The following is a 49,140-nucleotide window of genomic DNA, read 5'->3' as shown; positions in this document are numbered from 1 at the left end:
GCATTGAGATCATGTTCGGACGCCTGAAGGATTGGCGGCGCGTCGCCACCCGATATGACAGATGCCCAAAGGTATTCCTCTCGGCCATCGCTCTCGCTGCTACAGTCCTATTCTGGCTGTAAATCAATGAGTCTGGAGCCTAGCGTCGTTGAAACGCTTTTGGGAGGAAGAGTTTGGATTTTCTGATCAATGTGGGCCTGCCGCTGTCGCTCGCCATCATCATGCTGTCCTTGGGCATCGGGCTTGAGATTGCGGATTTTCGCCGCGTTCTGACGCGAAAATACGCCTTCTTCATCGGGGCTTTTTGCCAGATTGTGCTGCTGCCTGTGGTGGCGTTCGCAATTGCGTATCTTTTCGGCCTGCCTCCCGAGATCGCCGCAGGTTTCATGTTGCTGTCTTTCTGCCCCGGCGGCGTGACCAGCAATATCCTGTCGAAACTGGCAAAAGGCGATGTGGCTCTGTCTGTAACGCTGACGGCGATCATCAGCCTGCTGTCCATCATGACCGTCCCGATCCTGGCCGCCTGGTCGGTGGGCCACTTTCTGGGCGAACAAGCCCCCGACGTCTCGATCACCGGGCTTGCGCTTGCGATGTTCCTGATCACGACCCTGCCCGTTGCCATCGGGGTCACGATCCGCTCGTTGGCGCGCAGCTTTGCGCTACGGATCGACAAGGCGCTCTCGACGCTTGCCACCACACTCTTTGTGCTCATTGTGATTGCCGCGCTGGCGGGGAACTGGACGGTGTTTGCCGAGAACCTCGGCGCCATGGGGGCCAGCCTGGTTGCGCTGAACGTTGTCCTGTTACTGCTTGGTCTGGCATTGGGGCGCGGTGCCGGGCTGAGTTGGCAGGAAACCAAGACCATTTCGATCGAGACCGGCATCCAGAACTCGACGCTTGGCATAACGATGGCGGGGCTTATCACCGGCACCGCCAGCGGGTTTAGTGTGTTGGCTCTGCCCTCGGCAGTTTACGGCATCACCATGTATGCCGTGTCGATCCCGTTCATCCTCTGGTACCGCAGCCGCTAGGGCAGCCGCGTCAGCCGCATCACCGTGTCACCGGACGCATCGGTCAGGGCCAGCAGATCGCCGTTGACCACATAGCCGGTGGTGCGGGTCAGCCCGTTCAGGAATTGCTGTTCGACCGCATCCTGCTCGGGCGGGCAGGCCATCAGTGTGCCCGCCATGTTGTCGGGAAAATCGATCGTGCGTGCACCGATCTGGGCAGTGCCGACAAAGCGGTTACAGCCCCCGGTGGCGCCAAACTGGCCTTCTTCCGAGAACGCTATCTCTGGTTTCTTCTCTGCGTTTACCAGAGCACCCGCCAATTCGCTAACCTGCCATTTGCTGTTGTCCAGCACCTGCGCCTCCTCCGGGCCGGACACCTTGACCAGCACCATATCGACAGTGCTGGTGCCCCCGCGCGTCAGCACCGGATGCACCGTGTCATTGGTGAACAGAAGCTGCTCGTCCAGCAGGATCGACGCTTCGACCGCATAGCTGCGATTGTCCTTGATCAGCGCATCGTCATAGTCGAGGCTGAACTCCGCCGGCACGCCCGTCAGGGCATACCGCTTGCCCGACAGTTCGATCGCCGCCGCATCCGCACGCGAGATATCGACCAGCTTGACCTGCAGCACAGCCCCCGGCGGCACGGCGATCCTCTCTCTGTAGGTGGCGGTTCCGTCGATACTGCCCGCCATAGCTGCCGTGCCAAGCGCGGCACCTGCCAGCAGCGCGGCCATCAGACCCCGAAAAATCATCTCGCTCATCCTTTCCCGATGCGATGTGCCGTCAAGATCGGGACGACACATGCGGTTTCAAGGCACATTACGCGCGATTGGCCGAAGAACGCTCAACTCTGGCCAATCAGAAGGGCCAGATGACCGGGATCAGCGCCGAGGCCAGCATTCCGACGGTCAGGTTCAGCGGAATGCCCACACGCATGAAATCGGTGAAACGATAACCGCCCGGGCCATAGACCATCATGTTGGTCTGATACCCGATCGGGGTCGCGAACGAGGCTGAGGCCGCCACCATCACCGCCACGATCAGCGGGCGCGGATCGATGCCCATCGCACCGGCCAGACCGATGGCAATCGGCGTGACCACCACAGCCACCGCGTTGTTGGACACAAGCTCGGTCAGGACCGAAGTCAGCAGATAGACCGCCCAGACCACCAGGAAGGGCGGCATCATGCCGAGGAAGGGCGCAATCGCCTCGACGATCAGCCGTACCGCACCAGAGGCTTCCAGCGCGGCCCCAATGGCCAGCATGGCAAAGATCAGCGCCAGCAAACGCCCGTCGACAAAGGAAAACGCCTCATCCGCGTCGATGCAGCGGGTCACAAGCACAATCGCCACGGCCATGATCGACAAGGGCAGGATCGGGGCCAGCCCCAGCGCGGCAAACACCACCAGCCCCACCATGGTGGCGATGGCAACAGGCGCGTGACCACGCCGATAGGCCCGCGCCGAGGGGTGCGAAACATCGACCATGTCCATATCCGTGGCCAGCCGTTGAATATCCTCCGGCGCACCTTCCAGCAGCAGCGTATCACCTACGCGCACCACAAGATCATCCAGTTGGCGGCCGATATTCTGGTTCCGGCGATGCACTGCCAGCACATAGACCCCATAGCGCCGCCGCAAGCGCAGCATACCCAGCGTACGCCCGACCATGCGGCAGCCCGGCGTGATCAGCACCTCGACCGTCGAGGTCTCGACCGCCGAGACCTGATCGACGCGCTTGAGTTCCTTGTTGCTCTGCAGGCTCAGCAACTCGGTCATCTGGGTGCGCAGGACAACGCGGTCGCCCAACTGCAATTCGACGCCCTTGAGGTTGCGCCGCAGCGAGGCATCGCCGCGGATCACGTCGATCAGGCGAACGCCCTGCCGCTTGAACAGCTGCACGCCGGTCACTTCGCGGCCGATCAGGTTGCTGTCGGGGGGGATCACCGCCTCGGTGAAGAACTTCATCTTCGACTTGTCGCTCAGCAGCGTCGCCATGCTGTCGCGATCCGGCAGCAGCCTGGGCGCGATGAAGCGCAGGTAGATCATGCCATAGATGACCAGAACTATGCCCAGCGGCGTGACCTCGAAAATCGAGAACGGGGCCTGCCCCTGCGCGCGCGCCACACCATCGACCAGCAGGTTGGTCGAGGTGCCGATCAGCGTCAGCGTCCCGCCCAGAATAGCCGCATAGCTGAGCGGGATCAGAAGTTTCGAGGCGGCAACATCCAGCGTACGCGCGATCTGCACAAAGACCGGGATCATCACCACCACCACCGGCGTGTTCGACACGAAAGCCGAGGCGACGACGACAAACCCCATCAGCAACCCGATGGCGATGCGCGGGTTCACCTTTGCCTGACGCTGCGCGGTCGAGGTGAAGGCATCCAGCGCCCCGGTGCGCACCAGCGCGCCCATGATGATGAACATCGCCGCGATGGTCCATGGCGCGGGGTTGGCCAGCACCGGCAGCGCCGCCTGATAGGGCAGGATACCGGTCACCAGCATCAGCGCGACACCGCTGATTGCCACCACTTCCGTGGGGAATGTCTCGCGCAGGAACATCACAAACATCCCCGCGACGATCATAAGCGCCAGGATCGCGCTGGCGGTATCGGAAAGCTGGAGAAATTGCATGGAGTCAGATCGTTGCCCGTAACCCGGCCCGAAGATGTGCCGGGAGGCAGTTTCCCGCATTGTGCAGGCCGGGGCAAGCCCGACCTGCACCTACCGCCGTGAGTGGTGGGTGACCGGGGGCCAGACAGCGCGGTTTCCCTGCAGCCATCCGGCCCGGTGAGACTGACCCCTTCAGCATCCTCACCTTCCCGGTCCTGTTAGTGATATGGGATATCGGTCCCTATCCGCACCGGCCGTTTCGGTCAGAGTTTTCGGGTTTTCGGCCAGCATTTCGCCTGCCACCCTGGCCTGGGCATTGCCATCGCACTCCTCCGCCCCAATCATGGGTCGCGGGTTCGGAGGGGGCATGGATCACCACAGTTTCGAGGGTTTTGCGACTGAAACGCTGGGCCATCTTGGCGAAACGCTGCGCCATACCGGGTTTCTGGCCCAAGGCGCGACCAGTCGGGTTTGGGAAATATGGTCTGACCAGCGCGCCTATGCGCTACGGATCATCGACAGCCCGGCCCGCACGCTGAATGGCCCTATCGACCGGTTTCTGCGCAAATCGATCAGCGACCGTGGCGGGCGGGTTTCCTATCCGGTGCTGTCCTCGGACGAGGTGGGCATGCTCTGGCAGGGCCGCCCCTGGACGCTTGAGCCCCTGCTGGTTGGCCGCCATCCCCCGCGTGGCAAACTCCCCGCACCGGCCTGCCGGGCCTTGGGCGAGACTTTGGCAGCGCTGCATCAGATTCCGGTGCGTGGCTTCGGGCGCCCCGCCTATGTCGACGGGGCTTGTATCCATGGGGCAACGTCCGATCCTGTTGCAGGCGTCTTGCAGCGCTTTGACCACCCTTTGCCGGAAACTTGGGCGCAGGACGTCTCTCACCCCGCCTTTGCAGCAGCACCGGAGATCGAGACCGACACGCGAGCATTGCTGCAAAAGGTATCCGCGCAAATCGCGAAGCGCGCGCCGGTGATATGCCATAGCGACCTGCATGAGCGGCAGTTGATCTGCGACGGCGACCAGTTTGTCGGCTTGCTCGATTTCGGGGACGCCACGCTGCTGGACCCACATTGGGATCTGGGCTCGGTGCTTTATTTTCACGGGGAGCGGAATTTCCGGCAGGTTTTTGAGGGCTATCAGCAAGCCGCGCGCGACAGCCGGTGTCAGGCCGACCTAACGGCAGCGTTCTCGACCGCCATCGCGCTGCATCACGCCGCACGGTCACGTCTGCCGGGTAAAAGCCGCAGGTTGGAGCGCGCGGTGGCGCATATCCGGCAGATCATCGACACCTGAGCGAGAGGTCAGGGTGCCGCCTGCTCCAGACAGCCCCCGATCCGCACCATGCGGACCTTTTGCGCCGCGCCGCTGCGGTCCTCACTTTCCAGGTAGATTCCCGAAAGCGTCGCCTCTCCGGTCGCAGGCGTAAAACGCGCCTTTGGCATGCCGGTGAGAAAACGGCGCATCGGCTCGGTCTTCTCCATGCCGATCACGGAATCATAATCGCCGCACATACCCGCATCGCTCAAATACCCGGTGCCGCCGGGCAGAACCTGCGCATCGGCCGTAGGGATATGAGTGTGGGTGCCGACGACAAGGCTGGCGCGCCCGTCGCAGAAATGACCCATCGCCATCTTCTCCGAGGTCGCCTCGCAATGCATATCGACGATCACCGCCTGAGCCAGCCCGCCGCGCGGATGGGATTTGAGCACAGGCTCGATCGCCGAAAACGGATCGTCGAAGGGGCGTTTCATAAAGACCTGCCCCAGCACCTGTGCCACCAGAACCTTGCGTCCGCCCGGCGCGTCAAACAGGCGATAGCCGCGCCCCGGCGCGCTTTTGGCGAAGTTCAATGGTCGGATCACCCGCGGCTCACGCTCGATGAATTGCTGCATGTCGCGCTGATCAAAGGCATGATCGCCCAGTGTCACGCAATCGGCGCCAGCCTCCAGCAGCAGCTTGGCGTGGTCACCGGTCAGCCCCATGCCGTTCGAGGCGTTCTCACCGTTGACCACGACGAAGTCCAGCTTCCACTCTTCGCGCAGGCGCGGCAGATGCGTCTGCACCGCCGCCCGGCCCGCGCGGCCCATCACATCGCCAAGGAAAAGTGTCTTCATAGGTTTGGTCCTAAGTGTGGCGCATCCCGAGCGCAAGCGCTTAAGGTAAACGGGTACCCTGCGACCGATCGGAGTTCCCGCATGACCCGTTTCCTGCTGATCCCTCTTGGCCTGACCACACTGGCCGCCTGTGACCCGGCCCCTCAGACAAAGCCGCAACTGGCCAACCCGGCGGCCACCTATTGCATCGACAGCGGTGCAAAATATGAAATCCGCGATGGCGAGGCAGGCCAGACCGGCATCTGCACCCTGCCCGATGGCACCGAGGTGGATGCCTGGGAGTACTTCCGCGAGAACAACCCCGGCTGAGTGGCTCAGCGAAAGCTCAGCACCCGGCTTTCGGTGACCAGCATGTCCAGCGGCTGATCTGTGGGTTCCAGCGGCAGATTTTCGGCCTCTTGCGCGTCGAAGGCAAAGCCGATGGCCAGTGTCCCACGCTTGGCGCGCAGGCCCTCAAGCGTGCGGTCATAGAAACCGCCGCCATAGCCCAGCCGCCCGCCTTTTGCGTCGAAAGCAACCAAAGGCACGATCAGGATTTCGGGGTCGAAATAGTCATCCTCCAACGGGACCTTGGCCCCGAACGGCCCATCGCGTAACGGTCCGTCGGGGACCCAGCGTGAAAAGCGCAGTGCCTCATTGGCCGCTTGAATGACCGGAACGCCGACCGGCCCATGCGCGGCGGCTTCAGCCATGGCGGGTAACGGGTCGATCTCGGTCCGGATCGGCATATAGCCCGACAGCGGTACGCCGCGATAGCCTGCCAGCACCTCCGACAAGCGCCCGGCAGCGCCCGGCGGGCGGGCCTCGTACGCCGCTTTGCGGCGGGCGAAACCGGCCTTGCGGGCCGCGGACTTTATCTCGGTCAAATCACTCATAGCAGGATCACCGAGGCCAGTCCGAGGAAGGTGAAGAACCCCATCACATCGGTGGTTGTCGTCACAAAGGTTCCCGAGGCCAAAGCCGGGTCAACCCCCATCCGGTCCAGCAGAACGGGTGCTGCGGTACCTGCAAGCCCCGCCACCACCATGTTGATGATCAGCGCGGTGCCAATCACCAGGCCTAACAACGGCGAGGCGAACCACGTCATCCCGACCACGCCCAGCACGATGGCAAAACACATACCGTTCAGCAGACCTACTGTTACCTCGCGCCGGATCACCCGCCAGACATTTGCCCCGGTCAGGTCCTTGGTCGCCAGCGCCCGTACCGCAACGGTTAGCGACTGGGTCCCGGCATTGCCGCCCATCGAGGCGACAATAGGCATCAGAATGGCCAGCGCCACCAGTTCGGCAATGGTTTCCTCGAATTGCGAGATCACCAGAGATGCGCAGATCGCGGCGCACATGTTCACCGCAAGCCACGGCAGACGGCGGCGGCTGGTCGCTGCAACGCTGTCGGACAGCGAGCTTTCGTCGCTGACCCCGGCGAGGCGCAGAATATCCTCTTCATGTTCCTCATCCAGAACGATCATCGCGTCGTCGATAGTGATCACACCGACCAGCCTGCCATCACCATCGACCACCGGGGCCGAAATCAGGTGATACTGGTTGAAGGCATAGGCCACATCCTCTTCGTCCTGATCGACGGGAATGGTCTGGAACTCTTCTTCTGCGAGATCGGTCAGCGGCACCTCGCGTTTGGCGCCCATCAGCTTGCCCAGCGCCACATTGCCAATGGGCCGCAACCGCGGATCGACCAGAACGACATGATAAAACTGCTCGGGCAGCGCCTCGGAGCTGCGCATATGATCAATGGCCTGCCCGACAGTCCAATGTTCGGGTGCCATCACCACCTCGCGCTGCATCAACCGCCCGGCGGAGTTTTCGGGATAGTTCAGCGCCTGTTCGACCGCTACCCGGTCGGCATCCTCCAGCGCGTCGAGAATCTGTTCCTGCTGCGGCTCTTCCAGGTCCTCGACCAGATCGACCACATCATCGCTTTCCAGCTCTCGCACGGCCTCGGCCAGAACATGCGGATGCAGGACGTTGATGACCTCTTCGCGCACCGAATCATCCAGCTCGGACAGGATGTCGCCGTCGAATTCCTTGTCATAGAGCCGGATCAGGCGCGCCCGGTCATGGGCGTTGATCTGTTCCAGAAGGTCGGCGATGTCGGCGGGGTGCAGCGGCTCCATCAACTCGATGAGCTTGTCGCGATCCTGCACGTCAACGGCATAAAGGATGGCAGAGACCAGCTTGCGATCCAATTCGTAGGACTCGTCATCGCGCTGCCAGTCGGAATCGGGTGAAATGTCGTCCGTGGTCATGCGCTGCCCTCTTCTTGATTGGGGGCAAAATAGAAGAAGCATCTATGGGAAAACAATGAGAATGGCGCGATTTACCAAAAATTCGCGCGCGCCTATTCTCTGTCGGGGCACAGATGGCACGAAGTGAGGAATGAAATGACGCAGGAAACGATCCTGAAAGGGCTGGTTTTGTCCTTCACCGGATCTCCGTTCGAGGGGGTTCCCGAAGAGGCCGTCGCCCTGCATGAGGCGGTGGCGCTGAGCGATGGCAAGATCGCCGCTATCGGCACGGCGGACAATCTGACGGCCGCCTACCCGCAGGCCAGCGTCACCGATCATGGTGAAAAGCTGATCCTGGCGGGGTTTGTCGACGCCCATGTGCATTACCCGCAGACCGCGATGATCGCCAGTTGGGGCAAGCGGCTGATCGACTGGCTGAACCTCTATACCTTCCCCGAAGAGATGAGGTTCGGGTCGCCCGATTACGCGATGGAGATCGCGACGCGCTATCTCGATATCACCGCTGCCCATGGCACCACCACAATGTGCAGCTTCTGCACCATCCATCCCGAAAGCGTCGATGCCTTCTTTCTGGCCGCCAAGGCGCGGGGCCAACGGGTTGTGGCCGGCAAGACCTGCATGGACCGCAACGCGCCCGACGGGCTACGCGACACCGCCCGCAGCGCCTATGACCAATCCAAGGCGCTGCTGGAGAAATGGCACGGCACCGACCGGATATCTTACGCGATCACCCCGCGCTTTTCGCCAACCTCGACCCCCGACCAGCTTGAGGCGATGGGCGCGCTCTGGGCCGAACACCCTGACTGCCTGATGCAGACCCATCTGAGCGAACAGACCGACGAGATCGAATGGGTCCGGTCGCTGTTTCCCGATGCCCGCGATTATCTCGATACCTATGAGGCGCATGGGCTGCTGGGCGCAGGCGGGCTTTATGGCCACGCCATCCACCTGGAACCGCGCGAACGTGACCGGCTGCGCGAACATGACGCGGCGCTGATCCATTGCCCGACCTCGAACACGTTCATCGGTTCTGGCCTGTTCGACATGGCCGGGCTGATGGCGGAAGGCCAGCGTATCGGGCTGGCCACCGATACTGGCGGCGGGTCTAGTTTCTCGATGCTGCGCACGATGGCAGCGGCCTATGAGATCGGGCAATTGCGCGGCGCGGCCCTGCATCCGGCGCAGTTGTTGTGGCTGGCAACCGTTGGTTCGGCGCGCAGCCTGCGGATGGACGACCGGATCGGCAATCTTGCACCGGGGATGGAGGCGGATCTGATCGTGCTCGATCTCGCCTCGACCCCCGCCATCGCCCAGCGCCATGTTGAGGCCGACCACGTTTGGGAGGCCGTGTTCCCCACCATTATGAAAGGCGATGACCGCGCGATTGCCGAGGTCTGGATCGGCGGCCGCAAAGTGACCCATCAGATGGGTTGAGCCAAGCGCTCAGCCCGGCAGTCGCGCTCGCAAGTTCTGCGCCAACTGGTTCTGCTGCTCGATCACCTTGGGCAGATCCAATGTCACCACCTGCCCGTCGCGCACGATCTGGCGCCCCTCAACGAACAGGTGTTTGACCTGCGTGGGTCCCGCCAGAAGCAGCGCCGCCTTGTCCCAACTGCCTGCGCTTTCTACGCCGGACACATCCCAGATCGCGATATCCGCCCGCTTGCCGATGGCCAACTGCCCGCAATCGGGCCGGTTCAGCACCTCGGCCCCGCCCCGCGTGGCGATCTCCAGCGCTTCATAAGATGACATCGCATCGGCCCCCTGACTGACCCGCTGCAACAACATCGCCTGCCGCGCTTCAGCCATCAAATTCCCGGTATCGTTGCTGGCCGACCCATCCACACCCAGCGCCACCGGCACGCCCGCATCCCGCATCCCGCGCACTGGCGCGATGCCGCTGCCCAACCGACAATTGGAACAGGGGCAATGGGCCACACCGGTTCTTGATCCGGCAAACAGCGCGATTTCCTGACCGTCAAGCTTCACGCAATGGGCGTGCCAGACATCATCCCCGGTCCATCCCAGATCCTCGGCATATTGGCCGGGGCGGCAGCCGAAATTTTCCAGCGAATAAGCCACATCCTCATCGTTTTCGGCCAGATGAGTGTGCAGCATCACCCTCTTGTCGCGCGCCAGCAGCGCCGCCTCGCGCATCAGATCGCGGCTGACCGAGAAGGGCGAACAGGGCGCCAGCCCGACCCGGCACATCGATCCCTCAGCGGGATCATGGAACGCATCGATCACCCGAATTGAATCCTCCAGAATGCGCGCCTCCCGTTCGACCAGACTGTCGGGTGGCAGGCCACCATCGCTTTCGCCGATGCTCATCGCCCCGCGCGTAGGGTGGAATCGCAGGCCGATCTCGGCGGCGGCGGCGATCGTGTCCTCCAGCCGCGCGCCGTTGGGAAAGACGTAGAGGTGATCGGAAGACAGCGTGCAGCCAGAGAGCGCCAGTTCCGCCAGTCCAACTTGTGCCGAAACATGAACCTCTTCCGGGCCGAACTCTGCCCAGATCGGATAAAGCCTGCGCAGCCAGCCAAACAGCAGCGCGTCTTCCGCGCCGGGGACCGCGCGGGTCAGGGTCTGGTAGAGATGGTGATGGGTGTTGATCAGGCCGGGGGTAACAACACAGCCCCGCGCCTCGATGATTTCGCCCTCGCTATGAAGCCCTTCGCCGATCTCGGCAATCGTCCCGTCCCGCACCCTCAGATCGGCACCGCTCAGCACGCGCCTTGTGTCGTCCATCGTCAGAAGGGTATCAGCCCCGCGTATCAGGATTTCTTTCATGTCCACACTCCGTCTACGCCCGCTTCATCAGAGTGTGAGAGGCCGACGGAAAACGGGTCAAGAACCGGCCTGATCCCAACCTAGCGAGAGCCCGTTGCGCGGGTCAAGTGCGGCGCAGGATTTCCAGCGCCTTCGCGTGGATCTGCGTATTGGCCGCCGCCAGCACGCGCCCGCCGTCATGGGCTGGGCCGCCCTGCCAATCGGTGACCACGCCGCCCGCCGCCTGGATCACAGCGATGGGGGCCTGAATGTCATAGGGGTTCAGGCTGGCTTCGATCACCAGATCCACCTGCCCGGCCGCCAGCAGCGCATAGGCGTAACAATCCATCCCGTAGCGGGTCAGCTTGACCTGGGCTGATACGGCGTGAAAGGCGCGGCCTTCTTCTTCGGTGCCCACTTCGGGAAAGGTGGTGAAGAGCACTGCGTCAGACAGCTCTGCTGTTGATCTCGTGCGCAGGTTGCTTGTGCCAAGTGGTCCGACAAGTTGCGCGTGATCCCGGTCGCCCGAGAACCGCTCGCCGATATAAGGCTGGTCAATGACGCCCAGAAACGGACCCTGCGCATCTGACAGCGCGATCAGAACGCCCCATGTGGGCGTTCCGCTGATAAAGCCGCGGGTGCCGTCGATCGGGTCCAGCACCCAGACTCGCCCGCTTGAGCCGGGCGTCTCGCCGAACTCCTCCCCCAGAATCCCGTCATCGGGCCGGTGTTCTGCCAGAACAGCGCGCATGGCCTGTTCGGCGGCGCGATCCGCGATCGTGACCGGATCGAACCCGTCAACAAGCTTGTTGTCGGTATCCAGCTGAGCGTTACGGAAATGAGGCAAAATCGCAGACCGCGCTGCATCTGCGGCGCGGTTTGCAACATCAAGATCGGTCTGGTCAACGGATGTCATGTGAGTGGAGTGCCACCCGCTGCCTAGAATTTCAACTGTCTTGCGCGCGACTAGGCGACGTCGCTCAGCACCCGGGCCAGATCAAACAGCCGACGGCGCTGGTTTTCAGGGATTGCGTAATAGGACCGCACCAAATCCAGCGCTTCCTTGTCCCCCATCAGATCAGCCGGAACATTCGGACGCTCGGGCGTTGTCTTATGCGCCTCATCAAGCCCCTCAAAGAAAAAGCTGACCGGTACATCCAGGGATTCTGCGATGTCCCAAAGGCGTGACGCGCTGATCCGGTTTGCGCCGGTCTCATATTTCTGAATCTGCTGGAACTTGATTCCAACTTGCTCCGCAAGCTGCTGCTGGGTCATTCCAATCAGCCAGCGACGGTGCCTGACACGTTTGCCCACATGGACATCAACGGGATGGGTCATAAGGTATCCTCCATTAGTCTTCTTCGACGACCACCCGGGTTCTGCTTTGGCGCCTTAACACTTAATAACTGTTAGTTGGCGCCAATTAAAAACGTCCTAACGTCCGTCATGCGCCCCAAAAACCGCACCCCAACACTGATGAAACCAGCATCTAGGTTGAACACAACCCGGTTGATTCCCCTCGACTATACACATGTTTAGGGTTGAAACGTGAATTTTTTTTGGTTTCAACCTGGCGTCGAAGGATCAATTTCGTGCGACCAGCGTTGTTGCATGGCCGCGACGCGTTGTTTGACAGCATGACCACTGTGGCGGTTTATGTGCCTCAAAGCAAAGGGATTCCTCATGCGCGCCTATCAAGTCAACCGTTTCAACGCCCCTCCGGAGCTGTGCGACATCACGCGGTCCGCCCCCGGCCCCGAGCAGATCGCGGTCGAGATTCGCGCCTGCGCTCTGAATTTCGCCGATCTGCTGCTGATCAAGGGCACCTACCAGGAAACGCCCGAGCCCCCGTTCACGCTTGGGATGGAACTGGCAGGCGTGGTGAGCGGGATCGGAGATAAGGTCGACGGGTTCGCGCCCGGTGACAGGGTCGCGGTCTATTCCGGTCAGGGCGGGTTGGCCGAAAATGGCGTTTTCGACGCGGCCCGTGCGGTCAGAATGCCCGACACCATGCGGTTCGAGGATGCAGCAGCCATGCTGGTCGCGTATGGCACGGGCCGCCTGTCGCTGGTGCACCGGGCGCGCTTGCAGCCCGGCGAGACCCTGCTGGTGACCGGGGCAGCGGGCGGCGTCGGGCTGACTGCTGTCGAGATCGGCGCGAAACTGGGCGCGCGGGTGATCGCGCACGCACGCGGAGCCGAAAAGCTGGAGATCGCGCGCAAGGCCGGGGCGGCGCATCTAATCGACGCCTCCGAAGACCTGCGCGAGCGGGTGTTGGAGCTTGGCGGTGCGGATGTCGTCTATGAGGCCATTGGCGGCGACGTGTTCCGTGCCGCCTTTCGCGCCACCCGGCCCGAGGGTCGCATCCTGCCCATCGGTTTTGCCGGGGGTGATGTGCCGCAAATCCCGGCCAACCACCTGCTGGTCAAGAACCTGACCTTGATCGGCGTCAATCTCGGGGCCTACCTGTCCTTCAACCCGGCCGCCCTGCGCGACAGTTTTGCTGAGGTGTTGCGCTGGTGCGAGGCCGGGGAGCTGACGCCGCATATCTCGCATGTGCTGCCACTGGAGCGTGCCGCCGAAGGGTTGCAACTGCTAAAAGAGCGCAAATCCACCGGCAAGGTCGTGATCACCATGGCCTAGCTGCGGCCCGCCTCAGCCAACCGCCTTCAACGGCTGCGAGGCCGGGTTGCGGAAGACCTGGCGGATCATGTTGGCCAGTTCCTCGACATAGCCTTCGCGAACCTTTTCGCCGCCATAGAGGTTGATGTACTGCCCCGGCAACTCCGGCAGCGTGCCGCCGTGGTCAATCACCTCCTGATGGCTGGGTTGTGTCCCTTCCAGCAACACGCCTACCGCCAGATCGGCGCTGACGGTGGCTTCGACCGTGCGATCTGAATCGCTGTCGACGCCCATTTCCCATTTGATCCCCGCATCATCCAGCGCGGCGGTTGCTACCGGGCGGAAGATACAGTTCCGGCAGAAGCCGATGCGCAGTGGCTTTTGCCGCCAAACAGAGCCGTTCAGCGCCCCGACCCAACGCAGCGGTGTCTCCTGCAGCGTTTCCGCCCCCTCGCCCGCAGCGCTCTCGGTGGTCAGGATCAGGTCATATTCCCCCTTGGCAAAGGAGGCCTTCAATTCGCGGGTATTCGAGGTCACCAGATTGACGTTCACGCGGGGAAAACTGGCGTTGAACCGCTGCAACACGCGCGGCACGAAGGGGTGCACCACATCATGGGGCACGCCCAGCATCACCTCTCCCTCAAACGCCTGATCGGTCAGGCGACCGATCACCTCGTCGTTCAGCGCAACCATCCGCCGCGCATAGCTAAGCAATTGCTCGCCCGATGCGGTCAGGGCGATGCCCCGGCCCGACCGGTCCAGCAGGTCCAACCCCAGAAGCTCTTCCAACCGTTTGAGCTGCATCGAGACCGCCGACTGCGTCAGGTTCAGGAACCCGGCCGCACGGGTCACGCCGCCATTGTCAGCCACGGCCACAAACGAGCGGAGCGTTGTAATGTCCAGATTTCGCATGTTCACGTTCCTTGATGACTTCCATCAAAAACATTCGTTTTCATAATGAAACACACTCACCCATATTGTTCAAGGAACTTGATGGAAGACCCAGAACACATCACCAAGGAAAGGGTAATCAGATGACCTTGACGACCGAACGCCATATCCGCCCCTGCAAGCGCATATCGTTTTGGCGCGCCCTGACCCACGCGTGGGCCGTCCGGCGTGATCGCCAGAAATTGCTGCGGCTGGACGATGCCGCGCTGAAGGACATTGGCATCACCCGCAGCGAGGCTTTGGCCGAGGCGCGCCGCTCGTTTTGGGATGCGCCAGAGACCTGGCGCTCCTGAGCCCGCCTGCCCGGACGGTCCCCACAAGGCGGATCGTCCGAACTATTCGCGAAAACTGACCATATTTCCGACGGAAATACTTGAATTACCCCGCCAGCTTGCCGATATTCGCAAGGAAAGCTGCCGGTCACTCGCCGGCGGGGAGTGAGTTTTTGCTGATGGAGAGCTTTAATGGCTGAATTCGACACGATCCGGTCAACGGCGGCAGGTGTACGCACTGCCCAGATTGACGAGGGTCTGCGCGCCCATATGAACAAGGTCTACGGCACGATGTCCGTGGGCATGCTGATCACGTTTCTTGCCGCATGGGCGATCTCTGGCCTTTCGGTCACGACCGATCCGTCGGCAGCAGCCGCGCAACTGAACGCGAACACCTATTTGACCTCGCTGGGCGCGGCGATCTACACTTCGCCCCTGCGCTGGGTCATCATGTTTGCGCCGCTGGCCTTCATCTTTGGCTTTAGCGCCGGCATCAACCGCCTGTCCGCAGCGGGTGCGCAAACCGTCTTTTACGCCTTTGCCGCCGTCATGGGCCTGTCGATCAGCTGGATTTTCCTGGTCTTTACCGGCATGTCGATCATTCAGGTCTTCCTGATCACTTCGATCGCCTTCGCGGGCCTGTCGCTTTATGGCTACGTTACCAAGAAGGACCTGTCCGGAATGGGCACGTTCCTGATCATGGGCGTGATCGGCCTGATCGTGGCTATGGTCGTCAATATCTTCCTTGCCTCCCCGGCGATGGCCTTTGCTATCTCGGTGATCGGCGTTCTGATCTTTGCCGGTCTGACCGCCTATGACACGCAAAAGATCAAAACCACCTACCTGCAGATGGCCCATTCGGGCGATCAGGAATGGCTGGGCAAGGCCGCCATTATGGGCGCGCTGAGCCTCTATCTGGACTTCATCAACATGTTCATGTTCCTGCTTCAGCTGTTTGGCAACCGCGAATAACGCTTCTGCTACAGACCAAAACCTTCGAGGGCGGGCCATGACGGACCCGCCCTTTTCTTTTGCCGCAAGGATCGATGTGATGGATATCGTTGAACTGCAAAGCCCCGACGCACCCCGCCTGATGCCACTGCTGCATCAGGTTCACGATCTGCATGTCAACCACCTGCCAACGCGCTACCGTCCGATCGCTCGGGATCCGGAAGCGGTGGACTGGCTGACAGACCGGCTCGCGCGCGACGGGGTCCATAGCTTTGGGGCGATCGTTGAGGGCGAACTGGCGGGTTACGCAGTGCTTGAGATCGAACATAAACCCGGAACGGTTCTGAAACACCCCCGTACCCGAGCGATGCTTCAGCATATCTGCGTCGATGCCGCCCATCGCAAGTGCGGGGTGGCAAAAGCGCTGTTCGAGGCCGCGAAGGCGCATCTGGCCCCGATGGGTATCAGGGAATACGGCACCACTTATGCCAGCTTCAACAGGGCCTCTGCCGCGCTGATCGCATCCCTCGGGTTTCACCCAGCCCTGATCTATGCGGAGTACCGCCCCTGAAACGGGGTGCAGCGGTATGTGTTCAACGGCAGTTCAGCGGTACTGCCAGACCTTCAGTCCGTCTGGTGGACCTACCCTTCTGATAGACATTGCCCGCCGTCAGGCACCCGGTCAGGCGTGGCACGGCGGCACCGAAATTGGCTGTTGTGACCGGCGTGATCTCAAACACGGAATTCTGAGGCGCGCGCAAGACCGCGAACAATGTGCCGTTCACCGCGACTGAGCTGAGCATCAGAACGCGGCCGTCACCGCCAACTTCCACGGCATTGCCCACAACGCGCCCACCATTGTCGATCGCAACAAGCGCTTGCCCGCCCTGGTCAGGCGCATCGCTGATCACCTGGCGCGTGGGCAGTTCGGCGAATGCGACCGGCACCGTCAGGTTGCGCCCGACAAAGGCCTCGGTCTCGCTAGTCGAAAGCGTGCGTGGTTCTCCGTCGATTCCGGTGAACCCAACGCCTTTACTTGGCCCAAAGGCACAACCGGCAAGGGACAAAGCAGCAAGGGCAGGCAGCAAAAAGTGTTTCATAACGCTCAGATATTTGTGGCGGATGGCCATCAGGGTAACGGCAGCCATGCCATCATGACAAGCGTTGCCGCATACGAATGGCCGGAAAGCTGATGCCTGCCTGCAACGGCACCTGCATCGGACCTTCGCTTTGGAACCCCATCGCGGCGTAGAAAGCCGCCGCCGTGCGCGTCGACCAGCACTCCATCTCGCTGATGCCCGCCGCGCGCGCCTCGGCCAGGGCGTGGGCAACGAGCGCGCGTCCCACACCCCGGCGCAGCGCCCGGTGATCGGTGACCACATGACGGATATGACCGAGGTCCTGCCGGCTGCGATCACGCGTCCACCCGCCTGCCCCGCGTATCAGGTCCTCCTCCTCGGCCACATAATAGGTGCCGCAGCCAAACAGCGCTGGTTGCGCCCGGCTGATGAGCGGCAACGCCGTGACCAGCACCGAGGGCGGATAATCGGGCTTGAGCAGGCGCGGATAGCTGCGCGCCAGAAGCGCATCAACAGCGGCCATATCGGACCGCTCGGCGGGTCGGACCCGGATCATCGCCTGCCCTCCAGGGTTTCGAGATAGGCCGACACCTGCGCCGGATTGCCAAGATGGTGCCGACTCTGATCCGGGCGCGCCTGAGCATAGATCTGCTGCAACCGCGCGCGGCTGGTCCGACTGGTCCGCCAGATGAAGCGATAGAATGCGGGCGTTTCTCTGTGCCAGCCCTCGATACACCCCTCGGCCATGTCCGGGCGGTTCTGGCCGCGATTGCGGATCATCCGCTTGGTCACCCGCCACAGGCGCAGCCCAACCGGCAGATCCAGCCAGATCAGTGTATCTGCGCGGGCCAACCGAGTGTCATAGGTGGCAGACAGACCGCCCTCGAAAATCCAGTGCTCACGTGCTTCGATCTCGCGCGCCATGGCGATCTTTTTGGCGCGCGGGCGTTCGACCCAGCCCGGCAGCCAGTGCAGATGATCCATGTGATAGACCGGCAGGCCCGTTGCCGCAGCCAGATGCCGCGCCAACGTGCTTTTGCCGGATCCCGGCTGCCCGATGATCATCACCCGTTGCATCAGAACGCTCCGAAACGAAAAAGGGCCACGCAGTAACGTGACCCTTTCCGGTGTCTTTTCCAGTGAAGGAAAGGCTTACTTGATCTTGCCTTCCTTGTACTCGACATGCTTGCGGGCCACCGGGTCATATTTGCGCACAACCATCTTCTCGGTCATGGTGCGTGCGTTTTTCTTGGTCACGTAGAAGTGGCCCGTACCTGCGGTCGAGTTCAGACGGATCTTGATAGTCGTCGGTTTCGCCATGGTTTCTACTCCTGCGCCCGAAAGGCGCGCAGGCGCTTTCGGTTGAATTCCTATGAGCGTGCGCTTTTACCCGCAGCGCCCCCCGAGTCAACCAGATTCTGCATCCGCGGCGGTATATCTGCATGCCGTCGACGAGCGTGACGGCGCGGCACGATCTTTTTCGTATGACTGCCTTGCGTACACTATTCTGGCAGGGGGCTCTGAGGGTGATCAATTTTGCGAGGAGTCGCCTTATGCGCCACGTCCTGATTGCCTCAACCCTTCCGCGCGCCATGCAACTCGGAGGCCTCTGTCAGGGATCTTGCCCAACTGGCCGGCGCTCAGACCGGCTGCGCAGGCGAAGCACAGGACGACGCGGCCCTGGGTAATAGTGGCTTATTCGAAGAAGCCATTTCCCATACAAGATGAACCTGCCGCCTCTGGGCCGCGACTTGCTGTGCGGCCCAACTGCCGTGCATGAAAAGGGAAACGGAGACAGGTCTACTCCCGCAGCGGCACGCCCATCTGGGCATGGATCTGGCTTCGCGCTGCGTCGGTCAAACCGAGCGATTGGGCGAGCATGTTCAGGTACTGCGCCTCGGCACCGGTATCGACGCGCATAACGGCGAGCGACGTTGCATATACCTGGGTAGCGGCGGCCCCCTGCGCCGCCTGTGCAAGCCCCACGATGTCGAGCGGCGCGGCAAGCTGTTCTTCGACGAAGGCGCGCTCCTCATCGCTGATATCATCGCCCAGCGCGTCCAGGATCACCTGCCGCTCGGCATCGTCGATTTCGCCATCGGCCTTGGCCGCCTGGATCATCGCCCGCAGCATGAGTTTCGCCTGCTCCTCCATCGCGGTCTCGGCGGGTGTGCCGCGAAACATCGCGCTCATCATGTCAGCGGATTGCTTGCCCCCCGAGAGGGCCGCGCCCTGCATCGAGGACATCAGCCCGCCAAGCCCGGCCATTGCCGCCCCTTGGGCACCCGCGCCGGTAAACTGGTTAAGCATGTTCTGGATCTGCTCGGTTGCGCCGCCAAGGCCGAATTTCTCGGCCATCGCGCCGATCTGCTCGGTCCCCATCTGACCTTGCGCGCCCGAGAACATGTTTTGCAACCCGGCCATGCCCCCCATCTGCTGGTACTTTTCCATACCTTTGGCAGCGGCAAAACCAACAGCGACCGAGGCCAGCGTTTTCATGAAACTCATTGTAAATCCTCCTCCGGAACAGACCACCAGTGTAGCGGTGGGTCCGCTTTGAAGCCAAACAGATTCCGAGAAGATGCGCGGAGGGCCTGTAAGCCGGATCCTGTTCCGGGGTTGCCCCCTTCGATGACCATTCATCTAGGGCACCCGTTGCCGGGCACCTCCAGCTGCCAACCCGACCCCTCTCGGCTGAAGCGAGCCTAGCGGCGGTTTCGGCTTGCACCGACCTGCCCGCGCGGGGGTCCTATTTGGCATTGCTCCCGGTGGGGCTTGCCGTGCCACCGCTGTTGCCAGCGGCGCGGTGGGCTCTTACCCCACCGTTTCATCCTTACCCCGGCGTCTTGCCGAAGGCGAACCTTCGACGAACCGGGGCGGTTTCATTTCTGTGGCGCTTTCCGTCGGGTTGCCCCGCCCGGGCGTTACCCGGCACCGTTGCTTCAGGGAGTCCGGACTTTCCTCGTGAGGCGCACCCCACGCGGCCATCCGGCCCTCCGCGCGAGCGAAGGACATAGACCCGCAACAACATGCGGTCAATCCTCGGCGCTGTGTGATCGTGCTCACAGATTTCGAACCTGAAACATGATATGAGCAACGCCACTGATTTTTATAGTTCCCCACGGCCCGATTTCAGGTCGTTTTTTTCGAGTTAGGAGAGTTGAAGTGGCAGATATTCTGGACGCCATGTCAAAATTGCAGAAGGCCCACGACTATTTCGGCAAGGCCGAAAGCCTATACAAGAACATAAACACGGTTCGGGATGCCGCAAAGATCGACCCGAAGGATCCCAAGCAACTGGAAAAGCTTGTCGGAATAACGGACAAGGAAACCCAAAAGCTGATGAAGGCGCTGAACGCCCGCGCCAAAGCCACAGAAGAGGCAGCAAAAGCCAAGTTTCCGGACATACCAAGCAACACCACCGCCAAATGGGCTCAGTGGTGGAAGGCCGCGGACAAGTCCGGCATGGGCAGTTCGCAAGAGAAAAAGGCGCGAAACGCTTATCTCAAGGCGCTGCAGGCCTACGACCTTCTGCTGCGTGAGCGCACAACCTATTGCGACATTCTGATCAAACAGTCCGGAAAGCAGATCAAGGTCTACAAAGGCCTCGTCGACGTGCACAAATCCGCCGAGAAAATCTGCCTTGCCGTGATCAAATCTCCTTCGACCACCGGCACCGCACCGCAAGCGACGGCGATGAAGATTCTGCTTCAGTTCCGCGCGGTACCGGGTCCGGCCAACCGCATATGGAAGGCACATGAGAAAATCATCAAAGCCGCCAAAGCGGAAAAGACGAAATGGGAGAAGGTCAAGAAGGTCAACGATGTCTGGATAAAGGACGTTCAGGCCAAAAACATGGGCGACTTGGTCAAAAAGGCTCTTGCCGCATTGGGTATAGACGCCTGAGGCCCCCTCACGGCTGCGGCAGAACTGCCAGATCCTCTGACCGCAAATCACCGCGCGCCCAGGGGCGTCGGCGTTGGCGCACCGCGCTCAGCAACGCTTCGTCGCTGACATCAGAGGTATATCCCGCCGCTTCGGCCCGCGCGCGAAACAGCAGCGGATCGCGATCCTGCACGTCGCGTATAATGGTTGGCGCCGCCAGCCTCTGCCGCTCCAGCCGCTGCCAGTCAAAACGCGGGCCGGGATCGATCTTGCGGCCCGGTGCCATGTCGGAATGGCCGATCACGTTATCCGGCGGGATGTCCCAGCGGGCCAAGACAGCACACAGCAGCGTCTCCAGAGCCGCCATCTGAGGTTCGGCAAAGGGGGTCGCGCCGGTATTGTCCAACTCGATCCCGATCGAACGGGAGTTGATATCGGTCAGCCCCTGCCATTCTCCTGCCCCGGCATGCCAGGCCCGATCTTCTTCGCGCACCATCTGCCATGTCGTGCCATCCGCACCGATCAGGTAATGGGCCGAGACCTCGGCCTCAGGCAAACAAAGCAGTGTCAGCGCCGCCTCGGCGCTGATCATGGCGGTATAGTGGATCACCACAAAAGCAGGCTTCAGCCCGTCCCGGCGGGGGCCGAAATTGGGGGACGGATGCCAGAGCGGCGCCACGCCTCAGTTGCTGACCGCATTACGGTAGGAGCTTGGGTCCCAGTCGCAGGCATACCCATCGCCATCCGGGTCCAGCCCTTTGCGGTCACGCTGCGGCCCGCCGCCCTCAAGAAACGCAATCTGCGCCAGGTCGGGCGAGGCGAAGCCTGCGCAGTTGCGCTGCGCCTTGGCCTGCAGGTTGAATCCGGCCCGCGAATAGACCTTGGTGCCCTTGGGATGCGAGGTACTGAGCGCATATTGCACGATATTGGGCTGTGCGGATCCGCTGCGCTCGGGCACGGCGGTCGGAGTCACCTGCTGGTAATTGGCGCGGTTCTGCGCGATCCGCTGAGCATCACTTTCGATCGTCTGACGGCTGGAGACGGCGTCGAAGTCGTTCTCGTCCGAGATGCCTGCATTGTCGATCAGTTGCGGCGCCGGGTTCGAGGGGCTGGCCTGAACGGGTGCGACGCCGGAATTGCCTTGCGATTGTTGCAGCGCATTGGCGGTTTCGCGGGCGATATCCTCGGCGCTGCCGGCGGCAGGCACAGAGGTGCCCGTGCCGGACACACCCGGCGTCGGATTTGTGGTGGCCGAGAGCGGTGCGCCGGTCGCGCCAAGCGTTTCCGATGATACGGCGGAGGGCGGCGCCAACGGGTCGCCGGTTATGGTCTGACCGGCCAGCGCTGCCTCGCGCTGCGCCTGATAGGTGGGCGTATTGAACCCCGCCCCGGAATCGGGAACGGTTGACTGGCAGGCTGCCAAAATCCCAAAAACGGGAACCAGATAGAGTACACGCATGACCATCGTCCTGCTGATTTTGCTACGGCGGGTGTCTACCACCATTTCCCGGCTTTGGCCACAAAACCCGCAGCGGCCTCCAGCGCATAGGCCGTATTCAGCAGATCGCCCTCTTCCCAGGGGCGCCCGATCAGCTGCAAACCCAGTGGAAGCCCTTGTTTGTCGAGCCCGGCGGGCACCGAGATACCCGGCAAACCGGCCAGGTTGACGGTCACGGTGAACACGTCGTTCAAATACATTTGAACAGGATCAGCATCGGTCATCTCGCCCAGACCAAAGGCCGCCGAGGGAGTGGCCGGGGTCAGGATTGCGTCGATGCCTTGGGCAAAGACATCCTCAAAATCCTTCTTGATCAGGGTGCGGACGCGGCGCGCGCGGTTGTAATAGGCATCGTAAAAGCCTGCCGACAGCACATATGTGCCGATCATCACCCGGCGCTGCACTTCGTGGCCAAAGCCCTCGGCGCGGGTTTTCTCGTACATCTCGGTGATGCCGTCGCCCTGCGCCAACTGCGCCCGGTGGCCATAGCGCACGCCGTCATAGCGGGCGAGGTTCGACGAGGCCTCAGCCGGGGCGATCACGTAATAGGCGGGCAGCGCGTATTTCGTGTGCGGCAGCGAGATATCGACGATCTCAGCACCCGCCGCTTTCAGCATCTCGGTGCCATCGGCCCAAAGCTGTTCGATCTCTGCGGGCATGCCCTCCATGCGGTATTCTCTCGGAATACCGATCTTCTTGCCCTTGATGTCACCGGTCAGCATCGCCTCGAAATCAGGCACCGCCAGATCGGCAGAGGTCGAATCCTTGGGGTCATGCCCACACATCGCCTCAAGCATGATCGCCGCATCGTGCACCGACTTGGTCATCGGCCCGGCCTGATCCAGGGAGGAGGCAAAGGCGATGATACCCCAGCGGGAGCAGCGGCCATAGGTGGGCTTGATGCCGGTGATGCCGGTAAAGGCGGCGGGCTGGCGGATCGAGCCGCCCGTGTCAGTCCCGATCGCGGCAAGGCACAGGTCAGCCGCCACAGCGCTGGCCGACCCGCCCGAGGAGCCACCCGGCGTCAGCGGCGCATCGTCATTGCCGCGCCGCCACGGGTTGACAACATTGCCATAGGTCGAAGTCTCGTTCGAGGACCCCATCGCGAACTCATCCATGTTGAGCTTGCCCAGCATGACGGCACCCGCATCGGCCAGTTGCTGACTGACGGTGGATTCGTATTCGGGCTTGAAACCCTCAAGGATCGCGCTGGCGGCCTGGCTTTCCACACCCTTGGTGCAGAACAGGTCCTTGATGCCCACCGGTAGGCCACACATCGCAGGCGCATCGCCCGCCTTGATGCGGGTATCGGCGGCTTGCGCGCGCTCCATCGCGATCTCGGGGGTCTTGTGCACAAAGGCGTTCAGCGCACCAGCATCTTCGATGGCTTTCAGGCAGGCTTCGGTCAGCTCGACAGAGGTGGTCTCACCCTTGCGCAGCAGGTCGCGGGCCTCAGCCAGACCCAGAGTGTTCAGTTCAGTCATTATTCCACCACCTTCGGAACCGCGAAAAATCCCTCGCGCGCATCGGGGGCATTGGCCAGCACCTTGTCCTGCTGGTTGCCGTCCGTCACCACATCCTCGCGCCGTTTCAGCCGCATCGGCGTGACCGAGACCATCGGCTCGACTCCCTCGACATCCACCTCGTTCAGTTGCTCGATGAAGCCGAGGATCGTATTGAATTCCGAGGCCAGCGCCGGCAGCGCGTCCTCCTCGACCTTTATCCGGGCCAGCTTGGCCACTTTGGCGGCGGTGCTTTGGTCAATCGACATCGGTTACCCTCATATGCGTCAGGGGGCATTTACCGCCGCACGCGCCGGGTCGCAAGGGCTGGCGCGTGCGTTTCAAGCTGTCAACAAGGCGCCTCCGAAAGCGCGCACGCCCTGCGCCCGTATGGTCACAGCCACACGACAGGTTAAACAGCGACTATGCGGACTTAGCTGCCGTCTACCATGAGCTCTTAGCTGACGGCCCACAAAACTCACTACAACAAAAGGGGTGAAATCAGGTGGTATCGACCGCGAGCAAACTGTATTGAGCCATCATGTTGATTGATCTACTGAAAAGGCTCTCTAATTCGAGGTGGTTTCTCTGGGCGGGCCTTTCCCCAATCGCCCTCTTCGTGGTTGCCGGTGTTGCGAGTGGTAAGGCTTGGCCAGCACTGGGAGGGTTAGCGTTTTTCGGAAGCATGTTTGCCGGAATAGCGTTAGGCGGACTGGCCGCTAATCGCCTTAACAGTCTCTTCTTTAAAGCTAATCCGGCCATTGGCAACAGACTGACCACAGCCTTTCATGCATTCGGCTTTTTGTCTTTGCCTGCAATTGTTGGTTGGTGGGCAAATACGTACCTTGCGGCCGGTATTGAGATGGCCTCGCTTCGGGAGCACTTGTTTTGGGCTTGTGCAATCAGCGTCGTAGCATTCTGCCTCGGGCCTGCAGAGCCAGAAAGGTAAACGGAGTCCTGTGGGCGGTAAACTGGTCTGATTGGCGATACTAGCTGGTTTCGGATCATTTGCCTTCGAGACCTTTAGACGCATGCACTGTGGGCTCTTTTCGGCCATTGACCGGCCTATCGGGCGAGCCGCTGTTCCAACTCCTGCATCAGCCCGCCGATGACCAGGACGTCCGCTTATAACTCTGCCATATCATTTCCCTTCTTGATCGCGCTGCGCTTGCTCGGCTCCGCTCAGGTTGTCGCCACGCCTCTGCCTTCCGGGCGCATGTGACGCCGGTAGACCTCGATCATCCAGCCCAGCATGATCGCGTTCAGGATGTGCCAAAGGAAATGCGTGCCCATTGGTGACACTTCACAAAACGGGCCGTCCAGTGCCCGCAAAGTGATCGACCCGATCAGGATCACCGCCCCGAGGGTCATGCCCCGCGCGGTATCCGGCGCGCGCGGCCTGAGAAAAACCGCAAAGATCAGGATCAAGAGCGGCACCGGTGCATAGGCTGCGGAGCCTCCAAGCCCCGGAACCAGTTGGAAAAGCGGCGCGGTGATAACCGCATAGGGCAGGAACAGCACCGTCAGACCCAGAGCGGGCCACAGGCTCAACCCCAGAAAATCACGATTGACCCCATAGAAATAGACCAGAATGAACAGCCCGATCGGCACCACATCCACGATAGCCGCCCAGACCCGTGCATGGGTGTGGAACAGATAGCTGCCCACCCCGATCAACGCCAGGATCGCCACCAGCGCCATCGCCAGTGGCAGGCCCTGCCCCCGCACGCGGCGCCACATGATAAACGCAGCGATCAGAAAACCGGCATTGGTCACCGCATTGATCGGCTCGGCCCAGTACCCCGGGTCCAGCCGTTCGCAATATCCATCTATTTCGCGCATCCACTCCATGGCTTTTTATTTAGCGGATGCTAGGTTGCGGCCAACAGAAAAAAGGAGTGACCTCATGGACATCATCTGGCTCGGCCATGGCAGCTTTCGGATCGAAACCGGCGACAAGGTTCTGCTGCTTGACCCGTGGCTGACCGGAAATCCGGTACTGCCCGAGGACAAACACAACGACGCCATCGCCGGGGCCACCCATATCCTGCTGACCCATACTCATTTCGACCATGTGGTCGATGTGTTGCCACTGGCAAAGAAACTCGGCGTGCCGGTGGTCGGCCAATACGACCTGATGGGCTATTGGAGCGAGGCCGAAGGCATCGAAACGGTGGGCTTCAACAAGGGGGGCACGGTCGATTTGGGCGGCATCAGCCTGAGCATGGTGCCCGCTTCGCACAGCTCGACCTTTTCCACGCCCGAGGGGCTGCGCACCGGTGGTAGCGAAGTGGGCTTCATGCTGTGCGCCGAAGGCAAGACGGTCTATTTTTCCGGCGATACCGACATCATGGCCGATATGGACTGGATGGGAGACTATTACAAACCCGATATCGGCGTACTGAGCGCGGGCGGTCATTTCACCATGGACATGAAGGGCACGGCCTATGCGGCCAGGCGGTACTTCAATTTCCAGACCGTGATCCCCTGCCACTACAAGACGTTCCCGATCCTCGAACAATCGGCACAGGACCTGATCGACGGGCTGCCCGGTGTCGATGTGATCGAACCCGAGGTTTTGAAGGCGATCACGGTCTAGCCAGATTGGCTGCGCCGCGCCCGGCTCACGCATCCCGGGCGCGGCGGCACGCGCGCCTATTGGCTTAGCACATCATTCAGGTCGGCCAGCGTTTCGACCGAGCTTTGACGATTCGCCAACGTTTCGAGCAGGCTGTCATCCACCACCCACTGGTCGCCATCCAACCGCAGAACGAGCGGCCCCACATAGCTGGATCGCGGCGTCGGGCGGAACCGGTATATCGCGCCGATCATGTTACGATCGGGACCAACCGTACCGAACTCCAGAAGCGCATCACAGGACATCATCTCGGTACTGCCCTCGCCCACCGTCACGACCCATCTGGCCGCTGCACCCTCGCCGATACGGAAACCGCACCGCTGCCCGTTGCGCAGCAACGGGGCATCCGACCCAAGATACTCGGTAAAGGGTACCACATGCAGATTGCCATGATCGCCCAGATCCAGCATTTGGCTCCAGGATTGCGCCTGCGCGCACCCCGCCAATGCGATCAGGCCAATCGACAGAACAAATCTTTTCATTGCGTGGGTACCTTCGCAGCGTAACGCCGATAGGCCGCCGCCATCCGCGTATCATACTGGTTGTCGCGATAGTTTTCGCCGTTGTAGCGCGCGGCGAAACGGGTCCAGTCCTTGGCAATAATCGCCTGGGACAGCACAGTGTCGTTCTGAATGAACGCGACGAAGGCCTCCAACTGCCGCGCGGTGCTGGTATTCATGTCAGTCACAAAGGCGAAGACATCCGCATGACCGGTTTGTGTGTAATTCGCGCCCATGATCTGGAAGCGGCCCCAGGACGCCGATTCGAGCGCCGCGCGTTCGTTAAGTGTCGCGGCGGCGGTGAGCTTGTCATATTGCTGGCCAAAGGTGCCATAACTCCCGCCATAAGGACCTGAAAGATGTGGATGTGTCAGGTTATAGGCGCTGTTGGTGCGGTCGCGAAAATAATGCCGCTCATACAGGATCGATGGGCGCCCATCGTCAAGCCACGCCCCGCGTGGCGATTCGACCTCGGCCACCGCCCGGATCGCCGCCACCTCGCAACCCAGCGTCTGCGCTGCCCCGGCAAATGCCGTATCACTGATCGCATCACCATCTCGGCGAAAACAAAAGTTGAAGACATCGTGGCGTGGCGCGGGGATGTTGGGCAGGTTCAGACGCCGCAGCGTGAACCCGTTCGGGTCGACGCGGCCATCTGCGACGCGCAGGGCGCAGGCCCCGATCTGAAACGCCGAAATCGCGGTGATCAGCGATTGATCCGCAGGCCCATCCTCGGGCAGATCGCGCTCGGTGCCCAACCAGATGCGATGACGTCTGAGCAAGGCCCGAACGATCCGCACATCCCCTTCGGCGTTCGCGCCATCCTGCCCTACGCTACCGGTAATCCGCTGCATACTCAAAACTCCAAAATACCCTTATGGTTGTATTTCTTACAGAGCATCCAGGCCTATGGCCAACAAGATCATGCGCCCGCCCGATGGCTCGGCGAATTGCCGCCGCCAAGCCCTTAGCTGTGGTGGCTTTAGCGGCGTTTCCAGGCGGAATAGCTGTCGACACCAAACCCCGGATCAGCAGGGGCGTCCATCACATGCAGCATCTCGATCGAGTGTCCGTCCGGATCCTTGAAATAGATCGACAGCGCTGGCATCCAGCCGATCACAACCGGTTCGGATACCTGTTCGCCATAAAACCCCTGTGGCGAAATACCTTCCGCCGTAAGCCTGTCGCAGCTATCAAGGATCACTTCCTCAGTCGCACGAAACGCAAAATGCAGGGTCATGTGCAGTGGTCCGTGCCCCGCCTGCCAGAGCCCCAGCATCCCGGTTCGCGCGTCACCGACAAACAGGAACGCCACGTTCCGCTCTTGAATCACTCTGGCCAGTTCCAGCCCCAGCCGATCTCGATAAAAGGCCACCGACCGCTCCAGGTTGCAAACCGGAAGATGCGTCTCGTAAAGACCCTGAATATGTCCACCGATCTGGTGCATAGCCGCTCTCGTTCTTGATTTGCAAGCAGCCTAATTGCTCAACCCCGCTTTAGATCAAGGCCCGACATCGAAGTTTTGCCCGCAGCCGCCCCGGCGCTCGGCAAAGAACGCCTTGAGCAGCCGCTCGGCTTCGTCGGCAGCAATGCCATCGTAAATCTCGGGCGTGTGATGCGTCTGCGGATGGGTGAAGACCTGCGCGCCATGGGCGACACCACCCGATTTCGGATCGGCGGCGCCATAATAGATGCGCCCGATCCGGGCTGCGGCCAATGCGGCGGCGCACATCGCGCAGGGCTCCAGCGTGACATAGAGGTCATGGTCCGGGAGCCGTTCCGACCCGGCGGCCGCGCAGGCCGCGCGCAGGGCCAGAATCTCGGCATGTGCGGTTGGGTCGTTCAACTCGCGTGTCCGGTTTCCGGCGGCGGCCACCACCGTGCCGTCGGGCGCGACGATCAAGGCCCCCACCGGAACCTCGCCGCGCGCGGCAGCCGCGCGCGCTTCGTCCAGCGCTTGCGCCATATGGGATCGGAACACCATGCCCCTGACTGCCGCACATCTTCGGCTTTCGCAAGCGGGGCAAATGGTCTAAAGCCCGGCCATGAGCACCACACCCCCTCCCGGCGACCGGATCGCCAAGGTTCTGGCCCGCGCCGGGATCGCCTCGCGCCGTGAAGCCGAACGCATGATCGCGGCCGGCCGTGTCACCGTGAACGGCAAGATGATCGACAGCCCGGCCCTGAACGTCACCGCCAGTGACCAGATCACCGTGGACGGCAAACAGGTGGGCGAGCCCGAGCCCGCGCGGCTCTGGCTCTACAACAAACCCACCGGACTGGTGACCACGACCAGCGACGAAAAAGGCCGTAAGACCATCTATGACGACCTACCCGAGGAGTTGCCACGGGTTATGAGCGTTGGGCGGCTTGACCTGACTTCCGAAGGGCTGCTGCTGCTGACCAATGATGGCGGCGTCAAACGCAAGTTGGAACTGCCCTCGACCGGATGGCTGCGCAAATACCGGGTGCGGATCAATGGTCGCCCCAAGGACGAGGATTTCGCACCGCTGCGGCAGGGTCTGGTGATCGATGGCGAGCGGTTCCAGAAAATGATCGTGACACTGGACCGCCAACAGGGTGCAAATGCCTGGGTGAGTGTTGGTCTGCGCGAAGGCAAGAACCGCGAAATCCGACGCGCAATGGAGGATATCGGCTTTGCCGTGAACCGCTTGATCCGGGTCTCCTATGGCCCGTTCCAGCTCGGCAATCTCAAGCAAGGCGAGGTCGAAGAAGTGCGCCGCCGGGTGCTGCGCGACCAGCTTGGGCTGGATGCTGAAAGCAAACCCGCTGACAAGCCAACAGGCAAACCAACCGGCAAACGCCCCACCAGGCCCCAACGTCAGCGCAGGAGCGGGCCTAAAAACCCTCGCTCGTGAGGGCTTTAGCGCAACCTTCCCCCTAGCAAGGGGCGCCTGCATCGCCTAGATTCGCGTCAACGTAGCCGCAATCGGGGGAGTCATGTCTCAATCTGGCATCCAAAAGGCCGCCTTTATAGGGCTTTTGATCCTGATGCTGGGTGTCGCCACCGGCTGGATCGGCGGGCTCTGACGCCATGGCACAGAAATTCGGCGGGAAATACAGCCCGCAATCGCAGGATGACGCCGCCCAAACGGCGCCCTCGCGCGGCCAGTTCGACGGGGCGCGGGTCGATCCGGCGGGATTCCGCACAAACATTCTGTTCCTGCCACCGCTGCTGATCGCGTTCTTTTCGCTCAATGACGGGGCCGTGGGACTGACCATGGGGCTGGTTGCTGCCGCCCTGCTGGTGCTGGCGGCGTGGCTTCTGCGCGAAGGGCTGCGCGCCGAAAGCGCCTATCGCGCGCGCAAGGTCGCACGGCGCCCGGCCTTTCCGCGCAAGATTTTCGCCTCTGCCCTGACCGGGCTTGGCATCGGCCTGACCGCCTACAAGAACGACCTCATGGATGCGGGCACCGCCAGCCTGCTGGCCCCCGTGCTTTATGCTCTTGCCACTGCCGCGCTGCATGGCACCGCGTTTGGCGTTGACCCGATGAAGGACAAGGGCATGGAAGGTATCGACACCTTCCAGCAGGACCGCGTCGCCCGCGCGGTGGATGAGGCGGAAACGCTGCTTGCTGACATGAGCGACGCCATCAAACGCGCCGGTGATCGCAAGATCGAGGCACGGGTCGAACGGTTTCAGACCACCGCGCGCGAGTTGTTCCGCACCGTCGAGGAAGACCCTCGTGACCTGACCGCCGCGCGTAAATATCTGACCGTTTATCTGCGCGGCGCGCGCGACGCCTCTGTCAAGTTTGCCGACATCCATGCTCGCACCCGCGACCCAAAGGCGCTGGCCGACTACACGGCGCTTCTGGATGATCTGGAACAGAACTTCGCCGCGCGTACGCGCAAGATGCTGCTGGATGATCGCAGCGATCTAAATGTTGAAATTGAGGTGCTGCGGGAGCGATTGCAGCGCGAAGGCGTGCGGCTGGACTGAACCGCGCGATTTTGAATAGGGGAGTTTTTCATGTCAGACACCGTTCGTAAGAAGGCCGAAGAAGCGACCGCCATCGTCAAAGAAGTGACCGAGATCGAATTGCCCCAGCCGCAGAACGCGATTGTTCCGCTGGAAGAGGCTGACGAACCGGTGAAGGCCGAAATCCGGCAACGGATGGACGAGATCAACATGGATGACACGAACTCGATCGTGTCCTTCGGCTCCGGCGCGCAGGCCGAATTGCAGGAGATCAGTCAGGCCATGCTGGCGGATGTACGCAACAAGGATGTGGGACCGGCCGGGGACTCTCTGCGCAATATCGTCACCACGATCCGCGGTTTTTCGGTCAGCGAACTGGATGTACGGCGCAAGGCAAGCTGGTGGGAAAGGTTGATGGGCCGGGCCGCGCCTTTCGCCAAGTTCACCGCGCGTTTCGAAGAGGTGCAGGGCCAGATCGACAAGATCACCGATGACCTGCTGGGCCATGAACATACGCTGCTCAAAGACATCAAATCGCTCGACCTGCTCTATGACAAGACACTGGGCTTCTATGACGAACTGGCGCTTTACATCGCGGCAGGCGAGGAAAAGCTGACCGAACTCGACAGCACCGAAATTCCCGAAAAAGAAGCTGCGGTCGAGGCCGCGCCCGAGGAAGAACAGGTGATGAAGGCGCAGGAGTTGCGCGATCTGCGCGCCGCGCGTGATGATCTGGAACGCCGCGTGCATGACCTGAAGCTGACGCGGCAGGTGACGATGCAATCCCTGCCCTCAATCCGGCTGGTGCAGGAGAACGACAAATCGCTGGTGACCAAGATCAACTCGACCCTGGTCAACACCGTTCCGCTCTGGGAAACGCAACTGGCACAGGCCGTCACCATCCAGCGCAGCGCCGAGGCGGCGGCGGCCGTGCGCGACGCCAATGACCTGACCAACGAGCTGCTGACCGCCAATGCCGCCAATCTGCGCGAAAGCAACAAGATGATCCGGCAGGAGATGGAGCGCGGCGTCTTCGACATCGAAGCGGTCAAACAGGCCAATGCCGACCTGATCGGCACCATCAACGAAAGCCTGCAGATCGCCGACGAAGGCAAGGCCAAGCGCGCCGCCGCCGAAGAGGAGCTCAAGAAGATGGAGACCGAGCTGCGCGACACGCTGGCCTCTGCCAAGGCACGCAAGGATGGTCTGGGCGACACCGCCTCCACCGCGGTTCCCGGCTGAGCCAAATGCGGCGCGCTCGGGCACAATCGCGGATCGGGGTGGCCCGGATCGGGGCCGCTGCCCTGCTTCTGGCGCTGCTTGGGGCGTGCGAGCAGGGTCTGCAGACCTCGCTGACGCCCCCAGCCCGCCCTGCCGGGCTGGTCCCGGCAGAGCCCGTTCTTGTTGCGCCGTCAGCCAAAAGCCAGGATTTGGCGCGCTATTACGAGAAGGTGCAGAATGATCTGCTGACCCGCGGCCTGCTGCGCACTGATGGCGGCGGTCCGGACACGCCCTATGATTCCGAAGATCTGGTCCGCAATTTCGAGGTGATCGCCTTTTTTGACGAGTATTCCCAGGCCGCTGTGCCGCTATCCAGCCGCCGCGCCAGCGGACGGCTGAGCCGCTGGTCGGGGCCGGTGCGGATCAGCACCGAGTTCGGCGCCTCGGTCCCGCTGGAGCGACGCGAACAGGACGCGCGCAACGTCGCCAACTTCGCGGATCGTCTCGCGCGGCTGACCAAACACCCGATCACCGCCAGCAATCGCAACCCCAATTTCCATGTTTTCGTGGCTGGCGAAGACGACACGGAATTTGTTCAGCAGCGCCTGAAGCAGATCATCCCCTCGATCAGTGCAAACGAACTGGCGCTGTTCGACAACCTGCCGCGCTCGTTTTATTGCCTTGTTGTGGCGGTCTCGGCCAATGGCGCGCCGCAGAACTATACGCGTGCGGTGGCCTTGATACGGGCCGAGCATCCAGACCTGGTACGGCTCAGCTGCATTCACGAAGAGATTTCGCAAGGGCTTGGCCTGCCCAATGACAGCCCCGCCGCGCGGCCTTCGATCTTCAACGATGACGACGAATTTGCATTGCTGACCAGCCATGACGAAAAACTGCTGACAATGCTGTATGACCCGCGCCTGCGACAGGGCATGACAGCCGATCAGGCGCGGCCCGTGTCCGAGGTTATTGCGCGGGAACTGATGGGACCTTCATCATAGGCCCGAAGACAGGAGAAAGACTGCACCATGGGTATTTTTGATTTTCTTTCCGGTGAATTCATCGATGTCATCCATTGGGTCGATGACACCCGCGACACCATGGTCTGGCGGTTCCAGCGCGAAGGGCATGAGATCAAATATGGTGCCAAGCTGACCGTACGCGAAGGGCAGTCAGCGGTGTTTGTGCATGAGGGGCAGTTGGCGGATGTCTTCACGCCGGGGCTCTATATGCTCGAAACCAACAACATGCCCATCATGACGACGCTGCAGCATTGGGACCACGGCTTCAAAAGCCCGTTCAAATCCGAGATCTATTTCGTCAACACGACCCGGTTCAACAACCTCAAATGGGGCACCAAGAACCCGATCATGCTGCGCGATCCCGAGTTCGGACCCACCCGCATCCGGGCCTATGGCACCTATACGGTGCGGGTGAAGGACCCCGCCAAGTTTCTGATCGAGATCGTCGGCACCGATGGTGAGTTCACCATGGACGAGATCAGCTATCAGATCCGCAACATCATCGTGCAGGAGTTCTCCCGCGTTATCGCCAGTTCCGGTATTCCGGTACTCGATATGGCCGCCAATACCGCCGATCTGGGCAAGCTGATCGCGGCCGAGGTCTCGCCGGTGGTTGACGCCTATGGGCTGGAGATGCCGGAGTTTTATATCGAGAATATCTCACTGCCGCCTGCGGTCGAGGCGGCGCTGGACAAGCGCACCTCGATGGGGCTTGCGGGTGATCTGGGCAAGTTCACTCAGTATTCTGCCGCCGAAGCCATGACTGCCGCCGCCAACAATCCCGGCGGGGGTGGCGGCATGGGCGCAGGGCTTGGCATGGGAATGGGCGTGGCGATGGCGCAGCAACTGGGGAACATGGCAGCGGGTCAGCCGTCGGGCCCGTGGGGGGCGCCCGCCCCCGCTGCCACGCGACCGTCAGCGTCTGTGGCGCCGCCGCCCCCACCCCCGGTCGAGCATGTGTGGCATATCGCGGTGGATGGGCAGACCTCGGGGCCGTTTTCCAAGGCCAAGCTGGGTCGCATGGCGACCGCTGGCGAGATTACCAGAGAAACCTTTGTCTGGACCGCCGGCCAGGATGGCTGGAAACGCGCCGAGGACGTTCAGGAACTGGCGCAGCTATTCACCATCCTGCCGCCCCCGCCGCCGGGCGCCTAGCGCAGGAACAGGAAGGCCGTTCCATGGCGCAACTCACTGACATTCTCAATTTCCGGCAGGTGAATGACCGGCTCACCCTGTCGGGTCAGCCCAGCGAAGACCAGATCGCTGCCCTGGCCGAGGCCGGGGTAACGGATATCATCAATCTTGGGCCGCACGACAACAAGGGCGCACTGGTGGATGAACCGGGCAGCGTCGCATCGGCTGGAATGGCGTATCACTATATCCCTGTAGATTTCGACGCCCCGTCAGAGCAGGACTACATCGCCTTCACCAACACCATGGCCGCGCTCGGCGATGCGCGCGTGCATGTGCATTGCATTTACAACGCACGCGTATCGGCCTTCATGTTGCGCTATGCCCGTGAGGGGCGTGGCGACGTGCCCGCCGCCGAAGCGCTCATGGAGGGCATCTGGCGGCCAGGCGGCGTTTGGGCCGTCTTCCTTGGGCACGAGGGTGATATCGACCAACCTAACCGTTATCTGGGCTACGATTATTAATGACCCAAGACCAAAGCGCGCCCCTTTCCGAACACCGCTTTCCTTGCGATCAGTGCGGGGCCGATTACCGGTTCGACCCATCCGGCGGGGCGTTGGTTTGCGGCCATTGCGGCAACACCGAACAGATCAGCGCCGGGCCGTGGAAAAGCGGTTCTCTGCGCGAGCTGGATTTCGATACCGCTATGGCGCAGGCCCTGCCCGAGGCCGAGATCGAAGAGACCCGCGTGCTCTCCTGCCCCAATTGCGCGGCGCAAGTGGAGTTCGACCCCGACACCCATGCCGCCGAATGCCCGTTCTGCGCCACCCCGGTGGTGACCGGTACCGGCGTCAACCGCCATATCAAGCCGCGCGGCGTGCTGCCCTTTGCGCTGGATGAGCGTAGTGCTCAGAAAGCCATGTCGGACTGGCTGGGCGCGCTCTGGTTCGCGCCCAACGGTCTGAAAGAGTACGCCCGAAAGGGACGAAAGATGCAGGGTATCTACGTGCCCTACTGGACCTTTGATGCGGATACCAAATCGCGCTACCGGGGCGAGCGAGGGATCGTCTACTACGAGACCCGAACGGTCATGCGCGACGGCAAGCGGGTGCAGCAACAGGTGCCCAAGGTCCGCTGGACGCCCAAATCGGGCCGCGTGGCGCGGTTCTTCGATGACGTGCTGGTGCTGGCCTCACGCTCTTTGCCAAAGAAATATACCGACGCGCTGGAACCCTGGGACCTGCCCGCGCTGGAGCCCTATCAGCCCGAATATCTGGCGGGCTTCCGGGCCGAGGCCTATACGGTCGAGCTGAAAGAAGGGTATCGCGAAGCGCGCGACCATATGGATCGCGTGATCGAGCGCGATGTGCGCTTTGATATCGGCGGTGACCGGCAGCGCGTGCATGGGGTCGAAACCACCGTCTCTGACGTGACCTTCAAGCATATCCTGCTGCCGGTCTGGCTGGCGGCTTACAAATTTCGTGGCGAAACTTATCGGTTCGTGGTCAATGGCCGCACGGGCCGCGTTCAGGGCGAACGCCCCTGGTCGGCGATCAAGATCGCCATCGCGGTAACACTTGGCCTGCTTGTGGCGGCCGGTGTCGGTTATGTGGTTGCAACCAACCAGTAGCGCAGAAAGGGCAGCGGATGGATCTGCACGCATTGGATATGTTGATGGCAGAGCGGCACTCCTGCCGCGCCTTCGCGCCGACCCAGATTGCCAAACCCGAGATCGAACAGATTCTGGCCACAGCCCGACGCACGCCAAGCTGGTGCAATGCCCAGCCCTGGCGCGTCGATCTGACAAGCGGTGCCGCAACGGACAGGTTTCGCACGGCTTTGACCGACGAGGTGCAAGGCGCGGCGCCGAACCCCGATCTGCCTTTCCCAAGCTCCTATAGCGGCGTTTATCAGGACCGGCGGCGGGCCTGTGGCTGGGCTCTCTACGAGGCGGTGGGAGTTACCAAGGGCGACCGTGCGGGGTCGGCGCGCGAGATGATGCGGAACTTTGCGTTGTTCGATGCCCCTCATTGTGCCGTCATCTCAAGCCCGGCGGAACTGGGTGCTTATGGCGCAATGGATTGCGGCGGCTTCGTCACCGCATTTTGTCTCGCGGCACAAGCGCTTGGCATCGCAACCATCCCGCAGGCGGCGGTGGCCAGCTATGGCCCATTCCTGCATCGGTATTTCGACATTCCGCAGGATCACCTCATCCTGTGTGCAATCTCGTTCGGCTATTCTGATACACAGCATCCGGCCAACGGATTTCGCACTGAACGGGCGGAACCGGATGACTTCACCCGCTGGCACGACGATTGAACAGGAGGCGGCAGGCACAATGCGCGCATTGATCCAAAGAGTGTCAAAGGCCCGTGTCTGCGTTGACGGAGACAGTGTCGGACAGATCGGCGCTGGCCTGCTGATCCTTGTTTGCGCCATGCGGGGCGATGATGAGGGGGAGGCTGTGCAACTCGCCTCCAGGGTCGCCAAGCTACGGATTTTTCGCGACGACGCTGGCAAGATGAACCGCTCGATCCGGGACATGGGCGGTGCGGCGCTGGTTGTCAGCCAGTTCACGCTGGCCGCCGACACCAGACGCGGCAACCGACCGGGGTTTTCCGAGGCGGCTGCACCGGATGAGGGCAAGCGGCTTTATGAATACTTCGCCGATCAGCTCCAGAGCCACGGCATCCCGGTCGAACGGGGCGTTTTTGGCGCGGATATGGCCGTCGAGCTTACCAATAGCGGGCCAGTCACGATCTGGATGGACAGCGCAGACCGGCGCTGATCTCTGTAAGAAGGGCCGGATACGGCAGGAATCACGGTAGGCCGCAATGCGCGCATCAGGTCTCGGATTGAGGCTACCGAGGCGCCGATCTCTGGCGCAGGGTCCAATAAAACATGAAAATAGAAAGTGAGCCCCACCCTTCCCGCCGCCCGACGGGCTTGCTTTCAAGCTGGGAAACGACAGTATCACCACGCGATGCGACACTCAGTTGCGAATTTGGCGCCGCCCAAGAGGGTTCCGTTCGGCAACAATGGGACATTAAGCCTTGCCGGGCGGTAGGAAATACGCAAACCTTGACCCATCAATCAACAAAAAACCGCGCGCCAAACGCGCAGCTCATCAACCGGGAGATCTCGATGAACGACCAACTCGACTATATGTCCGGCCGCGTGACGGCTGGGAAAATGACACGCCGTGAGTTCATGGGCAAAGCCGCCGCACTGGGTGTGTCCGCAGCCGTCGCCAGCACCATGTTCGCCAAGGCCGCCAAGGCCGCCGATCCGGTCAAGGGCGGTACATTCCGCATGGGGGTTCAGGGCGGCGAAAGCACCAACACGCAAGACCCGGCGCTCTATGCATCCGACGTGCCGATCGCGGGCGGCTTCCACTGGGGCGAAACGCTGGTCGAAGTGGACAACAAGGGCCAGCTGAACGGGCTGGTGGCCGAAAGCTGGGAAGGCTCCGACGATGCCAAGACCTGGCGCTTCAAAATCCGTCAGGGTATCGAATTCTCGAATGGCAAGACCGTGACCGCCGAGGACGTCAAGCGGACGATTGAGCGGCACACCAACGAGGATTCGAAATCGGGCGCTCTGGGCATCGTGCAGGGCATCGAGTCGATGAAAGTTGACGGTGATGTCATTGAGATGTCTCTGGAAGCCGGCAATGCCGACATGCCCTATCTGATCGCGGATTATCACCTGATCATCCAGCCCGATGGCGGCTTTGACAATCCCAACGCGGCGATCGGTACCGGCGCCTATGTTCTGGAATCCGATGAACCGGGCGTGCGGATGCAGTTCGTGCGCAACCCCAATTACTGGGCGCTGGACAAATACGCGCATTATGACGAGTCCGAGATTCTGGTGCTGAACGACGCCACTGCGCGGACCGCTGCGCTGCAATCGGGTCAGGTGGACGCGATCAGCCGCGTCGAGCCAAAAATCGCGCAGTTGCTGGCACGTGCTCCGAATGTAACCGTCAACAACGTCTCGGGCCGTGGCCATTACGTGTTCATCGCCCATGTGGACACCGCGCCGTTTGATTCCAACGAACTGCGGCTGGCGTTGAAATACGCGATCAATCGCGAGGAATTGGTGGACAAGATCCTGCGCGGCTATGGCGGTCTGGGCAATGATATCCCGATCAATGCGGCCTATCCGCTGTTTGACGATACCATCCCGCAGCGCGCGCATGATCTGGAAAAGGCCAAGGAGCATTACGCTAAGTCCGGCCATGACGGCTCGCCCATCATTCTACGCACAGCCGATGGCGCCTTTCCGGGCGCGGTGGATGCCGCCGCCCTCTTCCAGCAGTCGGCGCAGGCCGCCGGTATCCCGCTGGAAATCAAGCGCGAGCCCAATGATGGCTATTGGTCGGAAGTGTGGAACGTACAGCCCTTCTGCGCCTCCTACTGGTCGGGCCGCCCGGTGCAGGACCAGATGTACACCACCGCCTATCTGTCCACCGCCGACTGGAACGACACGCGCTGGAAACGTCCCGAATTTGACGAGCTTATGATCAGCGCGCGGGCCGAAACGGACGAGGCCAAGCGGAAAGAGATCTACTCCAAGATGGGTCGCATGCTGAACGAAGAAGGCGGCCTGATCTGCCCGATGTTCAACGATTTCATCGACGCGGTCTCGACCTCGGTGCAAGGCTATGAGGGCGACCCGAATGGCGAGCTGATGTACTGGAAGGCCCCCAAGAAGACCTGGAAAACGGCCTAAGGTCCGGACGGTATGCATCCCGTAGTGAAACTGGTTGCTCAGCGCCTTGTGCTGAGCACCCTTCTCCTCCTCGCCGCGTCCATTCTGATCTTTGCAGGCACCACGATCCTGCCAGGCGACGTGGCCCAATCCATTCTCGGACAATCCGCCACCCCAGAATCCCTTGCCAACCTGCGCGAGGAACTGGGGATGAACGACCCCCCCGTCACCCGCTATTTCAACTGGTTATTCGCGGCGTTGCAGGGTGACCTTGGCACGGCGCTTACAAACGGGCGGGACATTGCCGAAAGCGTCGGCCAGCGGTTGTCGAACACTCTTTTCCTTGCCTTCTGGGCCGCCATTATCTCGGTGCCGCTGGCAATCCTGCTTGGCCTGATCGCGGTGCGCTACAGGGATCGCTGGCCCGACAAGCTGATCTCGGGCGTGACGCTGGCCTCGATCTCGATCCCCGAATTCCTGATCGGCTATCTGCTGATGTATTTCATTGCGGTAAAACTGGGCTGGTTCCCGTCGGTCGCAATGATCAATGACGACATGAGCCTGGGGCAAAAGCTACAATCCATCGCCCTGCCGGTGATCGTGCTGACGCTTGTGGTGCTCGCGCATATGATGCGCATGACCCGCGCCGCGATCCTGAACGTGATGCAGTCGGCTTATGTTGAAACCGCCGAGTTGAAAGGCCTGAGCGGGTTTCAGGTCATCTACCGCCACGCCTTCCCCAACGCCATCGCGCCGATTGTGAACGTCGTCATGATCAACCTGGCCTATCTGGTGGTTGGCGTCGTGGTGATCGAGGTGGTCTTTGTCTATCCGGGCATGGGGCAGTATCTGGTCGATCACGTGTCGAAACGCGACGTACCGGTGGTGCAGGCCTGCGGGCTGATCTTTGCGGCTGTCTATATCGTCCTGAACATGATCGCCGACATCGTCTCGATCCTGGCGAACCCGAGACTGAGGCACCCGAAATGAAGAACATCCCAATCTCTGCAATGATCGGGTTGTTCCTCACGGCCCTCTACTTTCTCATGGCGCTATTCGCGCCGCTCATCGCGCCTTACGGCATGGCCGAAGTGGTCGGTGATGTATGGGAACCCTCCAAGATCGAGATCATGCTTGGGATCGCGCCCCCGGGATTCACCGAGTCGAATTTCTGGCTCGGCACCGACAATATTGGCCGCGATCTGCTCAGCCGGATGATCTATGGCGGGCGCACCACGATCTTCATCGCCACCGCCGCCACGATCCTCAGCTTCGTGACCGGCTCGGTTCTGGCCTTCTTTGCCGCCGTGATGGGCGGCTGGGTGGATCAGGCGCTGTCGCGCTTCGTTGATCTGATCATGTCGATCCCGACGCTGATCTTCGCGCTGGTGGTGCTGTCGGTGATGCCGGTGACCATCCCGATCCTGATCCTTGTCATGGGCCTGCTCGACTCGACCCGCGTCTATCGTCTCGCGCGTGCCGTGGCGGTGGATATCTCGGTCATGGATTATGTCGAAGCCGCGCGCCTGCGGGGTGAGAAAATCGGCTGGATCATCTTCCGGGAAATCCTGCCCAATGCGCTCAGCCCGCTGATCGCCGAGATGGGGCTACGCTTCATCTTTGCGGTGCTCTTCGTCTCGACGCTGTCCTTCTTGGGCCTTGGCGTGCAACCGCCCGAGGCTGACTGGGGCGGAATCGTGAAAGAGAACAAGGAAGGCATCGTCTATGGCATTCCCGCCGCCCTGCTGCCGGCTGTCGCCATCGCCACGCTGGCGATCTCGGTGAACCTGGTGGCCGACTGGGTGCTGAACCGCACCACATCGCTGAAAGGAGGCCGGGGATGAGCGATCCGCTTCTCAAGGTCCGTGACCTGAAAATTGGCGCAACCGTCTATCCACCGGGCGAAAAGCCTCATGACATCGAAATCGTGCACGGGGTCAGCTTTGACCTCGCGCCCGGCAAGGTGCTGGGGCTGATCGGGGAATCCGGGGCCGGGAAATCCACCATCGGGCTTGCCTCGATGGCCTATGGCCGGGGTGGTGTGAAAATCACCGGCGGCGAGGTCTGGGTCAACGGACGCGACATCCTGAAGTCATCGGTCCGTGACATTCGCAACCTGCGCGGGGCCGAGGTGACATATGTGTCGCAATCAGCAGCAGCCTCGTTCAACCCGGCCAAGAAGATCATGGATCAGGTCGTCGAGGCAGCGGTGGAACAGAAAAAGTTCAGCCGTAAGGAGGCCGAGGAACGGGCCCGCACGCTATTCAGCAAACTCGGCCTGCCCGATCCGAACAATATCGGCGAGCGCTACCCGCATCAGGTTTCGGGCGGTCAGCTACAGCGCTGCATGACCGCGCTGGCGCTCTGCCCTGAACCCGATCTGGTGGTCTTCGACGAGCCCACCACGGCGCTGGACGTGACCACCCAGATCGACGTGCTGATGGCCATCAAGGAGGCCATTCGCGACACCGGTGTTGCCGCGCTCTATATCACCCATGACCTGGCTGTGGTGGCGCAGGTCAGCGATGACATCATGGTGCTGCGGATGGGCGATATGGTCGAATACGGCCATACCGATCAGATCATCAACCACCCCAAGGAAGAATACACCCAGGCGCTGGTCTCGGTTCGCTCGATCGAGCATGAGGAAAAGACGCCCACACCGGAACCGGTGCTGAGCGTCAAGAACATCACGGCGCGCTACAAGGGCCTGAATTTCGACGTGCTCAAGAACGTGACCGTCGATCTGCATCCGGGTCAGACTTTGGCCGTTGTCGGCGAATCCGGGTCGGGCAAATCGACGCTTGCCCGGGTCATCACTGGTCTTCTGCCGCCCAGCGACGGGCAGATCGACTTTGCCGGGCGCACCCTGTCGCGCGATCTGGCCGGACGCACCCGAGAAGACCTGCGCGAGTTGCAGATGATCTATCAGATGGCCGATGTCGCAATGAACCCGCGCCAGACCGTCGGCACCATCATCGGCCGCCCGCTGGAGTTCTACTTCAACATACGCGGGTCGGAAAAGCGCAGGCGCATCATCGAGTTGCTGGACGAGATCGAGCTGGGCGAGAAGTTCATGGATCGCTATCCGGCCGAGCTGTCGGGCGGCCAGAAACAACGGGTCTGCATCGCACGTTCGCTGGCGGCCAAGCCCAAGATGATTATCTGCGACGAGGTGACCTCGGCGCTCGATCCGCTGGTGGCGGATGGCATCCTGAAACTACTGCTGGATTTGCAGAAGATCGAGGATGTGGCTTACCTGTTCATCACCCATGACCTTGCCACGGTCCGCGCGATCAGCGATTCAATCGCGGTGATGTATCAGGGCAAGGTGCAGCGCTATGGCTCGAAATCCGAAGTTCTCAGCCCACCGTTCGACGATTATACCGACTTGCTGCTCAGTTCCGTACCAGAGATGAAGCTGGGCTGGCTGGAAGAGGTGGTCGCCCATCGCAAGATGGAAAGCGCCGGGAACTGAGAACCGGCAGTGCTTGAAAGGCGGCGGGGCATCTCCCGCCGCTCTTTTAGCATGCTACGGGGGACCTAAGATTTCGCGAAGCGCTCGAAATGGCCCGCCAGAATCGGTTCCAGCTCTTCGCGAGCACGCATCCCCTGCAGGGTCTGCTGCAATTGCCCTTCGCCATCAAACAGCAACAACGTCACATGCGGAACACGGTGGAAATTGGCAAAGGCCTCGCCATCCGGCGTGGTGATATCCGCCACCAGATAGACCAAGTCACACTCTCCGAACTGCTCCATCGCCTGCCGGGTCTCACGCTGGAGTGCGTTGCATGTTGGGCATTGCGGGTTGTGCACCTGCACCACGCTGGGCTTGCCCTGCCCCACGCGGCTGAGATCATATTCATGGGCCAGCGCCCGAACCGAACGGAGCGTGAAATACCCGCCAGCGCCCAAGGCAACCGCCCCAATCGCGCCGTTGCGCAGCAGTTTGAGCATATCGCGGCGCTTCACCTCTGGCTGCGCGGCTGCCGCGTCCTGACGGGCCTTCTGCGCCTGTTTGCGTTTCGATGTCTTCGCCATGATCCCGTATCCATCCCGGTGTCGGTCACGCTCAGGATAGGTTCAACCGTGCCTGGGCCACCTCACAATCCGATCACGTGATCTGACATCCCTTTGAACGGCCCGCCGCGACAGTTTCTGATTGCCCGGCAGCAGCTTCGCCGCCACAAAGGCAGTGAGGAACGGGGAGGCCGGGGATGGACCGCAAACTTCTTCTGATCATTCTGGATGGCGTGCCCTGGCGCAACTTTCGCCGTCTCTTCGGCAATCTCGAAGGCTGGGTGGACAGCGGTGAGGCGCGGGTCTGGAAGCTGCGCTCGGTCCTGCCCTCCACCTCGGCAAGCTGCTATGCCTCGATCCATACCGGCGTCGTGCCGGCCGAACATGGCTGCACCGGCAATGGCAACGTGTTCCGGCTGCGCCACAAGGATGTGTTCTCGCAGATGCGCGATGCGGGCGGGGTGACCGGGGCGGTTGCCCATAGCTATTGGTCAGAATTCTTCAATCGTCACCCGTTCGACCATGTTCGCGACGTGGAATATGACGAGCCCGACAGCGCCACGATCAACCATGGCCGGTTTCACAGCATGACAGGCTATGGCCACGCCAACCAGATGACCCCCTGTGACCTCGACCTGTTTGCCTCGCTCACCAATCTCTGCCTGCGCTTCGGGCTGGATTACGGGATGCTGCATAGCTGTACACTGGACTGCATGGGTCACCGGTTTCACCACGATTGCCATGAGATGGACCACGCCTGTTTCGTCATGGACGAGATGCTGGCACCGTTCATCCCGCGCTGGCGGCAGATGGGGTATGAGGTGATCGTGACGGCAGATCACGGTCAGGACGCGCGCGGCCACCATGGCGGGCGCGATCCGCTGCAACAGGAAACGGCGCTCTACTACTTTGGGGATGCCAACGGGCCGGAACCCGATACGGTGATCGACCAGCTGGAACTGGCCCCGACCATCCTGACCCGTTTGGGCGCACCGGTGGCTGAAACGATGCGGGCCAAGACCTTCCTGAGCGGCTGATTGGCAACAAGGCGTTAAGTAGCCCCTTGGATCCCGCCCATGTCAGTCATAGGGCCAGAGCCCCTGCCCCAGCGCTTCGATCGCAAGCGAGATGCGCTCGAAACTGGCGCGGGCGCGGGCAACGGTGTGGCGCGCGCGCAGATAGCCATGCACTAGCCCTTCTTCGTTGATCCAGTAAACGGTTCCGTCCGCCGCCAGCAGCCGGTCGCGATAATCGCGCCCATCATCGCGCAGAGGGTCGCAATCGGCGGTAAAGATCACGGTTGCGGGCAACCCCTCATAGTTGCTGTCCTGCAAAGGCGCGTAGGTCGGGTCATCACTGGGCCTTTCATCCAACGTGCGAATGCTGTCATAAAACTTCACGTCCGAGCGGCTGAGCAGCGGGGCATGCGCATGCTCAAGATATGAGCCCTGATCCGCGTCACCCCCCAGGACCGGGTAGATCAGCACCTGCCCCAGCAGGTTTTGCAGCCGTCCGCGCGCATGATGTGCGATGCAGGCGGCGAGCGTGCCGCCGACACTGTCACCGGCCAGCACCAGCGGGTCGCCATAGGTGTCCGCCGCCCATTCAGCGACCGCCCAGCAATCATCGAACTGTGCCGGGTGCCGGTGTTCGGGACAGAGGCGGTAATCGACCGCAATCACGCGATACCCGGTCTGGGCGCATATCTCGGCGCAGATATCGTCGTGGCTGTCCAACCCGCCCAGCACGAAACCACCGCCATGCATGTATATCACTGTGCGCGTGGGCTGGCCGGCAGAATAGACGCGGACCTTAACGCCATTGGCGTCCAGATCCTCGGAGGAGATGCCCTCGGGTGCATCCCCCCGAAAGGTGCGGCACAACTGATCGTAGACCTGTCGCTGTTCTTCGATCGACAGGTCCACAGCATTGTCGGGATAGCACTCCGCAGTTCGGCGGATGAAGTCCCGCGTCTCCGCGTCTAGCAGCGCGTCATAGTCCATTCGCTCTCCGGATCAGGCGGCCCACTCCCATGGGCGCGTGTAATCGCCCAGAATCTTGGATACATCCTCGTCCGAGGTGCCGTTTGCGTCAAGCTGCGCGACGAGGCCACGTTTCTTGTCATCGATCACCGAGACGACCCGCGCTCCCACTTCGCCCTTTTCGAGCGCGGTGTTGTAGATCCGGGTGATCGCTTCCTTGCGCAGATCGGGCTTGAAAATCTTGCCCACAGCGGTTTTCGGAAGTTCGGGCAGAATGGCGAGATGTTTGGGATGGGCTGCGCGCTCGTGAATATGGACCTCGCAGTATTTCATCAACTCGTCGGTGGACACGGAGGCACCGTCGACCAGTTCGACATAGACGCAAGGCACCTCACCCGCATATTCGTCGGGCTGGCCAATGGCGCCGGCAAAGGCCACCGCATCGTGGCCCAACAGCACCTCTTCGATCTCGGCAGGATCGATATTGTGACCACCGCGAATGATCAGATCCTTGGCACGGCCTGTGATCCACAGATACCCGTCCGCATCTACCCGACCCAGATCCCCGGTGCGCAGGTACTTTTCGTGATGGTACAGATCGCGGTTCTTTGCCCCCTCGGTATAGGTGTGGCCAGCGAAAACACCAGGGTTCGAGATACAGATCTCGCCCACTTCATCTGTGTTGGCCTCAACCGGATCGTCCGCGTTACCGTTGTAGATTTTGACATCGGTATAGGGGAACGGTATTCCGATCGAGCCGACCTTCTTTTCGCCATCCGTCGGGTTGCAGGACACGAGGCAGGTTGCCTCGGTCAGGCCATAACCTTCGACAATCGTGACGCCGGTGGTCTCTTCGAAGCGGCGGAACAGTTCCAGCGGCAGCGGGGCAGATCCCGAAAACGCGGTCTTGATGCTCGATATATCGGCGTCGACAGGGCGCTGCATCTTGGCCGAGATGGCGGTTGGAACCGTTATGACAAACGAGATTTTCCAGCGTTCGACCAGTTTCCAGAAATTGTCGAACACCCCTTCGCCGCGATAGCCCTGGGGCGTCGGAAAGACCACATGCGCACCGGAAGAGAGCGAGGCCATCATGATCACGTGGCAGGCGAACACATGGAACAACGGCAGCGGACAGATGATGTTGTCGTCCGGCCCGAACAGCAGCGTCGCACCCAGCCAGCCATTATAGACCAGACCGGAATACTTGTGCTGGGCCACTTTCGGCATACCGGTCGTGCCACCGGTATGGAAATAGCAGGCAACCCGATCCTCGGTCGCGTCTGCGAAGGCCAGCTTGGTCGGCTGCTGCGACATGGCTTTGTTGAAGTTCATGTAATCCGCATGCGCCAGATGTTCCTTGTTCTCCAGCTTGGGACGGATCAGTGGCACGATCCAAGATTTCGGCGGGGTCAGGTAGCGATTGAGGTCCACCTCAAGAACGGTGTTCACATGGGGTGCATGGCGCACGGCTTCGGCCACTTTCTGGGCCACATCGGTCTTTGGGAAGGGTTTGAGCGTCACCACGACCTTGGCGTTGGTTTCGCGCAGGATCGAGGCGATCTGCTCAGGTTCCAGCAGCGGATTGATCGGGTTCACGATACCGGCAACCGCACCGCCCAGCATCGTGATCAGTGTCTCGTTACAGTTGGGCAGCACATAGGCGACCACATCCTTTTCACCCACACCCAGAGATCGGAACAGGTTCGCCGCTTGCGTGACCTTATCCTTGAGGTCGGTCCAGGTCAGCGTCTCGGCTTTGTCGGTAGGCCCGGAGAGAATTTGAAAACTGACTGCGTTGTTGTTCGGGTGCTTTCCCGCCGTTGACGACAACAGTTGATAGAGCGTGACCGGAACATCACGCTCTGCCCAGGGCATTTCATTTTCGATTGCATCGCGATCCGCAACACCCGCAAAGGTCATTTAAGTTCCTCCCTCTCGTTGACACAGCGGTGTAAGAGCCCGCCTGAATTCCAGCCAAAACCTGCGAAAAAGCAGAGATCAGCACAAGGAACACCCTAGCGTCAATTTAAGCGTGTGCGAGGGGTTACCGCCACGTCATGTGACGATTTTCTGCTGGCGAGGTTACTCTGCGGCGATCCCTTCGGTGAATTGCAGCCTTGCGAGCCGTGCATAAAGGCCCCCCTGCGCCACCAGTTCATCATGCTTGCCCTGCGCAACAATCTGCCCGTTCTCAAGCACCACGATGCGGTCGGCCTTCTTCACAGTCGCCAGCCGATGCGCCACGATCACCGTCGTACGCCCGGCGCAGAGCACATCCACCGCCTGCTGCACCGCGCGCTCGCTCTCGGCATCCAGCGCCGAGGTGGCCTCGTCCAGCAGCAGCACCGGCGCATCGCGCAGGATCGCGCGCGCGATGGCGATGCGCTGTTTCTGGCCGCCCGACAGCATCACGCCACGCTCGCCCACATAGCTGTCATAGCCCTCGGGCAGGGCCGAGATGAAGTCATGCGCAGCAGCCGCGCGCGCCGCCTGCTCGACCTCGCCGTCGCTGGCTGAGGGGCGGCCAAAGCGGATATTGTCGCGCACGGAGGTCGCGAAGATCACCGGGTCCTGCGGCACCAGCGCGATATGGCGACGGAAATCGTTGCGGGTAAGTTGGTGCAAATCTATCCCGTCGAGCGTCACCCGCCCCTGATCCGGGTCATAGAATCGCTGCATCATCTGGATCACGGTGGTCTTGCCCGCGCCCGACGGCCCCACCAGCGCAACAGTTTCGCCCGGCGCCACGGTCAGCGACAGATCATCCAGCGCCAGATGCTCGGGCCGTGAGGGATAGCGGAAAGTGACCGCGTCAAGGGCGATCTCTCCCTTCACCGGCTCAGGCAATTGCACCGGCGTGCCGGGGTCCAGGACGGTATCTTTCGCGTGCAAAAGCTCCACCAATCGCTCGGTTGCGCCAGCGGCGCGCTGCAATTCGCTCCAGATTTCCGAAAGTGCGGCGACCGAGCCCGCCATGATCACCGAATAGATCACGAACTGGATCAGCGTCCCTTCGGTCATCGTGCCCAGGCGCACCGCGTTCGCGCCCATCCACAGCACGCCGACCACACCGCTGAAGACCAGAAAGATCACGATGACGGTCAGGATGGCGCGGGTTCGGATGCGCACGCGCGACACGTCGTAAGAGGTCTCGGTCATTTCGGCAAATTGCGCGCGGCTCGCGGCCTCTCCGGTATAGGCCTGAACGGTCTGCACCGCGCTCAGCGCCTCGCCCGCGCTGCCCGACGAGGCGGCGATCCAATCCTGGTTCTCTCGACTGATCCGACGTAGGCGGCGACCCAGCACCAGAATGGGCACGATCACGATGGGGATCAGCAACAAGACCATGCCGGTCAGTTTGGCCGAGGTCAGCAGCATCAGGACCAGCCCGCCGAAAAACAGAAGCATGTTGCGCAGGGCGATAGACACGGAAGAGCCCAGCACCGACTGGATCAGCGTGGTGTCGGTGGTGATCCGGCTGAGCACCTCACCGGTCATGATCCGTTCGAAGAACTCGGGGCTCATCCCGATGACACGGTCGAACACGGCCATGCGGATATCGGCTACCACCCGTTCGCCCAAACGGGTCACCAGCGCGTAGCGGATGCCCGTGCCCAGCGCGAGAATAGCAGCGATCCCCAGCGCTGCCAGAAAATAGCGATCCAGCAGATCGCCGTTTTCGATGCGGAAATTGTCCACCACCCGGCGCACCGCCAGCGGCAATGTCAACGACATCGCAGCAGTCAAAATCAGAGCCGCCACAGCCCCCGCCATCAGGCCTTTGTAGGGCAGCATGAACGGCCAAAGCGCACCCAGAACACCCAGCTTGCGTGAGGTGGCGCGCTCTTCGCTGGCATTCGGCGCGGGCTGAGCGGGTTTCGATCTGGCCATGCTATTGGTCTCGCATTGGGGTCTTTATAAGGCGCTATGGCCCATTGGCCCCGCTTCATGGCCCCACGGCCCTTGCAGGTCAAGCAAATGCGCGCCCCAGACCATGCGGCCAAACCTCACAATCCCGAAACAGGCCGTGGTGGAGTCAGGGCTGCCATGCGTAGGCGATCCGCTGCGCAGCGTACGGAGTCGGCAATAGAGCTCAATGACGTCAGATAGTTACCCGTCTGAGATTTGGTCTCTTATACAGTCGATGGCGGGAGGGAATTCTTGGAGCGGGTAGCGGGAATCGAACCCGCACCTTAAGCTTGGAAGGCTCTTATGATACCATTTCACCATACCCGCCAAGAACCCGTGCGTCCTAGAACAAGCGCCAAGCGAGGTCAATAGCCGCATCTTTCGAATGCGGCTGGTCTGCCATTTTGTTCCGCCACCTCACTCACAAGGCAAACCGGCCCGCAAACTTGCGCGCCGGTTCACCCGTGAGCGGCAGCGGAGTCAGCTTGTGAGGGCGTTATGCCCGAAATA

52 protein-coding genes, 1 tRNA gene, 1 other RNA gene and 1 pseudogene (1 of these 55 only partly in view) are annotated in these 49,140 nt (G+C 61.5%); 25 read left to right on the top strand and 30 right to left on the bottom strand.

From position 1 onward, the window contains the following. Together AB1E34_RS20980 and AB1E34_RS20975 are read left to right on the top strand one after the other, a co-directional pair. A pseudogene (locus AB1E34_RS20980) lies at positions 1 to 122 on the top strand (IS5/IS1182 family transposase); the annotation flags it as partial. Positions 123 to 173: 51 nt separating this feature from the next. After that, positions 174 to 1,031, top strand: a complete 858-nt coding sequence (locus AB1E34_RS20975; RefSeq protein WP_372574265.1) for a bile acid:sodium symporter family protein — start codon at positions 174 to 176, stop codon at positions 1,029 to 1,031. Here the strand turns inward: AB1E34_RS20975 and AB1E34_RS20970 are convergent. Then, positions 1,028 to 1,774, bottom strand: coding sequence for a YbaY family lipoprotein (locus tag AB1E34_RS20970; protein WP_372574264.1), 747 nt, complete (start codon positions 1,772 to 1,774; stop codon positions 1,028 to 1,030). The genes AB1E34_RS20975 and AB1E34_RS20970 overlap by 4 nt on opposite strands. A 97-nt stretch (positions 1,775 to 1,871) precedes the next feature. Next, a complete protein-coding gene (locus AB1E34_RS20965) occupies positions 1,872 to 3,650 on the bottom strand; it encodes an SLC13 family permease (protein WP_372574263.1) in 1,779 nt (592 codons plus the stop codon). Between the two features lie 346 nt (positions 3,651 to 3,996). Here AB1E34_RS20965 and AB1E34_RS20960 point away from each other — a divergent pair, with 346 nt between their 5' ends. Then, on the top strand, positions 3,997 to 4,929 hold the full coding sequence (locus AB1E34_RS20960) for an aminoglycoside phosphotransferase family protein (RefSeq protein WP_372574262.1): 933 nt from the start codon (positions 3,997 to 3,999) through the stop codon (positions 4,927 to 4,929). 8 nt (positions 4,930 to 4,937) lie between these two features. Here AB1E34_RS20960 and AB1E34_RS20955 read toward each other — a convergent pair whose 3' ends face one another. After that, positions 4,938 to 5,750 carry a TIGR00282 family metallophosphoesterase gene (locus tag AB1E34_RS20955; RefSeq protein WP_372574261.1) on the bottom strand — a complete coding sequence of 271 codons (813 nt, stop codon included), beginning with the start codon at positions 5,748 to 5,750 and terminating at the stop codon, positions 4,938 to 4,940. Positions 5,751 to 5,831: 81 nt separating this feature from the next. Here AB1E34_RS20955 and AB1E34_RS20950 point away from each other — a divergent pair, with 81 nt between their 5' ends. Next, a complete protein-coding gene (locus AB1E34_RS20950) occupies positions 5,832 to 6,059 on the top strand; it encodes a putative hemolysin (RefSeq protein WP_372574260.1) in 228 nt (75 codons plus the stop codon). A 5-nt stretch (positions 6,060 to 6,064) separates the two neighbouring features. Here the strand turns inward: AB1E34_RS20950 and AB1E34_RS20945 are convergent, their stop codons facing one another. Together AB1E34_RS20945 and mgtE are read right to left on the bottom strand one after the other, a co-directional pair. After that, positions 6,065 to 6,625 (bottom strand): 5-formyltetrahydrofolate cyclo-ligase, encoded by a 561-nt coding sequence (locus tag AB1E34_RS20945; protein WP_372574259.1) that lies wholly within the window; start codon positions 6,623 to 6,625, stop codon positions 6,065 to 6,067. Then, positions 6,622 to 8,016 carry a magnesium transporter gene (gene mgtE, locus AB1E34_RS20940; protein WP_372574258.1) on the bottom strand — a complete coding sequence of 465 codons (1,395 nt, stop codon included), beginning with the start codon at positions 8,014 to 8,016 and terminating at the stop codon, positions 6,622 to 6,624. The genes AB1E34_RS20945 and mgtE overlap by 4 nt, the downstream gene beginning before the upstream one ends. A 135-nt stretch (positions 8,017 to 8,151) precedes the next feature. Between mgtE and guaD the strand changes: the two genes are divergently transcribed. Continuing rightward, complete coding sequence (gene guaD / locus AB1E34_RS20935; protein ID WP_372574257.1) at positions 8,152 to 9,450, top strand: guanine deaminase; 1,299 nt, start codon at positions 8,152 to 8,154, stop codon at positions 9,448 to 9,450. 9 nt (positions 9,451 to 9,459) lie between these two features. Here guaD and AB1E34_RS20930 read toward each other — a convergent pair whose 3' ends face one another. From AB1E34_RS20930 to AB1E34_RS20920, 3 genes are all read right to left on the bottom strand, one after another. After that, positions 9,460 to 10,806 carry an 8-oxoguanine deaminase gene (locus AB1E34_RS20930; protein ID WP_372574256.1) on the bottom strand — a complete coding sequence of 449 codons (1,347 nt, stop codon included), beginning with the start codon at positions 10,804 to 10,806 and terminating at the stop codon, positions 9,460 to 9,462. A gap of 103 nt (positions 10,807 to 10,909) precedes the next feature. After that, positions 10,910 to 11,701, bottom strand: coding sequence for a histidinol-phosphatase (gene hisN / locus AB1E34_RS20925; protein ID WP_372574255.1), 792 nt, complete (start codon positions 11,699 to 11,701; stop codon positions 10,910 to 10,912). Positions 11,702 to 11,751: 50 nt separating this feature from the next. Further along, positions 11,752 to 12,123, bottom strand: a complete 372-nt coding sequence (locus AB1E34_RS20920) for a helix-turn-helix domain-containing protein (RefSeq protein ID WP_249707884.1) — start codon at positions 12,121 to 12,123, stop codon at positions 11,752 to 11,754. Positions 12,124 to 12,468: 345 nt separating this feature from the next. On the opposite strand from AB1E34_RS20920, the gene AB1E34_RS20915 reads away from it, so the two are divergent. Beyond that, positions 12,469 to 13,428, top strand: coding sequence for an NADPH:quinone oxidoreductase family protein (locus AB1E34_RS20915; RefSeq protein WP_372574254.1), 960 nt, complete (start codon positions 12,469 to 12,471; stop codon positions 13,426 to 13,428). A gap of 12 nt (positions 13,429 to 13,440) precedes the next feature. Here the strand turns inward: AB1E34_RS20915 and AB1E34_RS20910 are convergent, their stop codons facing one another. Beyond that, entirely contained in the window at positions 13,441 to 14,319 is an 879-nt protein-coding gene (locus AB1E34_RS20910; RefSeq protein WP_372574253.1) for a LysR family transcriptional regulator, read from the bottom strand. Positions 14,320 to 14,441: 122 nt separating this feature from the next. Between AB1E34_RS20910 and AB1E34_RS20905 the strand changes: the two genes are divergently transcribed. The 3 genes from AB1E34_RS20905 to AB1E34_RS20895 all read left to right on the top strand — a co-directional run bounded on the left by AB1E34_RS20905 (position 14,442) and on the right by AB1E34_RS20895 (position 16,152). Beyond that, positions 14,442 to 14,651, top strand: coding sequence for a DUF1127 domain-containing protein (locus AB1E34_RS20905; protein ID WP_372574252.1), 210 nt, complete (start codon positions 14,442 to 14,444; stop codon positions 14,649 to 14,651). A gap of 171 nt (positions 14,652 to 14,822) precedes the next feature. Then, entirely contained in the window at positions 14,823 to 15,602 is a 780-nt protein-coding gene (locus AB1E34_RS20900; protein WP_372574251.1) for a Bax inhibitor-1/YccA family protein, read from the top strand. Between the two features lie 37 nt (positions 15,603 to 15,639). Continuing rightward, a complete protein-coding gene (locus AB1E34_RS20895) occupies positions 15,640 to 16,152 on the top strand; it encodes a GNAT family N-acetyltransferase (RefSeq protein ID WP_372574250.1) in 513 nt (170 codons plus the stop codon). Positions 16,153 to 16,174: 22 nt separating this feature from the next. On the opposite strand, the gene AB1E34_RS20890 is transcribed toward AB1E34_RS20895, so the two are convergent. From AB1E34_RS20890 to rnpB, 6 genes are all read right to left on the bottom strand, one after another. Then, a complete protein-coding gene (locus AB1E34_RS20890; protein ID WP_372574249.1) occupies positions 16,175 to 16,729 on the bottom strand; it encodes a hypothetical protein in 555 nt (184 codons plus the stop codon). 4 nt (positions 16,730 to 16,733) lie between these two features. Continuing rightward, positions 16,734 to 17,216 carry a GNAT family N-acetyltransferase gene (locus AB1E34_RS20885; protein WP_372574248.1) on the bottom strand — a complete coding sequence of 161 codons (483 nt, stop codon included), beginning with the start codon at positions 17,214 to 17,216 and terminating at the stop codon, positions 16,734 to 16,736. After that, complete coding sequence (locus tag AB1E34_RS20880; RefSeq protein ID WP_372574247.1) at positions 17,213 to 17,737, bottom strand: AAA family ATPase; 525 nt, start codon at positions 17,735 to 17,737, stop codon at positions 17,213 to 17,215. The genes AB1E34_RS20885 and AB1E34_RS20880 overlap by 4 nt, the downstream gene beginning before the upstream one ends. A 75-nt stretch (positions 17,738 to 17,812) precedes the next feature. Beyond that, positions 17,813 to 17,980 carry a 50S ribosomal protein L33 gene (gene rpmG, locus AB1E34_RS20875; RefSeq protein ID WP_039682682.1) on the bottom strand — a complete coding sequence of 56 codons (168 nt, stop codon included), beginning with the start codon at positions 17,978 to 17,980 and terminating at the stop codon, positions 17,813 to 17,815. Positions 17,981 to 18,460: 480 nt separating this feature from the next. After that, positions 18,461 to 19,168, bottom strand: a complete 708-nt coding sequence (locus AB1E34_RS20870; RefSeq protein ID WP_372574246.1) for a DUF533 domain-containing protein — start codon at positions 19,166 to 19,168, stop codon at positions 18,461 to 18,463. A gap of 73 nt (positions 19,169 to 19,241) precedes the next feature. Further along, positions 19,242 to 19,660: RNase P RNA component class A (gene rnpB, locus AB1E34_RS20865), an RNA gene on the bottom strand. A 165-nt stretch (positions 19,661 to 19,825) separates the two neighbouring features. Between rnpB and AB1E34_RS20860 the strand changes: the two genes are divergently transcribed. Beyond that, complete coding sequence (locus tag AB1E34_RS20860; RefSeq protein WP_372574245.1) at positions 19,826 to 20,566, top strand: hypothetical protein; 741 nt, start codon at positions 19,826 to 19,828, stop codon at positions 20,564 to 20,566. A 7-nt stretch (positions 20,567 to 20,573) separates the two neighbouring features. Here AB1E34_RS20860 and AB1E34_RS20855 read toward each other — a convergent pair whose 3' ends face one another. The 5 genes from AB1E34_RS20855 to AB1E34_RS20835 all read right to left on the bottom strand — a co-directional run bounded on the left by AB1E34_RS20855 (position 20,574) and on the right by AB1E34_RS20835 (position 25,396). Further along, positions 20,574 to 21,224, bottom strand: coding sequence for an N-acetylmuramoyl-L-alanine amidase (locus tag AB1E34_RS20855; RefSeq protein WP_372574244.1), 651 nt, complete (start codon positions 21,222 to 21,224; stop codon positions 20,574 to 20,576). A 3-nt stretch (positions 21,225 to 21,227) separates the two neighbouring features. Further along, entirely contained in the window at positions 21,228 to 22,004 is a 777-nt protein-coding gene (locus tag AB1E34_RS20850) for a hypothetical protein (protein WP_372574243.1), read from the bottom strand. Between the two features lie 35 nt (positions 22,005 to 22,039). After that, positions 22,040 to 23,527 (bottom strand): Asp-tRNA(Asn)/Glu-tRNA(Gln) amidotransferase subunit GatA, encoded by a 1,488-nt coding sequence (gatA, locus tag AB1E34_RS20845; RefSeq protein WP_372574242.1) that lies wholly within the window; start codon positions 23,525 to 23,527, stop codon positions 22,040 to 22,042. Further along, positions 23,527 to 23,814 (bottom strand): Asp-tRNA(Asn)/Glu-tRNA(Gln) amidotransferase subunit GatC, encoded by a 288-nt coding sequence (gene gatC, locus AB1E34_RS20840; protein WP_372574241.1) that lies wholly within the window; start codon positions 23,812 to 23,814, stop codon positions 23,527 to 23,529. The genes gatA and gatC overlap by 1 nt, the downstream gene beginning before the upstream one ends. 913 nt (positions 23,815 to 24,727) lie before the next feature. Then, positions 24,728 to 25,396, bottom strand: a complete 669-nt coding sequence (locus AB1E34_RS20835) for a ceramidase domain-containing protein (RefSeq protein ID WP_372574240.1) — start codon at positions 25,394 to 25,396, stop codon at positions 24,728 to 24,730. Between the two features lie 55 nt (positions 25,397 to 25,451). Between AB1E34_RS20835 and AB1E34_RS20830 the strand changes: the two genes are divergently transcribed. Beyond that, complete coding sequence (locus tag AB1E34_RS20830) at positions 25,452 to 26,144, top strand: metal-dependent hydrolase (protein WP_372574239.1); 693 nt, start codon at positions 25,452 to 25,454, stop codon at positions 26,142 to 26,144. Positions 26,145 to 26,200: 56 nt separating this feature from the next. Here the strand turns inward: AB1E34_RS20830 and AB1E34_RS20825 are convergent, their stop codons facing one another. From AB1E34_RS20825 to AB1E34_RS20810, 4 genes are all read right to left on the bottom strand, one after another. After that, on the bottom strand, positions 26,201 to 26,665 hold the full coding sequence (locus AB1E34_RS20825; RefSeq protein WP_372574238.1) for a hypothetical protein: 465 nt from the start codon (positions 26,663 to 26,665) through the stop codon (positions 26,201 to 26,203). Further along, on the bottom strand, positions 26,662 to 27,537 hold the full coding sequence (locus AB1E34_RS20820; protein WP_372574237.1) for an N-acetylmuramidase family protein: 876 nt from the start codon (positions 27,535 to 27,537) through the stop codon (positions 26,662 to 26,664). The genes AB1E34_RS20825 and AB1E34_RS20820 overlap by 4 nt, the downstream gene beginning before the upstream one ends. A 128-nt stretch (positions 27,538 to 27,665) precedes the next feature. Further along, complete coding sequence (locus AB1E34_RS20815) at positions 27,666 to 28,130, bottom strand: VOC family protein (protein WP_372574236.1); 465 nt, start codon at positions 28,128 to 28,130, stop codon at positions 27,666 to 27,668. A gap of 54 nt (positions 28,131 to 28,184) precedes the next feature. Beyond that, the gene (locus AB1E34_RS20810; protein ID WP_372574235.1) at positions 28,185 to 28,667 is read right to left on the bottom strand and encodes a nucleoside deaminase; all 483 of its coding nucleotides are present in this window, start codon (positions 28,665 to 28,667) and stop codon (positions 28,185 to 28,187) included. 61 nt (positions 28,668 to 28,728) lie between these two features. Between AB1E34_RS20810 and AB1E34_RS20805 the strand changes: the two genes are divergently transcribed. From AB1E34_RS20805 to AB1E34_RS20745, 13 genes are all read left to right on the top strand, one after another. Next, positions 28,729 to 29,562, top strand: coding sequence for a pseudouridine synthase (locus tag AB1E34_RS20805; protein WP_372574234.1), 834 nt, complete (start codon positions 28,729 to 28,731; stop codon positions 29,560 to 29,562). 176 nt (positions 29,563 to 29,738) lie between these two features. Then, the gene (locus tag AB1E34_RS20800) at positions 29,739 to 30,647 is read left to right on the top strand and encodes a 5-bromo-4-chloroindolyl phosphate hydrolysis family protein (protein WP_372574233.1); all 909 of its coding nucleotides are present in this window, start codon (positions 29,739 to 29,741) and stop codon (positions 30,645 to 30,647) included. A 30-nt stretch (positions 30,648 to 30,677) separates the two neighbouring features. Next, complete coding sequence (locus AB1E34_RS20795; protein WP_372574232.1) at positions 30,678 to 31,868, top strand: toxic anion resistance protein; 1,191 nt, start codon at positions 30,678 to 30,680, stop codon at positions 31,866 to 31,868. A 5-nt stretch (positions 31,869 to 31,873) separates the two neighbouring features. Further along, positions 31,874 to 32,848, top strand: a complete 975-nt coding sequence (locus AB1E34_RS20790; RefSeq protein WP_372574231.1) for a DUF2927 domain-containing protein — start codon at positions 31,874 to 31,876, stop codon at positions 32,846 to 32,848. Positions 32,849 to 32,875: 27 nt separating this feature from the next. Continuing rightward, positions 32,876 to 34,024 (top strand): SPFH domain-containing protein, encoded by a 1,149-nt coding sequence (locus tag AB1E34_RS20785; RefSeq protein ID WP_372574230.1) that lies wholly within the window; start codon positions 32,876 to 32,878, stop codon positions 34,022 to 34,024. A gap of 23 nt (positions 34,025 to 34,047) precedes the next feature. After that, positions 34,048 to 34,524 carry a protein tyrosine phosphatase family protein gene (locus tag AB1E34_RS20780; RefSeq protein ID WP_372574229.1) on the top strand — a complete coding sequence of 159 codons (477 nt, stop codon included), beginning with the start codon at positions 34,048 to 34,050 and terminating at the stop codon, positions 34,522 to 34,524. Further along, positions 34,524 to 35,630 carry a primosomal protein N' (replication factor Y) - superfamily II helicase gene (locus AB1E34_RS20775; RefSeq protein ID WP_372574228.1) on the top strand — a complete coding sequence of 369 codons (1,107 nt, stop codon included), beginning with the start codon at positions 34,524 to 34,526 and terminating at the stop codon, positions 35,628 to 35,630. The genes AB1E34_RS20780 and AB1E34_RS20775 overlap by 1 nt, the downstream gene beginning before the upstream one ends. Positions 35,631 to 35,647: 17 nt before the next feature. Next, positions 35,648 to 36,319, top strand: coding sequence for a nitroreductase (locus AB1E34_RS20770; RefSeq protein WP_372574227.1), 672 nt, complete (start codon positions 35,648 to 35,650; stop codon positions 36,317 to 36,319). Positions 36,320 to 36,338: 19 nt separating this feature from the next. Further along, positions 36,339 to 36,788, top strand: a complete 450-nt coding sequence (gene dtd / locus AB1E34_RS20765; RefSeq protein WP_372574268.1) for a D-aminoacyl-tRNA deacylase — start codon at positions 36,339 to 36,341, stop codon at positions 36,786 to 36,788. A 356-nt stretch (positions 36,789 to 37,144) separates the two neighbouring features. Further along, positions 37,145 to 38,737, top strand: coding sequence for an ABC transporter substrate-binding protein (locus AB1E34_RS20760; protein ID WP_372574226.1), 1,593 nt, complete (start codon positions 37,145 to 37,147; stop codon positions 38,735 to 38,737). 12 nt (positions 38,738 to 38,749) lie between these two features. Beyond that, on the top strand, positions 38,750 to 39,706 hold the full coding sequence (locus AB1E34_RS20755; protein ID WP_372574225.1) for an ABC transporter permease: 957 nt from the start codon (positions 38,750 to 38,752) through the stop codon (positions 39,704 to 39,706). Further along, positions 39,703 to 40,560 carry an ABC transporter permease gene (locus tag AB1E34_RS20750; RefSeq protein ID WP_372574224.1) on the top strand — a complete coding sequence of 286 codons (858 nt, stop codon included), beginning with the start codon at positions 39,703 to 39,705 and terminating at the stop codon, positions 40,558 to 40,560. Before AB1E34_RS20755 ends, AB1E34_RS20750 begins: the two co-directional genes overlap by 4 nt. Then, positions 40,557 to 42,194 carry an ABC transporter ATP-binding protein gene (locus tag AB1E34_RS20745; protein ID WP_372574223.1) on the top strand — a complete coding sequence of 546 codons (1,638 nt, stop codon included), beginning with the start codon at positions 40,557 to 40,559 and terminating at the stop codon, positions 42,192 to 42,194. Before AB1E34_RS20750 ends, AB1E34_RS20745 begins: the two co-directional genes overlap by 4 nt. Positions 42,195 to 42,259: 65 nt before the next feature. On the opposite strand, the gene AB1E34_RS20740 is transcribed toward AB1E34_RS20745, so the two are convergent. Continuing rightward, positions 42,260 to 42,757, bottom strand: a complete 498-nt coding sequence (locus AB1E34_RS20740) for a hypothetical protein (protein ID WP_372574222.1) — start codon at positions 42,755 to 42,757, stop codon at positions 42,260 to 42,262. 176 nt (positions 42,758 to 42,933) lie between these two features. Between AB1E34_RS20740 and AB1E34_RS20735 the strand changes: the two genes are divergently transcribed. After that, complete coding sequence (locus AB1E34_RS20735) at positions 42,934 to 43,773, top strand: alkaline phosphatase family protein (protein WP_372574221.1); 840 nt, start codon at positions 42,934 to 42,936, stop codon at positions 43,771 to 43,773. 42 nt (positions 43,774 to 43,815) lie between these two features. On the opposite strand, the gene AB1E34_RS20730 is transcribed toward AB1E34_RS20735, so the two are convergent. From AB1E34_RS20730 to AB1E34_RS20710, 5 genes are all read right to left on the bottom strand, one after another. Beyond that, positions 43,816 to 44,739, bottom strand: coding sequence for an alpha/beta hydrolase (locus tag AB1E34_RS20730; RefSeq protein WP_372574220.1), 924 nt, complete (start codon positions 44,737 to 44,739; stop codon positions 43,816 to 43,818). Positions 44,740 to 44,751: 12 nt separating this feature from the next. Beyond that, positions 44,752 to 46,641, bottom strand: a complete 1,890-nt coding sequence (locus tag AB1E34_RS20725; RefSeq protein WP_372574219.1) for an acyl-CoA synthetase — start codon at positions 46,639 to 46,641, stop codon at positions 44,752 to 44,754. A 162-nt stretch (positions 46,642 to 46,803) separates the two neighbouring features. Then, the gene (locus tag AB1E34_RS20720; protein WP_372574218.1) at positions 46,804 to 48,612 is read right to left on the bottom strand and encodes an ABC transporter transmembrane domain-containing protein; all 1,809 of its coding nucleotides are present in this window, start codon (positions 48,610 to 48,612) and stop codon (positions 46,804 to 46,806) included. Positions 48,613 to 48,883: 271 nt separating this feature from the next. Next, positions 48,884 to 48,957: transfer RNA gene (locus AB1E34_RS20715), tRNA-Gly, on the bottom strand. A gap of 153 nt (positions 48,958 to 49,110) precedes the next feature. After that, a protein-coding gene (locus tag AB1E34_RS20710) for an MBL fold metallo-hydrolase (protein ID WP_372574217.1) crosses the window boundary here: on the bottom strand, positions 49,111 to 49,140 show its 3' end. Its footprint extends 963 nt past the window's final position; 30 of the gene's 993 nt are visible here — the last part of the coding sequence; its start codon lies beyond the right edge, outside the window; the stop codon is at positions 49,111 to 49,113.

This window comes from Ruegeria jejuensis (genome assembly GCF_041537905.1).
Lineage (GTDB): Bacteria > Pseudomonadota > Alphaproteobacteria > Rhodobacterales > Rhodobacteraceae > Ruegeria_C.
This window is presented reverse-complemented; position numbering and strand designations above follow the sequence as displayed.

Excerpts from the sequence above, each read along its gene's own strand:
- AB1E34_RS20970 (WP_372574264.1), bottom strand. The coding sequence starts at position 1,774 with ATGAGCGAGATGATTTTTCGGGGTCTGATGGCCGCGCTGCTGGCAGGT.
- AB1E34_RS20965 (WP_372574263.1), bottom strand. The coding sequence starts at position 3,650 with ATGCAATTTCTCCAGCTTTCCGATACCGCCAGCGCGATCCTGGCGCTT.
- AB1E34_RS20960 (WP_372574262.1), top strand. The coding sequence starts at position 3,997 with ATGGATCACCACAGTTTCGAGGGTTTTGCGACTGAAACGCTGGGCCAT.
- AB1E34_RS20955 (WP_372574261.1), bottom strand. The coding sequence starts at position 5,750 with ATGAAGACACTTTTCCTTGGCGATGTGATGGGCCGCGCGGGCCGGGCG.
- AB1E34_RS20950 (WP_372574260.1), top strand. The coding sequence starts at position 5,832 with ATGACCCGTTTCCTGCTGATCCCTCTTGGCCTGACCACACTGGCCGCC.
- AB1E34_RS20945 (WP_372574259.1), bottom strand. The coding sequence starts at position 6,625 with ATGAGTGATTTGACCGAGATAAAGTCCGCGGCCCGCAAGGCCGGTTTC.
- mgtE (WP_372574258.1), bottom strand. The coding sequence starts at position 8,016 with ATGACCACGGACGACATTTCACCCGATTCCGACTGGCAGCGCGATGAC.
- guaD (WP_372574257.1), top strand. The coding sequence starts at position 8,152 with ATGACGCAGGAAACGATCCTGAAAGGGCTGGTTTTGTCCTTCACCGGA.
- AB1E34_RS20930 (WP_372574256.1), bottom strand. The coding sequence starts at position 10,806 with ATGAAAGAAATCCTGATACGCGGGGCTGATACCCTTCTGACGATGGAC.
- hisN (WP_372574255.1), bottom strand. The coding sequence starts at position 11,701 with ATGACATCCGTTGACCAGACCGATCTTGATGTTGCAAACCGCGCCGCA.
- AB1E34_RS20920 (WP_249707884.1), bottom strand. The coding sequence starts at position 12,123 with ATGACCCATCCCGTTGATGTCCATGTGGGCAAACGTGTCAGGCACCGT.
- AB1E34_RS20915 (WP_372574254.1), top strand. The coding sequence starts at position 12,469 with ATGCGCGCCTATCAAGTCAACCGTTTCAACGCCCCTCCGGAGCTGTGC.
- AB1E34_RS20910 (WP_372574253.1), bottom strand. The coding sequence starts at position 14,319 with ATGCGAAATCTGGACATTACAACGCTCCGCTCGTTTGTGGCCGTGGCT.
- AB1E34_RS20905 (WP_372574252.1), top strand. The coding sequence starts at position 14,442 with ATGACCTTGACGACCGAACGCCATATCCGCCCCTGCAAGCGCATATCG.
- AB1E34_RS20900 (WP_372574251.1), top strand. The coding sequence starts at position 14,823 with ATGGCTGAATTCGACACGATCCGGTCAACGGCGGCAGGTGTACGCACT.
- AB1E34_RS20895 (WP_372574250.1), top strand. The coding sequence starts at position 15,640 with ATGACGGACCCGCCCTTTTCTTTTGCCGCAAGGATCGATGTGATGGAT.
- AB1E34_RS20890 (WP_372574249.1), bottom strand. The coding sequence starts at position 16,729 with ATGGCTGCCGTTACCCTGATGGCCATCCGCCACAAATATCTGAGCGTT.
- AB1E34_RS20885 (WP_372574248.1), bottom strand. The coding sequence starts at position 17,216 with ATGATCCGGGTCCGACCCGCCGAGCGGTCCGATATGGCCGCTGTTGAT.
- AB1E34_RS20880 (WP_372574247.1), bottom strand. The coding sequence starts at position 17,737 with ATGCAACGGGTGATGATCATCGGGCAGCCGGGATCCGGCAAAAGCACG.
- rpmG (WP_039682682.1), bottom strand. The coding sequence starts at position 17,980 with ATGGCGAAACCGACGACTATCAAGATCCGTCTGAACTCGACCGCAGGT.
- AB1E34_RS20870 (WP_372574246.1), bottom strand. The coding sequence starts at position 19,168 with ATGAGTTTCATGAAAACGCTGGCCTCGGTCGCTGTTGGTTTTGCCGCT.
- AB1E34_RS20850 (WP_372574243.1), bottom strand. The coding sequence starts at position 22,004 with ATGCGTGTACTCTATCTGGTTCCCGTTTTTGGGATTTTGGCAGCCTGC.
- gatA (WP_372574242.1), bottom strand. The coding sequence starts at position 23,527 with ATGACTGAACTGAACACTCTGGGTCTGGCTGAGGCCCGCGACCTGCTG.
- gatC (WP_372574241.1), bottom strand. The coding sequence starts at position 23,814 with ATGTCGATTGACCAAAGCACCGCCGCCAAAGTGGCCAAGCTGGCCCGG.
- AB1E34_RS20835 (WP_372574240.1), bottom strand. The coding sequence starts at position 25,396 with ATGGAGTGGATGCGCGAAATAGATGGATATTGCGAACGGCTGGACCCG.
- AB1E34_RS20830 (WP_372574239.1), top strand. The coding sequence starts at position 25,452 with ATGGACATCATCTGGCTCGGCCATGGCAGCTTTCGGATCGAAACCGGC.
- AB1E34_RS20825 (WP_372574238.1), bottom strand. The coding sequence starts at position 26,665 with ATGAAAAGATTTGTTCTGTCGATTGGCCTGATCGCATTGGCGGGGTGC.
- AB1E34_RS20820 (WP_372574237.1), bottom strand. The coding sequence starts at position 27,537 with ATGCAGCGGATTACCGGTAGCGTAGGGCAGGATGGCGCGAACGCCGAA.
- AB1E34_RS20815 (WP_372574236.1), bottom strand. The coding sequence starts at position 28,130 with ATGCACCAGATCGGTGGACATATTCAGGGTCTTTACGAGACGCATCTT.
- AB1E34_RS20810 (WP_372574235.1), bottom strand. The coding sequence starts at position 28,667 with ATGGTGTTCCGATCCCATATGGCGCAAGCGCTGGACGAAGCGCGCGCG.
- AB1E34_RS20805 (WP_372574234.1), top strand. The coding sequence starts at position 28,729 with ATGAGCACCACACCCCCTCCCGGCGACCGGATCGCCAAGGTTCTGGCC.
- AB1E34_RS20800 (WP_372574233.1), top strand. The coding sequence starts at position 29,739 with ATGGCACAGAAATTCGGCGGGAAATACAGCCCGCAATCGCAGGATGAC.
- AB1E34_RS20795 (WP_372574232.1), top strand. The coding sequence starts at position 30,678 with ATGTCAGACACCGTTCGTAAGAAGGCCGAAGAAGCGACCGCCATCGTC.
- AB1E34_RS20790 (WP_372574231.1), top strand. The coding sequence starts at position 31,874 with ATGCGGCGCGCTCGGGCACAATCGCGGATCGGGGTGGCCCGGATCGGG.
- AB1E34_RS20785 (WP_372574230.1), top strand. The coding sequence starts at position 32,876 with ATGGGTATTTTTGATTTTCTTTCCGGTGAATTCATCGATGTCATCCAT.
- AB1E34_RS20780 (WP_372574229.1), top strand. The coding sequence starts at position 34,048 with ATGGCGCAACTCACTGACATTCTCAATTTCCGGCAGGTGAATGACCGG.
- AB1E34_RS20775 (WP_372574228.1), top strand. The coding sequence starts at position 34,524 with ATGACCCAAGACCAAAGCGCGCCCCTTTCCGAACACCGCTTTCCTTGC.
- AB1E34_RS20770 (WP_372574227.1), top strand. The coding sequence starts at position 35,648 with ATGGATCTGCACGCATTGGATATGTTGATGGCAGAGCGGCACTCCTGC.
- dtd (WP_372574268.1), top strand. The coding sequence starts at position 36,339 with ATGCGCGCATTGATCCAAAGAGTGTCAAAGGCCCGTGTCTGCGTTGAC.
- AB1E34_RS20760 (WP_372574226.1), top strand. The coding sequence starts at position 37,145 with ATGAACGACCAACTCGACTATATGTCCGGCCGCGTGACGGCTGGGAAA.
- AB1E34_RS20755 (WP_372574225.1), top strand. The coding sequence starts at position 38,750 with ATGCATCCCGTAGTGAAACTGGTTGCTCAGCGCCTTGTGCTGAGCACC.
- AB1E34_RS20750 (WP_372574224.1), top strand. The coding sequence starts at position 39,703 with ATGAAGAACATCCCAATCTCTGCAATGATCGGGTTGTTCCTCACGGCC.
- AB1E34_RS20745 (WP_372574223.1), top strand. The coding sequence starts at position 40,557 with ATGAGCGATCCGCTTCTCAAGGTCCGTGACCTGAAAATTGGCGCAACC.
- AB1E34_RS20740 (WP_372574222.1), bottom strand. The coding sequence starts at position 42,757 with ATGGCGAAGACATCGAAACGCAAACAGGCGCAGAAGGCCCGTCAGGAC.
- AB1E34_RS20735 (WP_372574221.1), top strand. The coding sequence starts at position 42,934 with ATGGACCGCAAACTTCTTCTGATCATTCTGGATGGCGTGCCCTGGCGC.
- AB1E34_RS20730 (WP_372574220.1), bottom strand. The coding sequence starts at position 44,739 with ATGGACTATGACGCGCTGCTAGACGCGGAGACGCGGGACTTCATCCGC.
- AB1E34_RS20725 (WP_372574219.1), bottom strand. The coding sequence starts at position 46,641 with ATGACCTTTGCGGGTGTTGCGGATCGCGATGCAATCGAAAATGAAATG.
- AB1E34_RS20720 (WP_372574218.1), bottom strand. The coding sequence starts at position 48,612 with ATGGCCAGATCGAAACCCGCTCAGCCCGCGCCGAATGCCAGCGAAGAG.